The organism is Methanoculleus methanifontis (genome assembly GCF_030464365.1).
GTDB classification, from domain to species: domain Archaea; phylum Halobacteriota; class Methanomicrobia; order Methanomicrobiales; family Methanoculleaceae; genus Methanoculleus; species Methanoculleus methanifontis.
This window is the reverse complement of the sequence record NZ_VCYI01000010.1, coordinates 55648-113318: the sequence shown is the minus strand read 5'-3', so window position 1 is coordinate 113318 and position 57671 is coordinate 55648. Positions and strand designations below refer to the sequence as shown.

Here is a 57671-nt window from a genome sequence, read left to right as displayed (position 1 = left end):
TCTCTGTTTCTCACCTGGTATTAAGAATAGCCATGCAGCGCGAAAGTGTACGGGGCTGACCCGGGCAATTCCTCCCCCCGCTTGCGCAGGGGGTCTCCTTGCCCATTCGAGATGAAGTACCTCAAAACGGTTCCGAACCGATTTGAATTCATTTTTACGCCGAACCATGCATCCTGGCTCAATATTATTGAAACATTTTTCAGCAAAACCACGCGGACGGTGTTACGGGGCATTCGCGCAAAATCAAAGGAGGAGATTACCAATCGGATTGCACAGTATATCGATACGTTGAATCAGGCGCCGGTGGTGTTCAAGTGGTCATATACAATGGATGCGAATCCATCGGGAGTGGAAATGGTATAGTCATGGCAATTTGGAATCGCTAGTGATGGAATGACAGTTAGAATCTACCATATACCAAGTGAAATCTCTTTGGGGAAGGCATCACGATGCTTTCTCGTGAGATATATCCAATAGAGCGTCCGAAACACCCCTGCTTGGGAGGAGCACCCCCTCTCGCCCCTGCGCCCGCGATGCGATAGTCCAACAGAGGACCGTGTTCACGATCTGGTAACCCTGCAGTGTTGCATAACTCTGATTCTTTGACCCAAACAGAAAAGGTGCCGGACGTCCCTTCCGCCCCTTCATGCCAAGAAACGAACGTTGGGGGCGCCCGTACCCTGATACTCGCGACTGGTGTCTATAGAATGAATGCCTGGTCAAGCGCGGCGAGTTTTACCTTTCTTTGGACTTCATTGACCGGTGGGATGACCATCTCTCCCAGATGAACGCTGGCAAGCGTGGTCGGCCGTTTCAGTATCCTGAGTCATTCATTGTGTGGATGGCCAGCATTCACACCTAGATGCCCTACCGTCAGATGGAGGGATTTGTTCGGAGACTCGCGGCATTCATTCCTGGCCTCAAAGCAGCCGATTATACCACGCTCTTCCGCCGGATCCAGCGTCTCGATCTCTCGTTGCCGGTTGTTCCCGAGCTCCTCGCTGAGGATATCATCGTCGCCGCTGATAGCACCGGGATCAAGGTCACAAACCGGGGGGAGTGGATGCGCGAGAAGTGGCGGGTCAGCCGTGGTTGGATCAAGATGCACGCCATGATCGACGTCGAGACCAACCAGGCTCTCAGACTGGAGATCACCGATGAATCAGTGCAGGACGACCAGATGTTCATCCCACTCCTCGACCAAACCCAGCAGCACGGGAGCGAGGAACATCCGGTGTACCGGGTGCTCGCCGATGGGGCCTACGACCGGAACGAACTCTTCAACACCCTCGAACAGCGGAGGATCGCCTCCGGCATCAAGACCCGGGTCGACGCCGCGACGCATTCGACCGAGTCGCCCTATCGGGCTGAATGTGTTCGAGACCGAAACCAATGGGGCGGATATCCGATGTGGTCGCTGGTAGTCACGTATGGAATGCGGTGGAAGGTCGAAGGGTTCTTCTCCGGCTTCAAACGGATCTTCGGCGAAGGAGTACAGGCGACATCTCAGGAGGGGATGTTTCGTGAGATCCGGATGAAGGTGAACTGCTATAATAGAATGCTGGCTCTGGCAGGAGGACAATCATCATAGGGATTATGCAACACAGCAGTAACCCTGAACTGGCCTCTGAGGTCGCCCCGAAAGTATCCAAAATTTGAAAACTTACCCAGATCGAAGCGCCTGATCTACAGTACCAACAGTGGGAGTTGCCATAGATACCTCTTCTGCCATTGATGCGCCGTCGGGTGAATACGAAACCACGTAAGACGGGAGAGATGACAGGTTCTCAAGCAAAGGCGCATCCCAACGAAATCAGAGATCGGCAGACTTTGCCATATGGGCCTGATAGAGATCGATGCTTTTCATGACCACTGCAGAACTGAGCCCACCTGCCAGTAAACCTGTTATAAACCGCACGGGATTGGAACTCTCCCATAACCCGACTCCCTGCCCGACGCCGTCGATCATTATGGGGAGCAGTGCGACGATAAACACGATCAGGAGCATTCTGGCTTCATTCTGTCTGGTTTGGAACTTCAATCGACTGGACAGAAGTATACCTATCGGAATTCCAAAGAAGATCCCAGAGCATCGTATACAAACGGGGAACTGGTTGCCATTTATTTCAAAAGACCGATCGCTGCGCTGGTGGCACCACCTGTCCCCAAAGTGGTAGATGAAGTTCCATGGAACAGGGAAGGAGCGAATGGCAGGTTCGTTGTCAACGATCCCTGGAGAGCCGGTAAGATCGGGAATCGAATTAACGGGAAACAATAGGGGAGCACCTGTCATCAGCAGTACGAAAACCAGAGTAACAGAACAGAGAGACAATCTTAGAAGGGGTGTTTTGGGGGAGGCCATAGCCACTATGATGTCGGTTGCAGGGTATAACCCATATATCCGCCGACCAGGGCAAGGATGGAACCAATAATCATCAGGAACATCATCCCCCATACTCCAAAGATAAGCCCAATGATTCCGAATATCAGGGCTAGCATGCTTCCCTTGCGGACAGAGTCCATGTCGCTCCTGCTGATGAAGAAGGAACCAATGAGTACAGGTATACTGGATATCAATCCGAGAGACGAAACGAGCATAACCGTAGTGCCGGCTCCACTAGCCCCACATGCTGCAAACGTTGCGCCGCATATAGAGCCCAGAAACGCAGACATTACGCCAGAGACTAGCATCAATATCCCCCCGATGAGGGAGATTATAAACGCACCAGTAGCATCACCAGTCATCCTAAATTTCTAAGGTATTTATGATATATATGTGTGTCGAAACATTCATGTAATTTAAAATATATTTGGAAATTTTTCTGGCCCTTAAAGATCCTTATTCGTCAAAATGACGCTCTACATCGAAATCTCGAAATATTTGTTAACACCTCGAGTTAATCCTCATAAATATGTGACAGAGGCAGTTCAGAGAACGGGAGTGTTGTCACAGCGAGGAACTCAACGGAGTCCCGATAATCAAAGATCCATATGATTCGGGGCGTCCTTACACACATTTAAACCGTCCGGGCTACACCGGACGCCCTCATGGAATTGGCTTCCTCTGGACATCGTTTCCCGGTGAGGGACCGGGGGTTCCCCCGAAGCACTTTTTGTGATGGGTCCCCTTACACCGATGCAGTGCAATAAGGAACAACAGCATACCTCTGGTGAGCATTGGCGGAAGACAGTTGAATCGTCTCGGCCTGGAAATATTAATTATAATGCCCCGATGGTTGGCTGTGTGTATCCTGGTAAATCCGGGTGTAGATGCCTTAAGATCCCAGAACATCTGGGCTAAAAAAGGTGATCGATCGGCCGGCGGCTAAGAAAGTAAGGGAATAAGCTGAGTGGTCTGGCCCTCGGAACGGCCAACCCTCGCCTGCACGGCTGCACCTGCAAATTCCCATGATCCCAGCGTCCAGCAGATTCTGAGTCACGTGAGTTTTACCCCATAACATTGGATGTCCGGGATGTTTCTTTACCCTCAATCTCTATAACTTTGGCACGATCGCCGCCCATCATCCCCTTTGACAGTTCAACCTTCCCATCTATCTCTTTGATTGTGATATGGCCGTTTGCCTGCACGATCTCTCCATCCTCATACAGGTCTCCAGACTTGGTCGGACTATAGGGTGCAGGGATTTCAAGCACTACATAGAAATTGCGGTCAATAAGCTCAGCATCAACGCGGTGCCCATCAACGACGGCAGATCTCCCGTGACTTGAGTTGATAGCCGGGATAATATATAGCGTCGTATTGATGTCGCTCAACTTATCCGCATTCAGACCTGAGATACCAAACGGATCTTCCATCTTGCCGGTCTCTATCGTGTAGTTGCCGAATTTGTCTGTTATATACTTATAGGTGTAATTACCGCCTCCGGTTAGTCTGACCTTTGATTCAGGATCGTATGTAGTTATGTCAATCTTGTAGAGTTTTCCGCCATCGCTTGGAAGATCGATTCTTACCTTTTCAGATTCTAGTCCGTAGGCGTAGTAGCCACTCCAGAAGAGACCTTTCCCCGCCGTTTTCGAAACCTCTCCAGTAAGGGAGAAATTTTCACTATAAACAAATTTCTCTTCACCAAACAAATTTATGCCACCGTTCTTGGAATCAGTGCAGCCGGTAACGGTGATGAACGCTACGGTAAGCAAAGCTAGAGATACAACCCATACCTTTTTTCTAAACATTAGATCACCCCATTTTGGGATCAAAAGCTGTTAGGTTATAGTCAATATATGTGTTTTTATACTTGGTTTTAGCACTGTTGGGGAAATCCACCGCAAATTTTGACGGATAACCGGTTTGAGGCAGATCCGGATAATGATATCCGGCTATGACCTGTAAGAGAGCAGCTATAGTACGGGGACAGCGATTGTGCGCGGCTGGTCCGGGGTCTGATCTCAAGATGGGCAGCAGTTTGCCGGACTCAAATTCTAAGATACTGCTGCCGCTCGAACGCGCTTCATGTCTTCTCCTCGAACTCAACTCATGAAGAACGTCGAGATGAAGTCGTCCTGAAAGTATCCAGTGACTAAGAAGATCCACATGATTCAGAGTGCGCTTACATGTGTATGACAATTTGGCACTCATTACCTCATAGTAACTTTTCCTTCGGTTAGAGGGGGGGTGAAATTTGTGTATAAAATATGAAGCCTGTGTCAAAAACGTTTAATGATTTGGTAACATTTAACAGATCTCATTGGAAAAAAAATTATTTAGTCCAGTGCCGACACATTAACATGCCTATTGGATTCTGGGAGCGATTTGCCGGCTTGGTCACCAATCCGACACAAGCAATCCGTGAAATGGATGAAGAGCCATTTGGAAACGTTCGTAACTACTATTTCGGTCTTCTGGGTCTCATTCTTCTCCCGATCATTCTACTGCTCATTGGCGCAGTGCTCGTTATGAGCGCTGTTGATGGTGCTTCAGGAGCGGTTAATACGACCGTCGGTGCACTTGTCGTTGTCGTTGTGCTCGTTGTCGTCATTGCCGTTGTGATCGCCTTTATGTCAGTATGCCTCCACATTGCGGCCTTAATCTGCGGAGGTAACGGGTCATTCACGCAGACAGTAAAGGCTTACCTGAATTCACTCACGCCGGTCCCTGTGCTTTATGTTGGAGCGCTCGTTGCACTGGTGCTTGCTTTAGTATTACCCCCGCTTGGGATTCTTGTATTCTACCTGTTGGCTTTGATCGTGAGCGCATGGGTTACCGCACTGCTGATCGTTAGTGTACAGGAATTCCATCACCTGACAACATTCAGATCTGTTGCTGCATACTTTGTAATGCAGGTGGTCGTTCTGGTGGTATTCTTCGTTATTGCGATTCTTCTCGTGCTCGTTGCAGGTGCAATGCTGGGACCATACATCCCAGATCCGTCAATGTATCAGGGCCTCTATTAATCCTTTTTTTCACACGACCGATTTAGTCGAGCAGAACGTTTAACGATAAGATGCTCGTTAAATCAACCACTATCGAGATAACCCCAATCTCGCCGGTATGGGAACTGGCGCATCGGATCCTGGTTAATCGGCATCTTACTTTTTCATGAGGTCGTCCAACATTCTCATCCCCGTGTCACCCCGGCGCCGGAACACTCTCATAGGCCGCGGCAAGGTAGCGGGCGCGGAAGATGCCGAACGCCACCCCGATGAAGAGGTTGATGATCCAGCCGGCGACGGGCACCGAGATGATGAGCCCGGTCACGACCGTATACACGAGGCTGATGAGGGCAAGGATGATGACCACGACGATCCAGGACCCCCATCCGATCCGCCCGATGTGTCTCGCGATTGCCCCGAGGTTGAACGCCTGGAAGAAACTCCCCGTGTGGGCGAACCGGACGATGGCAACGAGGGAGATGAACGATATGATGACCCAGACGATGGCCGCGATCACGATCCCGGTGACGGCAGCGGTGACGGCCGACGCCCATACATCGGGGTTGTCGAGCCCCCGTGCCGCTATGGCGGAGATAGCCGCAATCCCCCCGAAGACGGCCAGGACCAGGATCACCGGGATCAGGTAGATGAGGGTGATGATGTTCAACTTCCACCCGTCGAGAAAGAGCCTGCCCCACTCGTTCACGTCAGGGGCGGGCCGCCTTCCGGCGAGCACCCTGACGATGTAGCCGTTCGCGAGCGGGATTAAAAAGAGCGTGAATGTCTGGATGAGCGAGAGGATGACGAGGACGAGCCACCGTCCCCATTCGCCCCAGAGGGCCTCTTTCATGTAGCCAGCCGACCCCGAGATGAGATTGCCGTAGTCCATATGACGTACCACCTTCGAGCGTGGGGAGAGGAGGCGGGGGATATAACTGTTTGGACGCGATCTCACCGTGCTGTCATGAGATAGCACGCCGGAAAAGACCGTCGCGTTCTTGAGCCGGCTTGCCGTGTCGGCGGCCTTCCGGCTCAAAATCCGCATGCCGTGGACCGTGGTGGCTATCGCCATAGGGGGTGAGGCTTGATGGGGAGGGGGGTCTCCCCTCCCCTGTCTCGCGCGAAGATCCGCATGTCTCAGGCCCCACTCCGCCCGCGCTTCGCGCTCCTCCCCCGCCCGGGGGGCGGGGGCAGTCATGGCGATACCCGGTAAAAAGCCGTACCCAGGAGTGCGGTCATCTTGAACAAACAGGTGAGGGTTCAACAAACCCGACAAAAAAAGAGATCTCCGGCCGGCCCTTCAGTGCCGGAAGTGCCGCACCCCGGTGAAGACCATCGCGATGTTGAGCCGGTTCGCCGCCTCGATGACCTCCGCATCGCGGATGGAGCCGCCCGGCTGGACGAGCGCCGTCGCGCCCGCAGCCGCCGCGACTTCCATCGTGTCGGGGAACGGAAGGAAAGCGTCCGATGCGACCGCCGACCCGGCGAGGGGTTTGCGGGACTTCTTGACCGCGATCTCCGCCGACTCGACCCGGTTCATTTGCCCGGCGCCGATTCCGATGACGGCGTCCTCGTCGGCGAAGATGATGGCGTTGCTCTTCGTGTGCCGGCAGACCTTCCAGGCGAGCTCCATCGCCCGCATCTCGTGAGCGTCGGGCTCCCGCTCGCTCACGACCTGCCAGTCCTCGCGGAACGGCTCCGTCCTCTGGACCAGGACGCCGCCGTCGATGCTCCGGACTTCGTCCTGCACCACCGGCTCGGGCAGCCGGAGCACCCGCATGTTCTCCTTCGCCTTCATGATCTCAAGCGCCTCCGGCGTAAACGACGGGGCGACCACGACCTCGACGAACGTCCCCGTCAGTTCCCGGGCGACGTCCGCTCCCACCTCGCGGTTCATCGCGACGATCGAGCCGTAAGCCGAGACCGGGTCGACCTCCCGGGCGGCGATGTAGGTCGGAAGGGGGTTCTCGCCGGTCGCAACGCCGCAGGGGTTGTTGTGCTTGACGATGACCACGGCGCATTCCTCGAACTCCCGGAGCAGGCCGACCGCGGCGTGGACGTCGAGGTAGTTGTTGTAGGACATCTCCTTCCCCTGGAGCGGCTCTTCTCCCGCGATGCCGGTATCGCCGTAGACCGCCGCTGCCTGGTGCGGGTTCTCGCCGTAGCGGAGCGTCCTGCCGTTCCTGAACTGGACGGTGAAGACGTCGGGGAACGGCCGGTCGATGCCGGTGAGGTGGTTCGTGATCGCACCGTCGTAGGCCGCCGTCCGGGCGAACGCCTTCGCGGCGAGGTTCAACCGCTCTTCGGGGGAGAACCCGCCCCGCCGGACGGCGTCCGCAACCTTCCCGTAGTCGCCGGGGTCCACCACGACCGCGACGTACTTATGGTTCTTCGCCGCCGCCCGCACCATCGCCGGACCGCCGATATCGATGTATTCTATGATCTCCTCAAGGGAGAGACCCTTACCGCTCATCGCCTCGAAGGGGTAGAGGTTCACCACCACGAGGTCGATCGGGTCGATGCCATGCTCCTGCATCACGGCGTCGTCGACGCCGCGGCGGCCGAGGATCCCCCCGTGGATCTTCGGGTGGAGGGTCTTGACCCGCCCGTGCATCATCTCAGGAGAGCCCGTGTAGACGGAGACGTCGGTGAACGGAATTCCCGCCCGCGCGAGTTCCGCCCCGGTGCCACCGGAACTCAGGAGCCCGTAATCGTGCTCGATAAGCACCTTTGCGAGATCGACAATGCCTGCCTTGTCCCAGACAGACAGCAGTGCCCACTTCATGGATACACATAAGTGGGGTAGAGAGATATATCTGGCGCTGCCTGCAGAACCGGCCGTGTTTTCCCCGGCGGGGAGACGGCAGACCCGCTCATGGGGTACGTCGGCATGACGGGCGTGGAGGACGCCGCACCTCGCGCGGATTTGGATACCGAGGGGAGAATACCGGTGAACGAGGGCCAAATCGGGAATCCGGCACACTACCGGAGGCAGATTTCTGCAGTTTAGGTTACTTTTATATAGAACCACATTACAATAAATAAACGAACAACTCCATTACATCGTTTTAAAGCAGGTTAGGCGTATGAAGGAGGATACATCCGAACCAATCGAGAAGCAACAGAATCTCGCAAACGAGGCGGATGCAGCATCTCCGGCGCTTGAAGAGCTGCAGAATGCATATGACGACCTTAACAGCCGTTATCTGCGCCTTGTGGCGGATTTCGACAACTACCGCAAAAGAATGGCCCGGGAACTCGACGCCCGCACAACATTCGCCATCGAGAATTTCGCGGTGGAGTTGCTCGAAGTCATGGACAACTTCGAGCGGGCGGAGAAAGCCGAGGGTGCAGACCTCCCGGAAGGGATGGAACAGATCAAGAAACTCTTCATGACCATCCTCGAGCGGCACGGCATCACACCCATCGAATGCAGGAACCTTCCCTTCGATCCCGAACGGCACGAGGCGATCGCCTACGTCCCTTCGGATGCCGGGGAGGGCACCGTGATCGACGAGGCCGTCCGCGGATACTGTATGCAGGACAAGGTCATCAGATGCGCAAAAGTCGTAGTATCTAAAGGAATGGAGGAATAACAGAATGGTTTCAGAGAAAGTTCTGGGTATCGATCTTGGAACAACCAACTCGTGCATGGCAATCATGGAAGGCGGCCGGGCGACAGTCATCGCCAACGCCGAGGGCGGCAGAACCACCCCATCGGTCGTAGCGTTCACCAAGGAAGACGAGCGGCTGGTCGGCAACGTCGCGAAACGGCAAGCGATCACAAACCCAAACCGCACCATCCAGTCGATCAAGCGCAGGATGGGCACGAGCGAGAAGGTCACCATCGGGGACAAGACCTACACCCCGCAGGAGATCTCCGCGATGATCCTCCAGAAGCTGAAACTGGACGCGGAGGAGTATCTCGGCGAGAAGATCACGAAAGCCGTCATCACGGTGCCCGCATACTTCAACGACGCCCAGAGACAGGCAACGAAGGACGCAGGGACGATCGCGGGCCTCGAGGTGCTCCGGATCATCAACGAACCGACCGCGAGCGCGCTCGCCTACGGCATCGACAGGGAAGGCGACGCTACGGTGCTCGTCTACGATCTCGGCGGCGGGACGTTCGATGTCTCGATCCTCCAGCTCGGGGACGGCGTCTTCGAGGTCAAGGCAACCGCAGGCAACAACCGCCTCGGCGGCGACGACTTCGACAAGAGAGTCGTCGACTACCTGATCGAGGAGTTCAAGAAGAAGGAGGGCGTCAACCTCCAGAACGACCCGGTCGCCATGCAGCGGCTGCGCGATGCGGCCGAGAACGCGAAGATCGAGCTCTCCACCGTCCAGAAGACCAACATCAACCTCCCCTACATCACCACGACGGAGAGTGGGCCCAAGTTCCTGGACATCGATCTCTCCCGCGCGAAGTTCGAGCAGCTCATCGGCGACCTCGTCGAATCGACCCTTGGGCCGGTGAAGCAGGCGCTCTCCGACGCCAAACTGGGCGCCGACGACATCGATCACATCCTCCTCGTCGGTGGTTCGACCCGTGTCCCGCTCGTCCAGGAGACCATAAAGAAGGTTCTCAAGAAGGAGCCCGACAAAGGCATCAACCCCGACGAGTGCGTCTCCCTCGGCGCCGCCATCCAGGCGGGCGTCCTGACCGGCGAGACGAAGGACGTGCTGCTCCTCGACGTGACGCCGCTCTCGCTCGGCATCGAGACGCTCGGCGGCATCGCGACGAAGCTCATTGAGCGCAACACCACCATCCCGACGAGGAAGAGCCAGATCTTCTCGACCGCCGCCGACGGCCAGACCTCGGTGGAGATCCATGTGATGCAGGGGGAGCGGGCGCTCGCGAAGGACAACTTCACCCTGGGCCGATTCCAGCTCACCGGCATCCCGCCGGCGCCGCGTGGCATCCCGCAGATCGAGGTCACGTTCGATATCGACGCGAACGGTATCGTTCATGTCTCGGCGAAAGATCTCGGCACAGGGAACGAGCAGTCGATCACCATCAAACCGCAGGACTCCCGCCCGTCCGAAGCCGAGATCCAGCGGATGATGGACGAGGCGAAGAAGTTCGAGGCGGAGGACCAGAAGAATCGCGAGGAGATCGAACTCAGGAACACCGCCGACACCGCGATCTTCACCGCCGAGCGGGCGATGAAGGACGCAGGCGAGTCGATCGAGGCCGCGGACAAAGAGAAGATCGAGAGCGCGATCGCCGACCTCAAGAAGGCACTCGAGGGCGACGACCTCGAGGCGATCAAGCAGAAGATGGATGCCCTGACCGAAGCGGTATATGCCCTCACGACGAAGATATACCAGCAGGCACAGGCGGCCGCCCAGCAGGAGAAGGCGGAAGGGACCGCAACGAAGGACGATAACGTCGTCGATGCCGACTACGAAGTCAAGAAAGAGTGAGGTAGATGGGTCCGGACAGCTACTATGATATCCTCGGTGTCTCGAAGAGCGCCGACGATAAGGAGATCAAGAAAGCCTACCGGAACCTGGCCCGAAAATACCACCCCGACGTCTGCAAGGAACCGGGGGCCGAGGAGAAGTTCAAGAAGATCAACGAGGCCTACAGCGTCCTCTCGGATGCGCAGAAACGCGCTCAGTACGACCATATGGGACACGAGGCGTACAGCAGCGCGTCGAAGGGCTCGTACGCCGGCGGCGGTGGATACTCCGGCGGGTTCAACGCCGACTTCTCCGGGTTCGGGGATATCTTCGAGACCTTCTTCGGCGGCGGGGGCAGGCAGCGTGCCGGCCCGCGCCCCGGCGCCGACCTCCTGATGAAGATGCGCATCACGCTCGAGGAGGCGGCGCTCGGGACCGAAAAGGAGGTCGGCGTCGACCACGTCGAGCCCTGTCCTGAGTGCGACGGCTCGGGAAGCGAGACGAAGAAGACCATCACCTGCCCGACCTGCGGCGGCAGCGGCCAGATGCGGCAGATGAGCCAGTCCATCTTCGGGAACTTCGTCCGGATGACGCCCTGCACCGCCTGCGGCGGCCGGGGGAGGGTTCCCGAGACCCGGTGCAAGGCCTGCGGCGGAACCGGGCACCGGCGTGCCCGGCAGACGGTAAAAGTCAGGATCCCGCCGGGCGTGGATACGGGGATGCGCCTCCGGATGGAAGGCTACGGCGACGCCGGAGATTACGGTGCGCCGAGCGGGGATCTCTACATCGAGATCAGCGTCGCGCCGCACCGGTCGTTCACCCGGCGGGGCGACGACCTGGAGACGAAGGTCGATGTCACCCCAGCCCAGGCGGTGCTGGGCTCCGAGGTCGAGGTGAAGACGATCGACGGGCGCACGGTCGTCCTGGACATCCCGGCAGGCGTGCAGCACGGCACCGGGCTGAAGATCCCGGGCGAGGGCGTGCGGTGGCAGACGAGGCCCGGCGACATGCTGGTGCGGGTGCACATCGTCGTGCCCGAGCGCCTGTCGGACGAGGAGCGCGAACTCTACGAGCGCCTGCTCGAGATCGAGGGGCACAAACCCTCCGCGAAGAAGGGCAAGGGCTTCTTTCAAGACGTCGTCGACAAGATGAAAGAATCGGTGAAGTGAGGGGGATTTCCTCTCGCTTTATCAGCTATCTTCTTTTTAGATCCCACTTTAGGCATACTTCTTGATCCGAGAGGGCAATGGGTCGCATTTGCTGGGAAAACAGCTGGATGTGTGATGAATGACCACGGAAACAGCAGATGCGAGCACAAAGCCCGGTACAGTGGACCGTGGGAGTATCGCCATTGGGGGAGTGCGACTGGCTGAAGGGCAGGAGCACGAGCACCGTTAGGTGCGAGGGGCTGACGGGGAGTGCGATGTTCCGAAGCGCGACGGTTCGTTAGAACCGGAGCGTGAGCACCGAAGGTGCGAAGGAACGGAGTTCGAACACCGTCAGGTGGGAAGGGGGGAGTATTCCCCCCTCGAAACTCTTCGAGTTTCTCATGCTCACTCCGTTCGCACTCCCCATTGTCCCCACCCCCCTCCGTGGCGATATCCACAGGAAATCCGTGTCCGGGGTGTATAAACAACACCAGAACCCATGCACTGTGGAACCCTTTGCACTGGCGTCAGACCACAATAGCAACAAGCGATAATTATCCAAACCAATCTATCGGATACCAGTTTTAAGACACTCCATCCCCCCGTTTTATCGCCCTCCCGGCCCAATACCATAAGAATGAAGCTGCTCTTCGAACTCTCCGGCGAGCACCCCGACCTCCCGGCCATGGAACTGGAGTGCGTGGGCACCGTCCTCGACCGGCGGGCCCAGGTCGCGGTCGCTGAGTGCCCGGAACCAGAGGACGCCGGGCGCCTCGCCCTGACGCACGTGGTGATGGAGTACCTCGGGGAGTGCGAGCCCACGCGGGCGGCGTTTACGGACCTCCTCCGCGACCTTGCCATCACGACTGAGAAGCCGTTCGTCGGCCGGGGGAAGATGATCCAGGGGAGCAGGATGGATATCGAGCGGCTCGACCTGGAACGGCTGATCGGGAGCCTGATCGCCGGCCCGGTCTCGCTCCGCGATCCGGTCGAGGAGTACCGCGCCGTCGTCTCGGAAGACCGCTGCTACTTCGGCCGCGTCATCCAGAAGATCGACCGGGGGGCCTTCGAGGCGCGGAACCCTATGCGCCGGCCGTTCTTCCACCCCGGCGTGATGATGCCCCGGATGGCCCGGGCGCTCGTCAACATCTCCCTGGTCCGCCCCGGCGAGATGGTCTTCGACCCCTTCTGCGGCACCGGCGGGATCCTCCTCGAAGCCCGGGAGATTGGCATCCGGACCCTCGGGAGCGATTTCGACCCCGCGATGGTCGACGGCTACCGGCAGAACCTCCCGGGCTCAGGCGTGCTGGTCGCCGACGCCACGGCGGTCCCGATCTGCGACGGCGCGCTCGACGCGGTCGTGACCGACCTCCCCTACGGCCAGTCGGTCCGGATCCGGGCGGACAGCATGGACCGGCTCTACGACGGATCGCTTGCTGAGATCCGGCGCATCCTCCGGCCGGGGAGGCGCACGGTCGTCGTCACGCACCGCGACATCACGCCGATCGCCGCCCGCCACTTCACCGTCCTGCAGGAGCACGAGCAGCGGGTGCACAAGAGCCTGACCCGCCGGATCCTGGTGCTCGGGTGACAACTTAATGCGAAGTCAGCAGTACCCGGGCACCGGCATTCGCGGCTTCGCGTTCTTCGCGTGAGACCGTATTGTTGCCTATTCCGGTTAGCTCGCGCGAAGCCGCGAAGGACGCGAAGTGCGACTGTCGGAACGACAAGAGCATGAGCACCGAGAGGTGCGAAGAAAGATCGGTGGTTTGACCTCGCGGGAACTCCCTCAAGATCGTTAGCGGGGTACTGATGCCGGCCCCGGTTTTATGAGGTCGCCCGCCGAATTTTATACGTGGAAGTAAATTTTAAACGCTACGGCCTCTACCTCGTCCGGTGGCAGCTCTCGACGCCCATCCTCGCCGTCGTGCTCTACTGGCTCGCGGGCCTCGGGGCGCTCGCCGCCACCGTCGTCGCAAACCTCATCGGCGGCCTCATCTTCTTCTGGGTCGACCGGTTCATCTTCACCTCCGAGGCGCTCGCCGCCCAGTGGGAGGTCAAAGAGGAGGTCAGGTGCGTGGACTGCGGGAAGGTCGCCCGGGGCTACCGCCTCGTCCGGGCGCAGAACTACGATAAATCGAACGACCCTGCGCCGGAGTTCCGGTGCGAGGAATGCTCGAAGAAGAAGTCGGAAGAACTCAAGAAGCGCGGTGTGAAGCACTGAGGAGAGGGAGCCCTGGAACCCCAGGCTCCTCCTGCTCATTTTTGCTGCACTGGCTAAGGACTTAACTGAACTTGCGAAGAGCAAAGCGTTCACCTGCGATTAACAGAAAGGCCTGGACCGTGGGAATATCGCCATTAGGGGAGGGGTTGCAGGGGAGGGGGGTCTCCCCCCTCCCCTGTCCCCACCCCCCGGACGCGATAACCACAGAAAATCCGTGCACGGGTATGTACAATGGCTAGAACCGCAAAAATTCAAACACTAAAGTATGGGATACACCGCCTCTAGAAGCAGACCTTCCCGCACAACCCGTGCATAAAAGACCCCTTCTCAAACAAACCCCACCCCGACCCCCACCACCGCCAGCGTCACGCACACCCCCACCTGAACCGCCACGTTATCGTCGAGCGGGAAGCAGGCCTCGATGACGCCCGCAACGGCCGCCACGACCACGGCCGCCCACCAGGGGATCAGAAAGGAGAGGGCAAGCGCGGCCGCCGCCGCCCCGACAACCGTCCCCTCGAGCGATTTCTTGCCCCGGAGCGTGTGCCGCCCGAACCGCAGCCCGACAAGGGTCGAGATGCTGTCGAGCACCCCGACCGTGACGAGGCCGACCGCGGTATACCCGCGGCCGAAGACCGCGAGACAGAAGAGCGCCCCGGCGGCGTAAGCGATGCTCCCCTTGAGCGGCACCTTCCCGGTGCGCTCCGATTCGTCCATCACCCGCGAGAGGACCGGGACGTCGTAGCCACGGGTGAAGGCGTCGCAGACGAGGAACTGGGCGACGAGCGCGGCGCTCACGAAGATGAACGCCCACCGGTCGTCCAGGCGGAGAATTATCGCGGCGCTGAGGACCCCCATGAGCAGGTGAACCGTCTGGCGGAACGTCTCGCCCATCACACCCGGATAGCGGCCGTGGTAGATAAACCATCGTGATGGTTCCGGCCGGACGCCGCCGGGCAGTCACCTTAAAGTAGTCTCCTTCCATCCAACACCCCCTGAGGGAGAAGAATATGGCAGAGGTAAGGAAGTATGTCAACCCGCCCGCCGCCGAAGTGATATGCGAGTTCCGGTTCCCCGAGGAGACCCCCTGGGACCTGACCTTCCCCGGCATCCTGTACAGCCGTCTCAAGGACATGTATCCGAAACGCGACCAGCGCTACGTCCGCGAGGTGGTGATGCTCCTCGGCCCGGAGGGGCTCCGCGAAGAACTCCTGGTCGGTGAACGGTCGATCTTTCTCGCCGAGGACGAAGGCTGCGCCGTCCAGATCGGGCCACGCCTCCTCTCGGTGAGCTGCCAGAAACCCTACGTCCACTGGGAGGCCTTCTCGGATCGGATCCACAGGGCGTTCGACCGGTTCCGGGAGGTCATCGGCACCGACGCCATCGGCACCATGAACCTGCGGTACGTCAACTTCATCGAGATCCCGGAAGGCGAGGTGACGCTCTCGGACTACTTTGCCTTCTACCCCACCCTCCCGCCGGAACTCCCGCGGGTGCCGGCAGGGTTCATCACCGGGTGCGAGTTCTCGTTCCACGACAACCGCGACAACTGCCGGGTGGAACTCACCGACGCCGTCCCCGAATCGACGGAGCACAACGCGTATCTCTTGAACATCGACTACTACCTGACGGAGGGCCAGAACATCCCCCCGGACGGGGTTGCCGACTGGCTCGAGATCGCCCACACCCACGTGCGCGACATCTTCGAGGCCTGTATCAAGGACACGCTCCGCGATCTCTTCACCATCAGGGAGGAAGCGCCGGTGGCGGCACGGTGATATCCCGGACCCTCACATCAGCATCCCGATGGTCTCGGTCACGGCGTCCGGGTTCGCATATCGCCTCTCCGGCAACCGTTCGAGTGCCCGCAGGATATCGTCCGATACACCGGCTTCGCGGACGTAATCGACCAGATCCTCCCGGATCGCCGGGTACGGGGCGTCGCGGAGGTACTCGTGGATGCGGGATGCGGTCATGCCGGTAGGTAACGCCGTCTCAATCACCTCCTTTCGGGCTCCCATGGAGCGGGATCTATTTGACCGTACTCCCCGGGCGGGATAAGACTATAAGTGGAGACCGCCCCAGAAGGGCGAGTTATCGGGAGAAGATGCATGATTCAGACACGGGGCAGCGGCATACTCCTGCATATCACGTCCCTGCCGTCGCCCTACGGCATCGGGGACTTCGGCCCGGCGGCATACCGGTTCGTCGATGCGCTTGAGCGAGCCCGGCAGCACTACTGGCAGATCCTGCCGCTCAACCCAACAGAGACGGCCTACGCCCACTCCCCCTACTCGAGCCCGTCGGCATTTGCCATGAACACCCTCCTCATCAGCCCCGAGATGCTCGTCCGGGAAGGATTCCTCAGGAAGAGCGAACTGGAGCCGGCGCCCGGCTTCCCGGAGGGGCGGGCGGCATACGAAGCGGCCGCATGGTACCGCGAACGGCTGTTCGCGGCTGCATACGAGCGGTTCCGGCACTCCGGGCCGGATCGCAGGTTCGAAGCGTTCTGCGACGGGGCAGGATGGTGGCTCGACGCCCACGCGCTCTTTGTCGCGTTAAAAGACCATTTCCGCGGGCAGGCATGGAACCGGTGGCCGGAGGAGATCCAGGCTCGGGAGCCGGGAGCCCTCAAAGAGATGCGTGAACTGCTTGACGACCGGATACTGAAGGAGAAGTTCCTCCAGTACATCGCCGCCCGGCAGTGGTCGGCCCTCCGGCGCTACTGCACCGAACGGGCCATCCAGGTCATCGGCGACATCCCGATCTACGTCGCCTACGACAGCGTCGACGTCTGGGCGAACCCCGGGATCTTCAAACTGGACGAAGACCTCCGCCCGACCGTGGTGGCGGGGGTGCCGCCCGATATGTTCAGCAAGACCGGGCAGCTCTGGGGGAACCCGGTCTACGACTGGGCTGCACTCCGGGAACAGGGGTACGACTGGTGGGCGGGCCGGATCGCCCGATCGGCCGAACTCTACGACCTCTTCCGGATCGACCACTTCCGGGCGTTCGCCGACTACTACGAGGTTCCGGCGGGCGATGCGACGGCCGAGCGCGGCACCTGGGTCGACGGGCCGGGAACCGACTTTTTTGAGGCGCTCGCTCGAAAGCATCCCTGTTTCGCCATTGTCGCCGAAGACCTGGGGGCGAACACCCCCGCCGTCCAGGCCCTCCTCGACCGGTTCGACTTCCCGGGGATGAAGATCCTCCTCTTCGCGTTCGGCGAGGGGGTCGCAAGAACCCCGCACATCCCGCACAACTACGTCCATAACCTCATCTGCTACACGGGGACGCACGACAACAACACCGCACGGGGGTGGTTTGAGGAGGAGGCGTCAGAGGAGGATAAGGAGCGGTTCTTCACCTATACCGGGCGGAAAGTGGGGGCGGACGAGGTTCACCGGGAACTCGTCCGGCTCGGGATGACCTCGGTCGCCCAGGCGTGCATCGTCCCGATGCAGGACCTTCTCGGCCTCGGTGCCGCGGCACGGATGAACTACCCCTCGACCACCACGGGGAACTGGGTGTGGCGGATGACGCCGGAGGAGTTCGCCGGTGCGCCGTTCGAGTGGCTCAGGGGGCTCACGGAACTCACCGGGCGGGGGTGATTTGGTGGTCTTGGGATCTTTACGCTGGACGATCTTCTAGATGACCTCGTCTCGAATCGCTCCAGAGCACGGATTTCCATCGGATATCGCGTTTGGGGAGTGCGACTGGCCGGAGGGTGCGACGTTCTAACAGAACGGAGCTGGAGCACCGAAGGTGCGGGGCAGGAGCATGAGCACCGTTAGGTGCGAGGGGTTTCAGGGGAAGGGGGATGCTCCCCCCTCGCACCTATCGGTGCTCAAGCTCGCTCTCGCTCGCACTCCCCGTCAGCCCCTCCCCCAATGGCGATAGCCACCACGGTCCACTGCACCCGTATTGCGGGGAAAACTGGATCGTGTCTGTCCTTATCCTCTTCTAGTTGGTGCCAGACCCTATAGCAACAACAACTCTCTCAGGAGGTCTTCTCCGAGCCACACACTCAGGGCAAGAGTGCCCCCCGGCATCATCTGCCCCGGGCTCAGCCCATCCACTCAGTACCTGGCCGTCAGCATCTCGAGTTCTTCCCTGACCGCCCGGCGGACCATCTCTTCGATATTGGTATAGTCGCGCTTGGCCTTCTCCTGTTTTTTAAGCATCTCTTCCATCTTCATGATCCCGACTGAGAGGTTCTTCCCGTACTGCAGGGCGACCTCCAGCGCCTCCTCATCAACCCGGACAACCCTGGACATGAGGAGAAGGTTCTGCGGCTCCGGATTTATGTGTTACAGTTTTGTTACATGCAGGGCGCGGGATGTAACAGAATCGTAACAGTTCTGGAAACGCTGTAACATTTGTGTTACATGGGCCGGAAAGGCGGAATAGGGGCAGGAAATCCGCCCACGGATCTATATACCTGTCCCTCACAGATCTCCCCGGATCCGGTTATCGGCCGCGTCAGGTCTCACGCCCTCCCGCCCCCGGCCGACGGTGCCGGGGCGATGAATGTCCCGGCGACGACGTTCTGCGGGTTCCCGGCGAAGAACGCCCTGAGGTTCTCGACGCTCGTGGCGATGATCCGCTCGACCGCCTCCTGCGTGTTAAAGGCGTTGTGCGGTGTCAGGATCACCTTATCCGAGTGCAAGAGGCCGAAACTCTCCAGCGCATCCCGCAGTTCGTCCACCGACGCTTCGCCGGTCCCCTGAAACTCCTCCCCGATCCAGACCTGCTCCCCCTCGAAGGTATCGAGCGCGACCCCCCCGAGACGGCCTTCGCCGAGGGCGTCGGCAACCGCCGTCGTGTCCACCACCCCGCCGCGGGAGGTGTTGATAAGGAGCGCGGTATTTTTGACCAACCGCAGCCGCTCGTCATTGATCAGGTGGTGGGTGCCCTTCATGTAGGGGACGTGCAGGCTGATGACATCCGCTTCCCGCAGGAGTTCATTGATCTCCATATAGCGGACACCATAGTCTTCTGTGAGGGCCGGGTTCGGCTTCACGTCGTAGGCGATCACCGTCATCCCCATCGCATGGGCGATGCGGGCAAGGTGCGACCCGATGCGCCCGGTCCCGATCAGGCCAAGGGTCTTGCCGGCGAGATCCATCCCCGTGAGCCCGGCCCGGGAGAAGTCGCCCCGGTCAACCCGCGCAAACGTCGGCCTGAACTTCCTGGCAAGGGCCAGGATGAGCCCGAACGCGAACTCCGCCACAGTGGATTCCCCGTAGTGCGGCACGTTGCAGACAGCAACGTTGTGCTCCCGGCAGGCGTCGACGTCGATGTGGTCGAACCCGGTTGACATGGCGGCGACGATCTTGAGGTTCGGCAGCCGGTCAAGGACCTCCCGGGTGACATGCGACAGAACGAAGACCCCGACGCCTTCGGCATCGTGGGCGAGCGATACGTTCTCGACCGTGAGCGGTTCGGTGTAAAGAGTGACGTCGTAGCCGCGTTCATCGGCGAACGCTTCCCGGACCACATCCTGCTCGTGCTCATCGAGGCCGAAGAAGGCGATCTTGACCATAGACGTCTCCCCCCTCACTCCCGGGACGCCATGTAGGAAGCGATGTCGACCATCCGCTTTGCGTACCCGAACTCGTTGTCGTACCAGACCAGAACCCGGGCCATCCGCCCGCCGATGACGCTCGTGGACCGCCCCTCGACGACCCCGGAGTGCGGGTCGCCGACGATATCGATCGACACGAGCGGATCCTCGGTATACGCGAGGATTCCCTTCATCTTCCCTTCGGCCGCCTCCTTCATCGCGGCGTTCACCGCGTCCGCCGTTGTGTCCCGGCTCAGTTCCGTGACGATCTCGATGACGGAGCCGTCGGGGATGGGGGCGCGGATTGCTATCGCATCCATCTTCCCGGCGAGCTCGGGGAGGACCCGGGTGGTGGCGACGGCGGCGCCGGTCGTCGTCGGGATCAGCGAGACGGCCGCGGCACGTCCCCGGCGCGGTTTCTTCGCAGCCCTATCGACCAGCGCCTGGCTGGCGGTGTAGGCATGGATCGCCGTCGCCATCAGCCGTTCGACGCCGAAGGTGTCGTTCAAGACCTTCGCGGCCGGCGCAAGCGCGTTGGTCGTGCAGGACGCGTTCGAGACGATGACGTGCTTTGCGGGGTCGTAATCGCCCTCGTTGACGCCGAGCACGACCGTCTGGTCCGCATCGGGCGAGGGCGCGCTGATGACGACCCGTGAAGCCCCGGCGTCCAGGTGCTTCGCGGAAGCCGCCCGCTCCGTGAACCGTCCCGTGCACTCGAGCACCATCTCCACGCCGAGATCCCCCCACGGGAGGCTGGCGGGGTCGCGCTCGTGCAGAGCCCGCACCTCGTTCGATCCAAGCCGGAGACGATCCTTGCCGGACTCGACCGGGAAGGGCGCCCGGCCGTAGACCGAGTCGTACTTCATCAGGTAGGCGAGATCGTCAAGCGGGTTTGGATCGTTGATCGCGACAATCTCGATCTTCTCCGGCGGAACGGTGAGGTAACTGCGGAGGATCTGCCGTCCGATCCGCCCGAACCCGTTGATGGCAACCATCTTCATACACATTCTCCCCCCATCTGGCTGGGGGTCTCCTGTGCAGGGCGGTATATATGATCTTCCTTCGCCGGCTACCCCGGCCCCGCCTGCCGGGCCACGCCCCGGGCGGCCGCCGCAACCTCCTCCGGGTCGCCGAGGTAGTAGTGCTTCACGGCCTTCAGGTCTTCGTCCAGTTCGTAGACTAAAGGATAGCCGGTGGGTATGTTCAAGCCCGCGATCTCGTCGTCCGGAACGTTGTCCAGGTGCTTGACCAGGGCGCGGAGGCTGTTGCCGTGGGCGGCGACCAGGACGGGTTTGCCCCGCCGGAGATCTTCGGTGATATGGCTCTCCCAGTAGGGGAGCACCCGCTCGAGCGTGTCGTGCAGCGACTCGGTCGCAGGGAGCGTCGCCGGGTCGATATCCGCGTAGCGGGGGTCGAACCGCGGGTGCCGGCGATCGTCCCACGCGAGCGGCGGCGGCCGCACGTCGTATGCCCGGCGCCAGAGGTGCACCTGATCCGCACCGTACTTCTCCGCGGTCTCCTGCTTGTTCAAACCCTGCAGGGCGCCGTAACCCTTCTCGTTCAGCCGCCACGACCGGTGCACGGGAACGTACATGAGATCGAGGTCGTCCATGACGATCCAGAGCGTCCGGATCGCCCGCTTCAGGACAGAGGTGTAGGCGACGCTGAACGCATACCCACCGTCCCTGAGGAGTTCCGCCGCCTTATGGGCCTCGTGTATACCCTGTGGCGAGAGGTCGACGTCGGTCCAGCCCGTGAACCGGTTCTCCCTGTTCCAGGTGCTCTCGCCGTGCCGTAGCAGGATCAACGTTGCCATAGCATCCTTCTCCCGCATCCGGTATGGGACTCCCCGCCGGATAAAGCCCTTGCATATACCGGAACGTGCCCGACGAGCGGTGCCGGAACGCCCGGATACGGAGGGACAGCCCGTCCCTCGCCTTCCGGCGGCATAAAATAACAGAACCCATATAATCCATATAATCACCGGGTTTAGCAAACCGGCCATGGATAAGTTCGATTTTTTTCGTAGCCTACCATTCATTTATCACTCATTCCCGCCCATATGCAATTGTATGACACCGAACAGAAGAAGGAACAGGAACTTCATCCTCGCGGCGGCATCGCTGCTCGTTATCGTAGTGGCGTGCATCGCCACCGCGGGGTGCACAGGAGGCACATCGACGCCCGGAACGGCCGTCGGGCTTGCCGGAACTTCCTGGTCATTAGATTCATACCTCGACGAGAACGGCACGCTCGTCGGGGTTCTGCCGGGAACGGAGGTCACCGCCCGGTTCGACGACGACGGCAAGGTCACCGGCTCGGCCGGATGCAACGGCTACGGCGGCGACTACCAACTCGACGGAGCGACCCTCTCCATCTCCTCGATTGCCCAGACGCTGAAACTCTGCACTGAGCCCGAAGGCATCATGGAGCAGGAAGCATGGTTCATCGATCTCCTCGGCTCGGCGGCGGAATGCCGGATCGAAGACGACCGGCTCGTCATCACCGACGCAGAAGGCACCGACGTGCTCGTCTTCGTGGAAGGTTCATCCACACCTGCGGCGCTCGCCGGAACCTCCTGGACGTTCGCGAGCCTCGCCGGCGATGACGGCACCCTGACGGCGGTTCTTGACGGCACGACCGTAACGGCGATCTTCAGCGTCGACGGGAACGTCACCGGCAACGCCGGGTGCAACCACTACAGCGCACCCTACACTGTGGACGGTGAGAGCCTCACCATCGAGCCGGCCATACGGACCGAGATGTACTGCAACGAGCCTGAAGGGCTCATGGACCAGGAAGACCGCTACCTTGCACTGCTCACCGAGGTCGCCTCCTACCGGGTGGAGGACGGCTTGCTGACCCTCATGGACAGCGAAGGTGCCACCCTCCTGGTATTTGAGGAGGTCGTCCGGACGCCCGACCTCCCGTTCGCCGGGACGGACTGGATGCTTGAGTCCTACAGCACCGGGGGAGATGCGGTCTCCTCGTTGATTGCCGAAACCACGATCACCGCGAAGTTCGCGGCCGACGGGAACGTCACCGGCAACGCCGGGTGCAACCACTTCGGCGGCCAGTACAGCCTCGACGGCGCAGACCTCACGGTATCCTCGCTCTTCAGCACCCTGATGTACTGCGAGACGCCGGGAGTCATGGAACAGGAAGCGACGTTCATGAGCCACCTCGCGAACGCCTCCTCCTACCGGGTCGAGGGCGACCGCCTGATCCTCACGGACGCTGAGGGCACCGACGTCCTCTTCTTCGTGCAGGCACCGGAGGTCCCGGCGGCACCGCTCACCGGGACGGAATGGACGCTTGACTCCTTCAGCAACCCCGACAGTGAGTCCGTCTCCTCGGTGATCGTCGGAACCACGATCACGGCGGTCTTCTCGCCCGATGGAAACGTCACCGGCAACGCCGGGTGCAACTCCTACGGGGCCGGCTACCAGATCGACGGCGCTGAACTCATCATTGAGCCACCGGTCAGCACGAAGATGTACTGCGGTGAGCCGGAAGGCATCATGGACCAGGAGAACCGGTACCTCAACCTCCTCGAGTCGGTTGCAGGCTACCAGATCGACGGAAACCGTCTCGATCTCCTCGATGAAGCAGGAGCGAGCCTGCTCTCTTACAGCGCGGACCAGTCCTGATCCGTACCCCGTCTCCGGGACAGGGGCCGAACACCCCCTGCCCGTTTTTACCCATTTCATCCAATTGGAGCAATAGTCACTCTCTTTTAAGCGCTCTCCGGGTGGAAACTCCGGATAGGTGCAGGACGCATCCGATCCCGGGGAAGAGGGGAAACGAGAGAATTTTGATGGAAATGAGTTACTATTTCTTCTTTCGCTCCCTATGCCTACCCGAAAGAGATGGGAAGAGAGGGACAGAACATACTCGCAAAGACGGCATTCCTGATCATCCTGGCGGCGTGCATCGTCTCGGTCGCCTGGACTGGCGGTGCGGACACGTCCCCTGACGAGAGCAGCCGGGTCACCGAACCGCTGGCGGGGACGGCATGGAACCTGGTCGAGTTCCGCGCCGACAACGGCTCCATCGCCGCGCCCCTGTCCGGAGCGGAGCCGCTCCTCATCTTCGGCGAGAGCGGCACGGTCTCGGGGTCGGCCGGGTGCAACCTCTACACCGCCTCCTACCGGATCAACGGCTCCACCATTTCAGTGGAACCGGTCATCGCCACCGCGGCCTACCCCGCAAACGAGCAGGAACTCGCCCAGCAGGAGAAACGCTACTGCGAACTCCTCGTGGCGGCCGCCTCCTACCGGGTCGAGGACGGGCGGCTGACGATCACCGGGCCGTCCGGGCGGGAGCTGCTCGCTTTTGCGCGAGCAGAGCAGCCCGAGAACCTGCCGCTGCTCGAAACCGAGTGGCACCTCGCCCATTACACCAACGGCAACGGCAGCACCGTCGCGTCGCCGGTGCCCGGCACCGATATCACCCTGGTCTTCGACGGCGACGGCACGGTCTCGGGGTCGGCCGGGTGCAACGCCTACTCGGCCCCCTACCGGGTCAACGAGACGGGGCTTGCCGTGGAGCGGGTCATCGCGACGAAAGCCTCCTGCACCGAGCCCGCCGGCATCATGGAGCAGGAGCAGGCCTACCTCGACCTCCTCCGGTCGGCGGCGGGCTACCGGATCGTCGGGGACACCCTCGCGGTCATCGACGGCAACGGCAGGGCGATTCTGTTCTTTGAAGCGGAGGCTTGAGGGGCTCTGCCGGGATATTATTATGGGGCGTGGACGCTAGCAAACGAGGTTAAGAAGCACTCCAGCATGTTGCGCAATCCAGAGAAACCCGACCATCCACTGTTTTGTTTTTTGGCGGCAGCCAGCACGGATTTCGTGGGAACTGCGCACTTCGAAACCCTTTGGGTTTCTCATGCTCGCTAAGCTCGCACTTCGAAACCCTTTGGGTTTCTCATGCTCGCTAAGCTCGCACTTCGCACCTTCGGTGCTCATGCTCCCGGCCCTTCGGCCCATCGCATTCCACAGGAACGTCAATCTTCGGTCTTCCCAGCGATGTCCCGTGGGGACATCCCCTATCGCCATGCACTGCACCCCCTCCGGGGGCGGAACGACGCTCCGCTAGGAGCGGAGTTGAAGCACCGGAGGTGCGGGGGAGGAGCGCGAAGCGCGGGCGGTGGGGGGGTTACAGATATAGCCTTATGAGAGAGACAGGGGAGGGGCACGCCCCCTCCCCGTCAGCCCCACCCCCATGGCGATACTCCCACGGTCCACTGCATGGGGATTTTTCCTCGCTCCGGTCACTGTGCGTGCGTAAAATAAAATCCGGGAGTGTTCAGACTCTTGTACCCGAGATGCCCAATCATCGCGGACTCTCCGATCGGAACATCGCACTTTCGGTGCTCAAACTCACTGCGCCGGAATGGCTAAGTAAACGATCTCATCGGATCCAGGCAAACCCTGCCGCACCCAAAAACCAGAATAGACTACAACAAAGCAAAAAGAGTTACGCCGGAGACGACCGCCCTTCTTTCTATCCTTCTGCCGGAAGCGAGCAGTGCACCTGGGCAAAAACCCACGCATGGCCCGTCCCCCGGAGCACCGCCGTCATCCGCCCGTTCCGGGTCCGCGGGACACCGCCCGAGACAAAACGGCAGGTCATATCGGCCATCACCCAGGCGACCGTCCCCTCAGCGCCGATACGGACGTCGGAGAGGTCGAGCGCGACCGTCTCCGCCCGCGCAAAGCCGCGCTCGAGGTGCCGGCGGTAGGCTTCCCTCCCGATTACCTTCTCGCCGGCACCCGTGCCGAAAGCCCGGAACTCAGGATCGGCGAGCGCTACCAGGCTCTCAACATCCTTTCTGCCCATAGCCTCCGTCATCCGCCGGAGCACCGCCATGATCTGCTCCCGTGTCTGCTCGCTGACTCGCATGAGGAGTGGTCATGCCAAAAAAGGATATGCGTTTCGAGCAGGTGCGGCGGTTCAGGCCGAAGAGACGCCGGGCGCGTCTCCATCCCCAGACGCTCTCCCGATCGAATGGAGGTACGCGCAGAACTCCGGCGACCGTACGGCCTCGATGAGGGCAGCGATGCCTTCGTCCGCGGCAAGCTCCTCCCGTATCACCAGGTCGCACGACTCGCAGCCGATCGAGGTGAACCGGAGCCCCGCCTCCCGCGCTTCCAGGGCAGAACAGACCCGGGCGTCCGCGGGAACGCCCGACGGGGAGACGTCGATCCCCTCCCGGTCAAGCCACGAATCGAGGAGGAACTGCGCCGCCGCGCTCTTCGGGCGGTTGGCGACCCGGAGCGACGCAAGGCTCCCGGGGTCGAGAGGATCGGCCGACGCAATCCCGAACTCCGTCCGGGCCACCGGCACCCGGAGGAGGTCGACGTCCGGCAGGTAGCGGAGCACCTGGTCGTCCCATGCCGACGCGGTCTCGGGGAGAGCGACCGTTGCCGCGTGGCAGGTCTTCGCCTGCAGGGCCAGCACCGCTCCCACCGTCGAGGCGTTGCAGCAGTGGAGATGGTAGCCGGCCTCCGCGAGAAGGTTTCCGAGTTCCCCGAGGACGGGATCGCGCCTCCCGACGCAGACAAGCGTCCGGGTGATGGAAGCGGGCGGGACGGTGAGCCGGACGCGCACCTCCTCGCCCTCCTCGATCCCCTCCCGCCCGGCCGGGATATAGAGGTAGCCGTTCGCCCGGACGACCGCCATCTGGATGCCGCTACCCCGGGGATGGGGTGTCGCCCAGCAGGTGCCGTCGACCCGCCCGACCGAGACCGGAACGAACTCGTCGAACCCGAGATCGGACGCCAGCCTCCGCGCCAGCCGGACATCCAGTTCTCCGCACGGGACCGGCGAGAGCCCCCACCACGAGAGGAGGCTCCCGGCAACCTCACGGAGAACAGTCTGGGCGGCGACGGGATACCCTGGCATCCCGAGAACCGGCTTGCCGCCGACGTTCGCGAGCAGCACCGTTTTGCCCGGCCTGACCGCGATGCCGTGAAAGACGATCCCCCCGAGGTCCTCGACGACGTCCCGGGAGAAGTCACGGGTGCCGGCCGACGAACCCGCCGAGAGGATGACGATATCGTTCTCGGCGATCGCCGTCTCGACCGCCTCCCGGATCAGGCCGGTGTCGTCGGGAACAATCCCGTAACGGCGGCAGGTCGCCCCGTTCCCGGTAAGGTACGCCTCCGCCATGAGGGTGTTCGTCTCGATCGTCTGGCCGGGCCCGGGCGCCGTACCGAGCGGCACGAGGTCGCTCCCCGTCGGGACGATGCCGACCCGGACCGACCGCACGCTCACCCGGTCTATCCCGTAGGTCGCGAGCGCACCGATATCGAACGGCCGGATGCGGTGGCCTTTCGGGAGGACGAGTTCCCCCGCCCGGACATCCTCGCCGGCACGACGGATATGTTGCCCGGGTGCGGCGGACTTGCGGATCCGGGGGATGCCGTCCTCGTCCCAGGTGTCCTCGATCATGACGACGGCGTCGAACGGTTGCGGGAGCACTTCACCGGTGTTGACGCGGGCATACCCGGCAAGGGGCAGCGGCCGCTGGTCCTGCGCTCCACGGGTCTCGCCGCTCTTCACCGCGTAGCCGTCGAACTTCGCGATATCGGCAACGGGAACGGAATACCTCGCGTACAGGGGCTCGGCCGTCACCCTGCCGACAGCCTCGCGCAGCGGCACGCTCTCGGCGCGACCCGGCGAGGGGAACTCCCGCCGCAGGATCGCGAGCGCCTCGGGAAGCGGGGTAAGGTTCAGGTACCTGTGTGGCATATTCATGACTCCTGAATTATCGTCTCTGCTGCGGCCGGGAACTAACGGTGCAGCCAAAGAGCGACGCTTCGCCGGCCACTAGGATCGCATCGACGCTCTCCGGCACATTCCGGAGGGAAAAGACCGCCTCCTCCCCGGGGGAGGAGAGAACGTACCGGTCTCCTCCCGAACACTTCAACCGGCGGTTGCCGGGGCTCGCGCCGGTGATCCCGATGAGTGCATCGGCGATGCAGGGGTCGGGGCCGGGCGCGACCGAGATCTGCGGGTGGCGCAGATCGCGCTCGAAGATGCGGGTCGCCGCCTCCGCGACCCGTACCGCGACCGCAACGCCGGTGCAGAGTTCCCCGTGATAGTTCACGGCCTCGCGGACGAGGCCGGCCCGGTACTCGCCGGGACTCATCTTCTGGATCTTTTGCGTCCGGTCGTGACCGGTCGCGGAGAAGACACAGTCCCATCCCGCCTGGTAGGGCTTGATATCGATCACCGATGTTTCGTCGATCAGGTCGACGTTCGCGAGAGCAAGGAACCGGCCATCCCGCACACCGCGCAGCCGCACCACCGAGACGGAGAGGGGGTTCGGCCGCACCGGAGAGCGGAGGGAGAAGACACCTTTCTCCGGCAGATCGGCCGAGACCTTCCGGGCGACCGCCGTGAGGATGTCCCGGCCGGCCTCGTGCATCCAGCAGACGAGGATCAGGTGTGAGTTCTCCTCGATGCTGGAGAGTCCCCCGGCGTATCGGGGAAAGATCTCGATCTCAGCGTCGACGCCCTGGACCGGCATATCGCTACGGGAGCGGACACTCGAATGCACGAGTCCAATAGGGAAAAGTTCCATGCGGTGCCTTCTATGGTGATAGGATTTATGCCTCCCCCGCAAGGGGGAGGGGTTCTCCTCAGTACGCTACCTTCTCATAGTAGGACTGTGACCGGCAGTCCGCGCAGGCCCCGTCAACGAGCATATGGTTGGGCACCATCTCGCCGCAGATGGAACAGATCGCGGATTTCCACGGCCACTTCTGGGGCACTTTCACCCGCACCCGCTCCTGGGAGAGGAGGCCGCGTCCTGCATCGATCAGTTCGTCGATCAGATCGATACCCCGGGTTCGCGGATCAAAGAGCGGGTCCTTGGTGTACCAGAGAGCGAACGTCGGATAGCGCTCGATCTTATCGCCGTCGACGAAGACCCGGATCCCGTTCACGTACGGGGCGTCGGCCGGCCCGTTCATGGTGATGGCGAACTTCCCGATCGGGATCACCCGGAGGCGGTTGTTGCCGATTGTGCAGTGGGCGACCACCTGCAGGGCGTCGGGCAGGCACTTCTTGCTCTCGCAGACGCCATAGATCTTCTCGCCCCGGGGGACATCCAGAAGTTCCATGGCGTAGTCCACCATGAAGACCCCGACCAGAAGTCCGGGGGCTGCGAAGGTGTGAAAATCGATGCATCGTTTGAAGTCCTCAATCAACTCAGGAGAGGAGCCTCTTGACTCGAGCCGGGCCTCGATATCTTCCCATGTGTGATTCAGTCTCGGTTGCACGGAAAGGTATTTGGTCAAGGTTGGTTGTAAACATTTTGGATCAGTAAATCACATTTAATTTACTTAAAACAGGTTGTTGCGCCATATCACCGAGGAAGTGGCACCTAATCGAATAATCAGAAATATAGTGGGCGATAGCCCTGGTGCCGGGGATTGGTTCGGAGACATATCAACCAAGTGATGTTAAAAGTCAGCCAATGTTAAAAGGGTAAGTTTAAATTTATATACTACTTAGTAAAGTAAAGACAATGTTAACATGTCCGTTCTACCCGGACATGCCTGGCAAAACCGACGTTGAATGCAACTATCGGGAGAATTCACATGGCTGACACTAATGGTAAATTACGTTACGTCCCCACGACCTGCCCATACTGTGGCGTAGGGTGCGGACTTAACCTTGTGGTGAATGACGGTAAGCTCGTGGGGGTCGAGCCCCTCAAGAGGACGCCGATCAACGAAGGTAAGCTCTGCCCCAAGGGAGCTACCTGCTGGGAGTTCGTGCACAGCCCCGACCGGCTGACGAAACCCCTCATCAAGAAGAACGGCGAGTTCATCGAGGCTACCTGGGACGAGGCATATGACCTGATCGCCTCGAAGTTCAAGGAGACCTACGAGAAGTTCGGGCCGAAATCCCTCGGGTTCCAGGTCTCGTGCCGGACCCCGAACGAGGAGTGCTACATCATGCAGAAACTCGCTCGGGTGGCCTTTAAGACCAACAACATCGACAACTGTGCCCGTATCTGCCACGGGCCGTCCGTCGCGGGGCTCTCGCTCTCGTTCGGCTCCGGTGCCGCGACGAACCCCTTCGAGGACGTCATGAACTCCGACGTCATCTTCATGATCGGTGCGAACACGATCGAGGCGCACCCGCTTGCGGGCCGCCGGCTCGTCCAGGCCAAGAAGGCGGGCAAGAAGATCGTCGTCTGCGACCCGCGCTACACGCCCACGGCGCGCCTGGCCGATGAGTGGGTCCGCTACAACCCCTCGACCAACATCGCCCTGATCAACTCGATCATGTACTGGATCATCCAGGAGAACCTCCATGACAAGGAGTTCATCGAGAAGAGGACGACGGGATTCGAAGACCTGAAGAAGACCGTGGAGAACTACGCGGATGTCGAGTCGATCACCGGCGTGCCGACCGAGCGGGTCAAGGAAATCGCCCGGATCTATGCCAACGCGAATAACGCGGTGATCATCTACTGCCTCGGCATCACGGAGCTCTCCACCGGAACGGACAACGTCCGCTCGCTCGGAAACCTCGCGATGCTCACGGGCAACGTGGGCAGGCCGGGAACCGGCGTCAACCCGCTCCGCGGCCAGAACAACGTCCAGGGCGCTTGCGACATGGGTGCGTACCCGAACGTCTTCTCCGGCTACCAGAAGTGCGAGGACGACGCCACCAGGAAGCGCATGGAAGAACTCTGGGGCGTCACCGGGCTTGAAAGCGAGTACGGCGTGACGCTGACGGAGCAGATCACCCAGTGCGGCGACCCGATCAAGGCGATGTACATCTTCGCGCTGAACCCGGTCGTCTCCTACCCCGACTCGAACCACGTCATGCGGTCGCTTGAGAAGCTCGACTTCCTGGTCGTGCAGGATCTCTTCATGACCGAGACAGCGAAATACGCCGACGTCATCCTGCCCGGCGCATCCTTCGCCGAGAAGGACGGGACGTTCACCAGCGGCGAACGGCGCATCAACCGGGTAAGGAAGGCCGTGGAGCCCCCGGGCGATGCAAAGGAAGATTGGCAGATCTTCGTCGATCTCGCCCACACGCTCGGGCTCCAGGGTTTTGACTTCAACTCGCCTGAGGATATCTGGAACGACGTGCGGCGGGTCACCCCGTCGATGAACGGCATCTCCTACGCAAGGATGGAGAAGCCGGAGTCCGTGCACTGGCCCTGCCCCGCTGAGGATCACCCCGGAACGCCGATCCTGCACCGCGAGAAGTTCGCGTCCGCCGACGGCCTCGGCCACTTCTTCGGCATCGAGCACCGGCCGCCCGCGGAGGTTGCCGACGCCGAGTATCCGTTCACCCTGATGACCGGACGTCTGCTCTTCCACTACCACACCCGAACCCAGACCGGCCGGGCAGGACTCCTCCACCACGAGGTGCCTGAAGGCTTCGTGCAGATCAACAACGAGGACGCGGCACGGATGAATATTCAGAACGGCGAGAAGATCAAACTCACCAGCAGGCGCGGCGAGGTCGAGACCCTCGCGAAAGTGACCGACCAGGTTGCACCCGGCGTTCTGATGATGACGATGCACTTTGCGGATGCAGCCGCGAACATGCTGACGAACACCGCTCTCGATCCGCTCTCCAAGATGCCGGAGTTGAAGCACAGTGCTGTGAAGGTCGAGAAGATCACGGGGGTGCAGTGAGATGGTAGCCAAAGGAGATATGGTATACGCCTGGACGACGAGCGCCGATCTCGCCAACGTCGCGGAGTGCGGCGGTGCGGTGACCGGACTGCTCAAGTTCGCCCTGGAAAACGACATCGTCGACGCCGTGCTGGCGGTCAAGAAGGGTGTGGATCTCTACGACGCAGTTCCCACGATCATCACCGACCCGGCCGAGATCGCAGAGACAGCAGGCTCACTCCACTGCGGGACGCTCCTGCTCTCAAAACTGATCAAAAAGTACCTGGGCGGCGCGAATGACATGCGTCTCGGGGTGACGGTGAAGGGGTGCGACGCGATGGGTATCTACGAACTCGCGAAGCGCAACCAGGTCAACCTGGACAACCTCCTCATGATCGGCGTCAACTGCGGCGGCTCGGTGAGTCCGGTGACCGCCCGGAAGATGATCCGCGAGAAGTTCGAGGTCGACCCCAATTCGGTTGTCAAGGAAGAGATCGACAAGGGCCAGTTCATCATCGTGACTGAGGACGGCCAGCACAAGGGCATCTCGATGGACGAACTCGAGGACGACGGCTACGGCCGCCGCAGCAACTGCCGGCGGTGCAAGATGAAGATCCCGCGCCAGGCTGACCTCGCCTGTGGGAACTGGGGCGTCATCGGCGATAAGGCCGGCAAGGCCACCTTCGTTGAGGTCTGCTCCGCGAAGGGTGCGGACCTCCTGAGCAGGGCCGCAAAAGCCGGAGCGATCGCCACCGAGGCCGCGAACCCGAAGGGGATCGAGATCCGCGGCAAGGTCGAGAACGCGATGCTGAAACTCGGCGACAAGTGGCGGGCGCGTTACTTCGAGGGGCTCGGCGAGGGCAAGGAGCGCCTCCAGAAGATGATGGAGGACTCGTCCCGGTGCATCAAGTGCTACGCCTGCATCGAGAACTGCCCAATCTGCTACTGCGAAGAGTGCAGCACGAAGAAGTCCTACCTGGTTCCGCCGGGCGAACTTCCGCCGCCCTTCATGTTCCACCTGATCCGGTTCGCTCACGTGTCGGATTCATGCATCAACTGCGGCCAGTGCGAGGAGAACTGCCCGATGGAGATCGCGAACTCGCTCTACATGCACGCCCTGCAGACGGACATGGAGAAGATGTTCGGCCACACCCCGGGTGTGGACATGGAACTCCCGGTACTCGCGCTCGTCGAGGAGACGGCGGAACGGGAGCGGCTCGCCGCAACCGGCAGCGACCAGATCTTCGACGTGTTCAAGTAAACAACGCGTGCCCCGAAAGGCAGGAGTCCGAGCACCATCAGGTGCAAATGCGGCGCTCCGTCTGAACCGGGCTCCGGAACGGCAGGGTGACGGGTTAAACATCCGTCGCCCAACCAACTCCCGGATCACAGAGGGTTCCGAACGGGTGTGTGACCCTCAATAACATCTTGAGTTCCATAAAAAACCTGAATGCACCCATGCCGGGGCGCAAAAAGGTGTGTCTGGCAATACCCGGTGGCGGGGAGGATTCCCCCTGTCATCTCTTCACGCCGCCGGACAGCCGTTAAACCTCTTTTACACCATTTTTCGAGGTGTTTCAACGAAACAGTTCCGGGAGACGCGGAGATCGGAAGGCTGAACTGCTCCAGTACCCCATTGAGATGATCGATATGAGGTTCGTATGCCCGCTTATTGTCGTTCGTGACGTGAAGGTCTCCAGGGCGTTCTACGAAGAGGTGCTGGATCAACAGGTTCTCCACGATCACGGCGAGAACGTGATCTTCGAGGGAGGGTTCGCGATACACCTGATGTCGCACTTCCAGGACCTCATCGGCGTCGCCGAGAACGATATCGCTCCGCGGTCGAACAACGCCGAACTCTACTTCGAAGAGGACGACCTGGACGGCTTCCTGACAAGGCTCAAAGGGATGGACTCCGTGAACTACGTCCACGAACCGATCGAGCAGGCCTGGGGACAGCGGGCCGTCAGGTTCTACGATCCCGACATGCACATCATCGAGGTCGGCGAACCCATGGAGAGCGTGGTAACGAGGTTCCTTGAGAGCGGGCTCTCGGTCGAAGAGACCGCACGGCGCACCTCGATGCCCGAGAAGTTCGTCCGGCAGTGCGCGTGAGCCGGCACGGTATCGTAATCTCACGTGCATGAAGACTGAAGTGAGCATTATGTTCAGGAAAATACCCTGTATCCCAATCAGCGGCAAAAGCACCGCACGCGATGCCGCCGAAGAGACCCCGGCGGCGATCTTCGTCAACGGCCGGCACCTGACGACCGTCATCTTGAGCCCCGGCGAGTTTGAGGACTTCATCACCGGCTACCTCTACACCGAGGAGATCATCGGGAGCGCGGACGAGATCGAGTCGGTCAGGATCGAAGAGAACCGGATCAGTGTCATCACGAAGAACATCTTCAGGCGGGTCAGCGTGAAGAAGACCATCCTCTCCGGGTGCGGGGGAGCCGTCTCCTACATCGACACCCAGAAACTGCCCGCAATCAACTCCGATCTCGTAGTTACCGTGCCAGAGATCGAGGCCGCCGTCGCCGCCCTCACCACCCACAAACCGCTCGACGCGGTTGCTCTTGCTTCAGGAGGCCGCGTCGTCGCCCGCGCAGAAGACCTCGACCGGCACAACGCCCTCGATAGGGTGATCGGCCGGGGGCTGCGGGAATCTCTCGACTTCTCGCGGACGGTTGCCGTCGGCACCGGAACGGTCACCTCCGAGATGGTCAGGAAGTGCCTGATCGCCGGCATCCCGGTGCTCGTCTCCACCGGGGCCCCGACCGCGCTTGCCGTGGAGGTTGCGGAGGAGACCGGGCTCTGTATCGTCGGGTTCGCGGGCACGCCGGAGATGGCGGTGTATACGCACGCGGAGAGGGTTATAGAACTGGGCGCATAGGGCCCGGGTGAGCGGGCGGTCCCGGGGGGAGGGATGAGTCCGTGGGGTTCAGGAGTGGCCCTGTATATTTGATCGTGGCAGGAGAGAATGCCCAGCCGTATCTAGGCCCGGGAGTTTCCTGCCACCGGTAAGATAGTGCGTTCAGATTTAATTTTCCCAAATTTGCCCATGTAGTGAACCGTGGGGGTATCGCCATTGGGGGAGGGGCTGACGGGGAGGGGGCGTGCCCCCTCCCCTGTCTCTACCTTGTACGCGGACATCTGTAACCCCCACCACCCGCGCTTCACGCTCCTCCCGCCCCCAAGGGGGCGGGCAGTGCATGGCGATAGGCGATGCCCCTACGGGACATCGCTGGAGAAGACCGGATGTTCTGGATTTACGATATCCTAGTAGGCACGGGGTTTGAGCACCGGAGGTGCGCACCCCTCACTTCCCTCGAAATCCGTGCTAAGTGCAACCGAAGAGCAGATTCCAAGAGTAGACTGGAGATGTGGAAACCCTGAGCCTGGAAGAGCCAAACGCCGAATGGGGTTAGAGGATTGAGGGAGACGGCTCTACCGCCCCCGGCCGATCTCGTCGACGGCCGCGATGAGGAGATCGATCTCCTGCTCGGTCGTGAAAGCAGCCATGCTCGCCCGCACCGTCCCGTCCGGGAGGTTCAGGTGCTCCATCAGCGGCTGGCAGCAGTGGTGCCCCGACCGCACCAGGATGTCCGCATCCTCGTCGAGCATCTGCGCCGCCTCCTGCGGATGGACGCCGTCGATGGTGAACGAGACGACCCCAATCCGGGCGCCGGGCTTCCGGCCGGCATAGACCGTGACCCCGTCTATCCCGGAGAGCCCCTCGATCAGCCGGGCGGTCAGGCGCTCCTCGTGCCGGTGGATCTTCTCCATCCCGATCGCCGAGAGGTAGTCCACAGCAACGCCGAGCCCGATGCCGCCGCCGACGTTCGGCGTCCCGGCCTCGTAGCGCTGGTAGCCCTCCGCCGGGACGTAGCCTTCGGCGGTCACGCTCGCGACCATGCCGCCGCCGAGCATCGGGGGCTCGATGAGGAGATCCCGCATCCAGAGGACGCCGGTGCCGGTCGGGCCGAACATCTTGTGCCCCGCAAAGCAGAGGATGTCGCAGCCGAGGTCCGCGACGTTCACCGGCATGTGCGGGAGCGACTGCGCCCCGTCCACCAGGAGGAGGGCGCCGTGATCCCGGCAGAGCGCCGCGATCTCTTTAACCGGCGTCGTCACGCCGAGGACGTTCGAGGCGTGGGTGACAGCGACGAGCCGGACGCCGCCCCCGGCCAGGGTCTCCTCGAGCGCGGCAAGGTCGAGCGCGTAGTCGGCGTCGATCCCGACCACGTCGACCGCGACCCCCTGTTTTGCAAGCGCCCTCCAGGGCAGGAGGTTTGAGTGGTGCTCGAGGATGGTGGTCGCCACGCGGTCACCCGGCTTCCAGGAAAGCCCCTGCGCAACCATGTTGATCGCGTCGGTGGCGTTCTTCGTAAAGACCGTCACCCCGGCTTCGCCGCCGATGAACCGTGCCACCTTCTCGTGGGCGTGCCAGTAACGTTGCGTCGCGATCCGGGTCAGCCGGTGAACGCCCCGGCCGACGTTCGCCCGGTAACGGTGCTCGAACTCGACGAGCGCCTCCACCACCGGCTCCGGCGAGAAGGTCGTCGCTGCGTTGTCGAGATAAACGATATCGCCGAGGATCGGGAAGTCCTTACGGATCCCGTCCGGGACGGACTCGGTCTCTGCCGGCGGTGCCGGGTCACTGATACCTGTACTCTTCATGGTTGCCACCTTCTCCGCCTTCCTGACCGGGGCTTCCCGGAGGGTGAAGTCGTCATTGACGGCGATGCCCCGATCCCTGCAGACCTCGCGCATCTTCGGGGGCAGTGCCCGCCACCGCCAGAGCCCCCACCGGTGGTAGGCGTCCGGCAGCCCGTTCTTCTCCGCCCAACGGATAAGGAATTCGTCCCAGCGATCCGTCAGTTCCGGGTGCATCTCCCGGAGCCCTTCGTACTCGCTCTCGAGCACCGCCGGGCAGAGATAGCAGCCCACCCGCTCGAGCCCCATCTCGTAGAGCGGGTTCATGGGAGCCTCACGCCACCAGAGGTAGAGGAAGACCTCGAGCGCCCGCCAGTTCCGGATCGGCGAGATGTTCAACTGCAGGGGATTTGCCGGGTTCTGGCTCGTCTCATCGAGGTCGGCACGGTTCCGGGACTCATACCACCGGTTCCCCTGGATCGTGACGCAGGGGCCGAGCCCGGCGAGATAGATCTTCAACGGCTGCAGTTTCAGGAGCTTGCAGCACCAGCGGTGATCCTTCCCCGGCGGCCCCGCCTTCTCGACGGCCTGGAAGAAGTCGCCGCCTTTTTTGATGATCTCGACGCCCTGCGACGCTGCGAACTCCACCGTCTCGGGGAGCTCGAGCCCGGTATCGATGAAGAACGCCTTCTCCACCCCCGCTTTCCGCGCGAGGTGGAAGACGGCGGTGCTGTCCTTGCCGCCGGAGAATGAGACGTTTACGCACGGCCGGTCGTTCATGTGTTTTTTGATGGTGCGGACAGCGTTGCGTTCAAGGTTCTTCAAGTGGTAGCGGTTCTTCTCAATCACCGTATCCCAGTCGGGGTCGGGCCGGGTGCGGGGCTCGACGGGGACGAGTTCCTTCACCCGGATCTGCCCGTCCCTGACGATGCCCGTGCCGAACCGATTCTTGTAGGAAATGATGACCGTCCCGTCGGGGACGGGGGCCGCGAGCGGGAACTGTTTCCCGCCGATACGCCCTTTATGAGCATTCACCGCGGGCTCGGCCTCCAGGTCGACGATGCCGCGGGTCACGTGCGGCAGGATGTGCGGAAGCGCCTCGGGAGCGATATCGAGGCTGAACTTCCGCGTGATCGGGTCGAACGTGAGCCAGCCGAGCCGGTCGCCGTGGACGATCACGAGGTCCGCCCGGTCGACGCCGCCGGTCTTGTTCAGGAGCACGACACGGGGCAGCGGAACGTCGCCGAACTGTTCGGTCAGAAGGCGCCGGATGAGGGCCATGTCCGCCGTGAGGGCGGGCCGGACGTCGTGTGGCTGCAGGAGCGGTATCTCCCTGACTCTCGCTCCGCAGGCACAGGTGCGCCCGATGAGGGGGACGTTGCACTGGTCACACCAGTAGAGAACTTTTTTTACTGCCGGTTCGCGCTTCACTTTAAGAATGGTTGACGGCTGCAGACATTAAGTGAACCGACCGGGGCGGCCTCGCCCTCACGACCGCCTCAGCATCAGGCCGAGACCAACGCCGAGGACGACCAGCATGACCGCCGCAACCGCGAAGAAGACGGTCTCTGCATACCGCTGCACCTGGACGCCGGGGTAATCCGGACACGGCTCGGCGACGTCGATCGGGACGCGGGCCTCGGCACCGGAGACCGGATCGGTCACGATGAGCAGGAGCCTCCCCAACGGGAGCTCCGAGGATGCTATCACCCCCCGGTAATGCCGGGTACTGCTGTCCGATACCACACGTTCGTCCTCCGGGAGCGTATACCCGGCGACGAGCGAGCTGGAAGCGGTGTCGTAGACCCGCACATCAACGCTCTCCGGCGGACGGTAGAAACTCACATCGCGGCTCCAGGCGGCAGAGACGGCGAGTTCTTCGTCCCCGGAAAGGGTATCGTTCGATACGGCGACAACAAGAACGGGGAACGGCGGGGGCGTCGCGCCTGAGACGGCGCAGGGTGCTATGAGGAGGGGAGACAAAGCCGCCAGAAGGAGAAGGCGAACCCCGGGCGCACGGCCCGGCGTTCCACACGGTTTCATACCGGAGTACCCGCCGGGCATTAAATAACCTTTCTTCTCTCCAGCACAGGTTGCCCGGGGTCACCAATGCTCGTAGCGCACCAGTTCCGATACCCCCTTGCGCTGCTTTTCCTGCGGCCGGTCGGCGGGGTAGCCGAGCGGGGTGAACGCAACAGGCTCGGCGTCACCGGGAATGCCCAGCACCTCGCGCGCCGCGCCGGTATCGAAGGCGCCGACCCAGTGGGTTCCGAGACCAAGGCTCGCGGCCGCGAGCGTCAGGTGGTCGATGGCGATTGCCACGTCCACATCGCTGTAGTTCTTCCCGTCGGAGCGTTTCCAGGCCTCCGAAGGCACCGTGCAGGCGCAGATGAGGAGGGGCGCCTCCCAGAAGAATGATCTCGCGTAGATGCGCCTGAGTTCCTCCTCCTTCCCGGCGGTGCGGATGACGATGAACCGGAAAGGCTGCCGGTTCGCCGCCGTCGGCGCCAGGCGGACGGCATCAAGCACCGCACTGAGTTTTTCGTCCTCGACAGGGCTCTTCTTGAACGACTGGACGCTGTAACGGCTCCGCGCGAGGTCGACGAAACTTTCGAAGGTCTTCATGGCAAGTTCCGGAGTGGTCATGCGGCCCGCATCGTATCGCCCTCTATATATGGTTGTTCTCAGGAGCAGCGACCGGCGCAAGATATTTATTCGTATAACTGCGAACAACAAGTGATGCCATCCTGTTGCGTAAACAATCTCGGTGGAAAAGTCCTTCTCCTGGACGCAACGCCTGATGAGGTGAACGACTACGTCCGAAAGCACTGCAGGGAGTGTTATGAGATACCGCCGAACTTCGTGTTCAGAGATGTCCGGGTGCTCCTGAGGTCTCCGATGCTTATCGGGCTCCAGGTCAAGAAGGGAAGGATCCTGCTTCCGTTCACGAAACGCTGTGCAGGTCCCGGAACCATGCTCTACGAGGTCGCGGCAAAGGAGGACGACCTCGATCTCATCCGCAACAATCTTCCGAAGGTCTCCGGGTAAGGGCAACGCCGACCTGCAGTCCGGAGGAGTCCTGGACGGGCTGCACCGCGGTAGTTGACAGGGACAGCGGATGCGCCAGCTACGGGGTTCTGGTTTTACATCAACTCCAATTTACCATACCCACACAGCCAGACCGATCGCTATATAGTCCCTGACTGAAAAACGCTATAATGATCATTGTGGGCATTAAGGAATGGGTAATCCCTCAGGATAAGGTTTTTTTTGATCTTTTCGACAGGATGGCCCAGACGGTCGTCTCCGCAGCTGATCTGCTCGTCGAACTCGTCGAGAACTTCGATAACGTGAAAGAGCAGTGTCACCGGATGAAGCAGATCGAGCATCAGGGAGACGAGATCTCGCACGAGATCTACGAGCAGCTGAACCGGACGTTCATCACACCGCTCGAGCCGGAAGAGATCTCCCGCCTTGCATCGGCGCTCGACGACATCCTCGACTACATCGACGGCACCACGCAACAGATGTACAACTACGGCATCCCCGAGACCGACGACTCGATGATCGAACTTGCCAAACTGATCCAGCTGAGTGTTATCGAGATCGAGAAGGCCGTGACCGGAATCCGGACAATCAAGAACCCGGAGCTGATCGAGGAACGGTGTATCGAGGTGAACCGCCTGGAGAACGTCGCGGACAACGTCCTCGGCCACGCCATCATGGATCTCTTCAAAACGGAGGATGCCATCACCATCATCAAACTCAAGGACATCTACGAGAGCCTTGAGATGGCGACCGATAAGTGCGAAGACGTCGCGAATGTCTTGAGTGACATAGCCATCAGGCACTCCTGACCGCTATGGACCCGATCATCGTTCTCGGCATCCTTCTTGCCTTACTCTTTAATTTTGCAAACGGCTTGAACGATGCCGCAAACTCGATCGCTACCATCGTCGCGACAAAGGCCTTAACGCCCCTGCAGGCGGTGCTTCTTGCCGGCGTCTTCAACCTCCTCGGCCCCCTCCTCTTCACCACGGCGATTGCGGCAACCATCGGCAGGGGGATCGTCGATCCCGGATCCCTCACGCCGATACTGATCCTCATGGGCATGGCCGGCGCAGTGCTCTGGGTTCTCGTGACCTCGTTCTTCGGGATCCCGGTCTCGAGCAGCCACGCCCTGATCGGGGGGCTGCTCGGTTCCGGGATTGCGGCCGCGGGAACGGGGGCGATCCTCTGGCCGTCGCTTGTGGTCATTGAGCAGACCGTCATCTACGGGTTCATAGGCGCGATCCTCGGTGCGGTCATCACGGGCGTTATTGCACATCGGAGAGGCGACTTCAAGCCGTGGAACCTCCTCCTCGGCGGGCTCATCGGGGTGACGGTGGCAATTCCGCTCGCCATCGCAACCGGGTTTCTGAAGATCAGCGGCATCCTCGCGGTCGTGATCTTCATCGTCATCTCCCCCACGCTTGGATTCCTCTCCGCGTTCGCCCTCGGCACCCTCGTCACCTGGATCTTCCGCAACCATCCTCCCCGGCGCTTATCCCGTATGTTCAAGAACCTCCAGATCTTCTCGGGCTCGCTGCAGGCCATCGGCCACGGCAGCAACGACGCCCAGAACGCGATGGGCATCATCACCGCGATGCTCCTTGCCGGCGGCCTGATCGCCGAGTTCTCCGTCCCGCTCTGGGTCATCCTCACATCTTCCCTCGCCATATCGCTCGGAACGCTCCTCGGCGGGTGGCGCGTCATCGACAAGATGGCCAACCGCATAACGAGAATCCGGCCCTACCAGGGGTTTGCTGCGTCGACCGCCGCCGGAAGCGTCCTCTCGCTGATGACCGCGTTCGGCGTCCCGGTCTCGACGACCCACGCGGCGACCGGCGCGATCATGGGCGTCGGCACAACCCGCGGCTATTCGGCGGTCAAGTGGGGTGTTGTCCGGGAGATCCTGGTCGCGTGGGTCCTGACGATCCCGGCAGCAGCGATCGTGGCCGGCGGGTGTTACCTCGCCGCGCGGGCCCTGATCGGCGGGGGATTTTGAATAAACCGGTTCTCTGCCCGGTCGCCCGTGCTCCCTTTTATCGCGTGACGAAGTCTGACAGGTTCACATAATCCTGTAAATCCAACAGTGCATAATCCCGTCTACGGATTTTTCAGGGGCTGGGCGACTTGTAACCGGCAGTGCTTCCGTTTCAGTTCTAGCGAATCTCACGATTCGAATCCGGTGACGTCTCAAACACGAATACGAATCATGAGAGATCCCGTACACTGGACCGTGGGGATATCGCCACGCGGGGTGGGGCTGACGGGGAGGGGGTGCAGCCCCCCTCCCCTGTCTCTGCCCCGTAAGGCTCTACCTGTGACCCCCACCGCCCGCGCTTCGCGCTCCTCACTCGCACCTGACGGTGCTCAAACTCCTTCCCCAAAGGGGAAATCGTTCCGCCCCCCAGGGGGGCGGGCAGTGCGTGGCGATAGGCGGTGTCTCCACGGGACATCGCTGGAGAAGGCAAAGGGTTTTACCTGAAAAATCCGTAAATGGGATTTACGGGGTTGCGGGGAACAACTGTTCAGAGCGCAACGGATCGACCATGCAATCAGTTGCGCCACCTTCGCCACCATCCAGCCTATTTCTCCCCGCCTTTCTCCCCCAACTCCCGGTAATACCGGCAGAGGTCCGCGACGACACAGACCTCGTGCTTCGGGTTCTTTGCCGTGCAGACGGCGCGCCCGTGGCGGATCAGGAGGTAGTTGATGTCACGCCAGGCCTCCTCGGGGAAGAGGGCCACAAGATCGCGCTCAATGATCTCGGGGTTCGTGCTCTCGGTGAACCCGAGCCTCTTCGAGACCCGGCGGACGTGGGTGTCGACCGCGATACCGACGTTGATCTCGAACGCGTGGGAGAGGACGATGTTTGCCGTCTTTCTCCCGACACCAGGCAGCGTTTGAAGCTCCTCCATCGTCCGCGGAACCTCGCCGCCGAACTCGGCGACAAGTTTCCTTGCCGTCCCGACAACATGGCGCGCCTTCGCGCGATAGAACCCGATCGTCCTGATGAGCGGCTCCACCTCCGCGGGCTCCGCGCGGGCGAGCGCCTCCGGCGTCGGGTAGCGGGAGAAGAGATCGTCGCGGATGGCGTTGACGGCGCGGTCGGTCGTCTGCGCCGAGAGAATCGTGAGAATCAGCGTCTCAAACGGGTTATGGAAGTCGAGAAAATGGCGCCTGCCGTCGACGACGGGATACTGGAGAAGAAGACGCCGGTAGATCGCGCAGGCGGCCGTGCGGTTCATAATAGATGGGGCAGGGCAGATTCGAACTGCCGTCAAAGCGTCCCAAACGCTCTAGGATGGACCAGGCTACCCTACTGCCCCTGTACCTTCATACATTGGGAATCCAGACAAAAATAGTTGCCGATGAAGGAGAGGTTCAGGAGAGCAGGGGGCTCACACCCTCCTCGCAGACGACGGTGCCGACGAACGTGCCCTCCACAATCGCGCGGTAGAGGTTCTCCGGGTCGCGGCCGTCGAGCACCAGGAGCGGGATGCCCGACCGCTCGATCACCTTCCCGGCCACGATATCGAGCACCGTGTTCGCGCCCGCATCCATCCTGCTCCCCGTGATGATATCGAGAAGTTCACGCGGCGTGAGACGCTCGTGCCTCACCGCACCGGCATCCTTCTTCGGGTCGGCGCTGTAGATCCCGTTCACCGACGTCGCGTTGATGAGGAGATCGGCGCCGACGCTCTCGGCGAGGACCGCAGAGACCGCATCGGTCGTCTGCGCGGGCGTGATGCCGCCCATGACGACGACCTTGCCGGCCTGAGCGAACTCCAGCGCCTCCGTGTAGTTCTCCGCGACGCGCGGATAGGCCGCATCCCCGAGCCCGGCGATGAGAAGACGCGCGTTCAGCCGGGTCACCATGATGCCGAGCTCGTCCGCCGCCGCCTCCCCGGCGCCGAGACCGCGGGCGACCCCGATGTACCGGCGCGCCTCCCCGCCGCCGCCGACGACGATAAAAATCCGGCACGTTTCGGCCATTTTTTTCAGAACAGATACATATCGATTGATATTGTTCGATTCAAGCGAAGGAACCAGAACCGAGCCACCCAGAGAAATTACGATCTTCTTCATCCCACCCTATTATTATCCCCAATATCACTCATATACCTGTTGTGAAGAGGCTGCACTGCCCCGTATGCGGTTCTACGGATGTCTGGGCGGTTACCGGCGGGTATACGGGCTGTATCTACCGCTGCAAGCGTTGCGGCTACTCCGGAGCGCTGGTTGTCGAGTACGATGACAAAGAAGACGAGGAGCGGGGTGACCGGTAGCACGGCCGCAATAACTATCATGGTTCCCCTCACGCGGTGATTGTATGCACGAGGCGAGACTCTACCAGAAACTGGAGGACAACACCGTCCGCTGCTCGCTCTGCGCTCACCGGTGCACCATCAAGGAGGGGAGACAGGGAATCTGCGGCGTCCGCATCAACCGGGGCGGCACGCTCTACGCCGCCACCTTCGGCAAGGTCATCGCCGAAGCGGTCGACCCCATCGAGAAGAAGCCGCTCTACCACTTCCTGCCCGGAACCCTCTCCTACTCCCTCGGCACCATCGGGTGCAACTTCCACTGCGAACACTGCCAGAACTGGCACATCTCCCAGCAGACGCTGGAAATGGAAGCGCTCAGGGATATCAGCCCGGAGCAGGGCGTGGAACGGGCGATCCGGTCGGGCTGTGCGAGCATCGCCTGGACGTACAACGAACCCGCCATCTGGCACGAGTACCCGCTCGCGATGGGGACGCTAGCGCGAGAAAAAGATCTCGGGACGGTCTACGTCACGAACGGCTACATCACCGAAGAGGGGCTGCGCGAGCTCGCGGGAACGCTCAACGCCTTCCGCGTCGACATAAAAGCGTTCTCCGATGCCTTCTACCGGAAGGTCTGCGGCGGGCGGCTGCAGCCGGTCCTCGACGCGACCGCGCTTGCAAAAGAACTCGGGATGCACGTCGAGACGGTCACGCTGGTCATCCCGGGGCAGAACGACTCGATGGAAGAGATGGAGACGCTTATCCGGTGGGTGCTCAAGAACCTCGGCCCCGATACCCCGATGCACTTCACCCGGTTCCACCCTGACTATAAGATGCTCGACGCGAGGCCGACCGAGATCAGGGCTCTTGAGAAGATCTACGAGCGTGCAAAAGAACTCGGGATTCACTACCCATATCTCGGCAACGTCGGAGGACACCCCTACGAGAACACCTACTGCCCCGCCTGCGGCAGCCCCGTCATCGAGCGGTCGGGCTACGCCGTCAGGATACAGGGGCTTGAAGGACACACCTGCACCGAATGCGGCGGGCGCATCGAGTATGTCTCGGAGATCCGGTGAACGGCAGAGGTTCCTGACCGACCGGATGCTCGGGACGCTCACCCGCTACCTCCGGTTCATGGGCTACGACACCATGAGCGCAAACAGCCTCTCCCCCGGCAGTGCCCGGGAAGACACCCTCCTCCTCGAGATCGCCGTCCGGGACGACCGACTCCTTTTGACCCGCGACCGCGAACTCGCACGGCGGGGCGGTGACCAGGCGATCTACATCGCGTCCGAAGAGATCATGGCCCAGATACGGCAGATCACCGACCTCGGGCTGATCGAGCCCGAGATCCGGATGAGCCGCTGTTCGCTCTGCAACACGCGCCTTCGGCCGGCCACCCAGCGGGAGATCCGGGAGGCACGCTACGCTCCCCGGTCGACCCGGGGAAAAGAGTTCTCGTGGTGCCCCATGTGCCGCAAACTCTACTGGATGGGGTCGCACGGCCACCGCCTCGAGCGGCGCCTGAAAGAATCCTTCTCTTCCTGACCGGGTGCGTTGGAACCCGGAAAAACCTCATTTCGGACGTTTTTCGAGAATCCAGGAAAGATATATCAACTCAGAGGCGATATGAAGCGCACAGGCGGCAGGCCGGCCAGTCCGATACGGATCCTGAAGTATCGGAAGGGGCCATAAGCCCCGGTGGTCGGCGGAAACGATATGCCCGATATGAGGAATACCATGGAAAATCTAAAGATCGCATTTTTCTGCTGGGAGTCGTTGTATGCAGAGCGGGTCGGCGGGCTCGCGAACGCAGCGACAAATCTAGCCGAGACGCTGGCACAAAACCACGAGGTGCATTTTTTCACCCGGGGAGAAGGGAGGGACGCCGAGATCAACGGAGTGTGGTACCACTACTGCCGGCCGTCGGGAGAGAACATCGTCCGGTACTGCTCCGATATGAGCAGGAAGATGCTCGACCGGTTCCACGAGTTCGACGCACCGTCGTTCGATCTCCTCCATTTTCACGACTGGCACGTGGTCGACGCACTCCAGCGGCTCCGGGACAGGGAGACCGTCTTCACCTACCACTCGACGGAATTCGGTCGGAACGGAAATAATCTCAGCACCGGGTGGCCTTTCACGGAGATTACCAGGATCGAACACTGCGGCGCATCGATTGCAAAGCATATCACCGCGGTCTCCTCGACCCTCCGGCAGGAAGCCATGAGCCTCTACGAGATCCCGGACTGGAAGATCGACGTTGTCCATAACGGCATCGTTCCGGACCACTACCAGGCAGACGTCGATCCCGAAGCGGTGAAACGACGCTACGGCTTCGACCCGGAATCCCCGTTGATCCTCTTCGTCGGGCGGCTTGCGTGGCAGAAAGGGCCCGACATGCTGGTGGACGCAGCGCCCGCCCTCCTCCGGGAGCACGCCGACGGTCAATTCGCGTTCATCGGCGATGGGCAGATGCGCCGGGGGCTCGAGAACCGGGCCCGAACGCTTCCCGTCCGGTTCCTCGGGCGGCTCTCCGACGCAGACTACGTGCCGCTCCTCAACGCGAGCGACATCGTCGCCATCCCGAGCAGGAACGAGCCGTTCGGGCTTGTGCTCCTCGAAGCGTGGAGCGCCGGCCGGTGCGTCGTCGCCTCCGACGTCGGCGGGCTCTCGGAGAACATCGAGCACGGAACCGACGGGGTCAAGGTGCTCCCGCACCCGGACTCGATCGCCCGGGGGCTCTCCCGGGTGGCCGACTCACCCGAAAAAGCGCTCGCCATGGGCCGGGAGGGGCTCGACAAAGTGAAGAAAGAGTTCCCGTGGAGCCGTGTCGGCGAGCGGATGGGAGGCGTCTACAAGAAACTCGCAAAGCACGACACGATCCCCTGCTGACGTCACGGCGGCATTGCAGCCGCAAGGTGCTCCATCAGGCGGAACGGGTCGGACGCGACGATAGGAGTCCCGGCATAGAGTTCCATCCCCCCGATATCCGATGTCCGGGAATGGAGGTCGCCGCGGTCGACCACCCACGCGACGTAATACCCCTCCTCTCTGAGCGGGGGCATGTAGACCGCCGCGTTGTAACTCTGCACCCCGATGTTGCGGTAACACTCGAGCACCTTTGCGAGAGCCGGAGCGATATCGTGCGGCGACTCCGTGATGATCGCGACCTCGTGCTCCTTTTTCGGGGTGAGGTGCGCCATGACACGGGCGCCTCTGTAGACGAGCCCGAGGCCGACGGCAATATGGACGGTGAAGAGGTCGTCGTAGTACTCGCTCCCGTAGCGGCACCGGTACTCATCGCGAACCTCCTCAAGCCGTGCCGGTGCGGCATAGGGTTGGTGGGTGAGCAGCACCTGGGCATGGTTGTGCACGACGCTCGCCCCCGCACGCCAGAGGAAGTTCCAGATGATAAAAGGATAGATCGCCCGGGGATTCGTGCGGTTTGCATCCTGGCACCAGCGGATAGCCACGCTGATCATATCGGCGACCTGCGGTTCGCTGGTGACGTAAGGGTCGCTCTCCTTTGCGATGATGACACCATGGAGGTAATCGTACTTGGCGATGTTGCTTGCCGTGACCCAGTAATCGCCATCGATCCTCCCGAACGTGTCGGCCGGCGTCTCATCGAGGGGGTTTGCGAACGGGCCCTCCGCTGAGAGCGCCCGGAGATCCCGTGTCTCCTCGGCACGGGGCGTCAGCACCGGACGGCGAGACCGAACGGAGTTGAAGAGCGTACTTGCGCCGGTCTGGTTATTGGTCACCCTCACGATCTGCTGCGTCTCGATATCCCCGTATTTCTCCCGCACCCACTCGCGCATCGCGTCGGGGAATGCCAGGTGTCCGGGTTCGACGTACCAGGAGTAGATCCGGCCTACGAGTTCCTCCATACCCGGCGCAAGTTCCTGCACGATACCCGGCAATCGGGTGATATCCAGCCTGACCATAGGGTCCCCGTATACCGGCCTTCCACCGATAAAGATTCGCATCGGACGGAGCGGGATGCAGGACAGCCCGGATGGGATAAACCGTTCTCGATTACAACCCCGGTGCATCACAAAATGCGAAATAGAAGATTTATTGGTAACAGATAACGAATATAATTTGAATCACCAGAGATCCGGCTAAAGACACTTCCGATAACGTATTCTATCGGCAGCAGGAAATGGCATTCTTTGATAAATTCCGGACAAGCATCGACGGATTACGGCAGGCGAAGGATTATCCCGGTCTGGTTGCGGTTCTGAACAGTGAAGATCCTGGCAACCGTGCCGATGCAGCGCGGGCCCTCGCCGCCCTCGGGGTTCCTGCCATCCCCGAGATTCTCAAGACGCTCGAGAATGCTCGTCCCGCGTCACGAGACCGGATAACCAGATCTCTCGTTTCAATCGGCACTCCTTCTATCCCGCTGGTTCTCGCCCTGATCCTCCGGGCCGGCCCCGACCTGCAGGCAGCCATCGCCCACGCAATCGTGGAGACGGACGACGCGATGTTTGAAGCGCTGCTGCCCGCGCTGCGCCACGAACAGCCGGCAATCCGGCGTGCTACGGTGATCGCCCTTCAGGGGATGGGCAGGAAAGCAATCCCGCATCTCACAAGAGCGCTCCGTGATGGCAACCACTCGGTGCGGAGAGAGGCTGCAAACGTGCTCGCCTCGATGCAATGGTCGCCCGACGGCGTCCAGGAGAAGGTGCAGTTTTACTACCTCCGGGATGACTGGAAGGAGCTTGCCAAACTCCAGGGAGCAGCCGTCCCGACTCTCCTGAGAGCCCTGGCGAGCGAGGACCCCCGGATACGGAGCGAGTCGGCGCGAACCCTCGGGAAGATCCGCGACTCCCGGGTTGTCCCGCCGCTCATCAAAGCAGTGAAAGACCCCCAACTGGACGTCCGTATACGTGCCATCGAGGCACTCGGGGAGGTTGGTGACGACCGGGCAAAACCCCCGCTGATCAATGCCCTCAACAACCCCCACCATCTGGTGCGGATGGAAGCGGCATGGGCCCTCGGTAAGCTGGGTTGGGTGCCGCAGAGCGACCTGCAGAGAGCGGAGTACCTGATTGCAAGCGAGCAGTGGAATGAACTTGTCAGGATGGGAAAACCGGCCATCCTGCCGCTCATCAGGGCGCTGGGAGTCGAGTACTCGGGTGTCCGCACCGGCGCGAGCGAAGCATTGCGGCAACTGGGGCAGCCTGCACTCAGCGCACTGAAGACGGAAGCCTCGTTGAAAGACCCCGCACGGAAACAACGGGCCCTGACTGCCCTCAAGTACATCCGGAAGTGCCAGGAAGAAGTGTTGCAAACCCAGCCCGCACAGGAAGACTCCTCCAGATACGAGCAGGAGCTCAAAGAGGGGCTTGCAATCCAGAAGAGGTTCGAGAAGCAGTTCGGGCGCCCGAGCTACGCTCCGGGCAAGCGGGTCAAAAAAACTTCGCCGCCGGCACAGGACAAGAAACCGAAGGAGCCCGAACAGCCCATAGAGCAGACGCCGAAAGAGCCTGAACCGGCCGTAAGCCTCAGTGACCTCATTCAGGAGAGCAGGCAGGCGGAGGCTGCGTGGGCACAGGCCAAGGCGCGCTGGAAGGCCGATATGTCAGCTGCTCCCGGCGGTGCAATCCCACTGGACCAGCTCATCCCGATTGAGTTCGAGCAGGAGATCGTCGAGACCGGTGAGGCCGAACAGAAGGAGTCGTTCACCTACCAGCCCGAGAAGGAAGATCGGGAACCGCAAGAACTGGAGATCCCGCAGATATCAGAGGATACGGTCAAACTTCCGGAATCGCCGGAACCGCTCCCCGAGAAGACGCCGCTCGAACAGTACCTTGAAGCGCTCAGGAGCAGCGACGCCAGCGTCCGGGCTGCGGCGGTCGCCGCGCTCCACGGCATGGGAAAGGAGGCGATCAGATACCTCGTCGAAGCGTTAAGCGACTCACACTACGGTGTCCGCATCGCCGCCGCGGAAGCGCTCGGCGAGATCGGGGACCCGGATGCCGTCGAGGCGCTGGTCCAGGCACTCGGTGACGCAAGAGAAGATGTGCGAATCGCCGTCGCCTCGGCGCTCGGCCGTATTGGTGACCGCCGCGCAGTTGGGCCGCTCATTCACCTCTTCCGCGACCGGTACCACGGGGTCCGGGTCGCTGCGGCGGATGCCGTCGCGGAGTTCGGCCGTGGCGTGCTCAGGGAACTCGAAGAGGCGCTGAACAACCCCTTACCAGTCGTGCGGGTGACGGCGGCGAAAGCGATTGGCCTCATCGGCGCAACCGAGTCTATCCCGCTCCTCATCACGCACCTCGGGGATGCAGCACCGGATGTCCGCTGGAGCGTTGCCCGGGCCCTGGGCGACTTCGGTGCCATGGCAATCGAACCGCTCTCTCATGTGCTGAGAACAGGCAGTAAGGAGATGCGTCTTGCAGCAATTGATGCCCTCTGGGAGACACCGGACGAGCGTGCAGGCGACGTCCTGCGCTACGCTCTCGATGACGATGAGGAGGAAGTGAGGGCAAAAGCTGCGGCCGCCCTCAGAAAACGGCAGGTGATAGATGTATGGCGGAGGACGCTCGGCAGCCAGGTCGAGGAAGAGGAGCGCACCCGGAAGAAGAAAAAGAGGAAAGTGCGGCTGGAAGATACGGAAATATTCGAGCAGTCAGGCAAACAGGATATCGGCACCCTGATCAGCGCACTCAAGGACAAGGAGTGGAACACGCAACTCGGTGCCGCTACACGCCTTATCATGATGGGGCGCCCCGCCGTGGACGGCCTCATCCATGCGCTCAGGGGTGAGGACCCCGATATCCAGGCCGCTGCGGCCAGTATCCTCGGTGATATGCGTGAGACCGCGGTCACGCCGCTCATGGATGCCCTGAACGACGACGACCGGTTCGTCAGGCTCGTTGCTGCCCGAAACCTGGGCCGGATCGGGAACAAGCGGGCAGTCGAAGCCCTGATAGGCTCCCTGCACCAGGAACCCGACACCGAGGTCCGGGCGACTGTGGCGGAGGCGCTCGGGTACATGGGGATCAAACAGGCGATAAAACCGCTGACACTGGCGTTGCAGGACAGGGACGAGGAAGTCAAGATTGCCGCCGCGCGGTCGCTCGGCTACATCGGGGATCTCTCTGCCCTAGAACCGTTGGTCCTGGCGCTCCACGATGTAGACGACCGAGTCAGGTACGCCGCGCTCGAGGCCCTGAAAGATCCCGGCGATACGATACGCCGCCACCTGGTCGGCGCGCTCCGCTCGGGGGACGAGACGTTCCGGGCGGGGGTCGCCGAAGCGCTGGAAGCAGGCGGCTGGAAGCCGGAAACCCGTGCGGAACGTACGCTCTACCTCATGGCGCAGGGGAGGTGGGCCGAGGTGGAACGGGTCGGTGCCGAAGCGATCCCGGTTCTTGCGGAAACTCTCTCCGATCCGTTGATCGAGGTGCGGGCGAACGCTGTCCGGGCCATCAACCGGATCGGGGGAGAGGACGCCGTCGCCCCGCTTGTCCGGGCGCTTAAGGACGATGCGCTCGTGGTCAGAAAACGGGCCGAATGGGCCCTGATACACATGGGCGGGGCGATTATCCCGGCTCTCGACCTGGCGCACAGGGAGGAAGCGCAGCCGGAGGCGCGGGAAGGGCTGCAGCGGATCATCGGGGATATCCGCGTGAAAGAAGCGGGGAAGACCTAGGGTATCCGCCCGGTTTCCTTCCAGTAGTCATACTCGTGATGCCAGCGATCCTTGTTTGCCGTGACCAGCGCCCGCATCCGGTCACACATCGCGGCGTGGAGTTCCTCCTGCTCGGGATAGGTCTCCTTCTTCTCGATGGCTCTTGCGAGCTTCTTCCCGAGCTCGTAGGCCCTCCCCTCCGCAGGCACGATCGTCTCCGGGTCGCCGGCGAGCACCACGCCGATGCCGCCCACGGTGTTTGCGCCCAGGGTCTGGAGAACCCGGTTCAGGTACGCCACGACCTCGTCCGCCCCGGAGCCGCCTGCCGTGGAGACAGCGCACCCGTACTTCCCGAGAAACATCTGGCAGTGGATGGCGTCCGCCATCCGGTCGAACATGGTCTTTACCTGGGCGGTGACCGAGTCGATGTAGTTGGGCGACCCGAGGACAATCCCGTCACAGTCCAGCATCTTCTGGTAGAGTTCAGCAAAATCGTCGTTCTTGACGCACTCCCCCCGCTCGCAGCAGACCAGGCACCCGTTGCAGTACTCGATCCGGAGCTTCGTGACGTCCACGAGTTCTACGTCGGCCCCGGCGCTTTCCGCCCCGTCGAGGACGGCCTGAACGAGCCGGAGCGTCTGGCTCCTTGAGCCCCGGGGGCTCCCATTAATCCCAAGTATCTTCATCTCATCTCCTCTGTAAACCCGTATCCCGGATAACGCTTGCCCACGGCCTTACGGGATGTCGTGCGTGACGTCGATCCCGGCATGGTACTGCCGGTCACAGTCGCCGGGGAGCGGGTCGGTGGTGAATATCTTCGTCTCGCCCGCCTGGAACCGGGAAGCGAAAACGGTCTCGGTCGCCCGGATCATATTGCTCTCGTCGTCGATGAGCATGAACCGGACGACGACGTTTCTCGCGGACCCGTCACCGTCGTTGGTCACCCTCCCCGTCACGGTCCAGTAGCAGGACCCGTCGGTGCGCATACGCTTCTCGGGCGTGGTGACGCTGGCCGAGAACGACGGTTTCGGCCCGGCGGGCGAGTAGGTGGTCTGAACCTCCGGTGTCGCCTCCGGAGTCGGGTCCTCCGGCTCCGGCTCCGGGTCAGCGGAGTTCATGCAGCCCGCCGTAACGGCAGCGCTGAAGAGGCAGCCGAGGAGGATAAGGGTTGCAAGGCTCCTTCCCGGACGGGAGTCTTTCTTCATGATGGTTCATCGACCGGCGGATATATAACGAATGCGAAAACGCATCCGGAACGGGGAACGATTTATCTGCTCTCCGGACAAGGGCCGGCAGAAACCAGGAGGGTGACCGATGTTCAGGGAGACTGAAGAGACCGCCGGGAGGGTGTTGGTCTGCAACGCCGTGACCGGGGAGGTGGAAGAGGTTGAGAGGGTTGTCAAACCCGACGAGGAGTGGCGACGCCAGCTGACCCCGGAAGAGTTCTCCGTTGCGCGGAAGGCGGGCACGGAGCCGGCCTTCACCGGGAGGTACCACGACTGCAAGGAGGACGGACTCTACGTCTGCGTCTGCTGTGGTAACCATCTCTTCTCCTCGAAGACGAAGTTTGAGTCGGGGACGGGCTGGCCGAGTTTCTACAAGCCCGTGTCAGACCGGAACATCAGGACGGAACTTGATACCCGGTTCTTCATGAACCGGACGGAGGTGCTCTGCCGGCGGTGTGACGCCCACCTGGGCCACGTCTTCGACGACGGGCCGCCGCCGACCAACCAGCGCTACTGCATGAACTCTGCCGCTCTTAAATTCAAGCGAGGAGTGCAGACACGCATTGATTAATTGACCATTGTGCGGGTGCGCGCACAATCATGAAATGGTAATCTCGAGGTGAAGATCAATAGTGGAGAAAAACGGCTCTGTCGAAATCCATTCTCTGCTCCTCATCTCTACCCTGATGAGGTTGATGCAACCTCTGTTTGTCCCCGGAACGGCCTTATTTTCGGGCATGTCACCATACCGTGGACCTGGTGGCCTGCGCACCTTTGGTGCTCGTGCTCCTGCCCTTCTGCCAGTCGCATATCGCCATTGGGGGAACGACTGTCCGCAGGACGCGACAGTTCGCTAGAACTGGAACGTGAGCACCGAAGGTGCGAGACAGGAGTTCGAGAAACCCGAAGGGTTTCGCTGTGTGAGCGAAAGCGAAAACGAGAAGACCGAAGGTCTTCGCTGTGGGGCTGACGGGGAGTGCGACGGTTCGTAGAACCAGAGCTTGACCACCGTCAGGTGGGAAGTGCGAGCGAAGCGAGCTTGAGAAACTCGAAGAGTTTCGAGGGGGGAGCATCCCCCCTCCCCTGTCTCTACCTTGTACGCGGACATCTGTAACCCCCACTCCACCCGGCCTCCTCCCCCATAGCGATATGCGATGTATGAAGCATCCTGAGCAGGAGCAACGAAGGCATGATAAGGGATAACCGTGCCCAGGGATGCTTCTGAATTGCGACCATCTGGACAAACAGATGGGGTTTCAACAAAGCCGGAAAAACCGCTTTCGAGAGCGAACAAAAAAGAACATTTTCTATCCAACACACTTTAAATAAAGTCGCAGCGACTCTCATTTATGAGAAAGATTGTCGTAATGCTAGCGTTGCTAGTAGGGTTTCTGTTGATCAGTGGATGTACTCAAAGCGGAGATATTGTCGATACCTCTGCAACAGCCCAGCCGACGGCGTCGCATACCACTGCAGCCCCGCAACAATCGTCTTCGAATGCATCAGCATCATCAAGCACGCCAAAGTATCAACCAGGTGATATTATCGACAGCGATCCGACATACAGTGATCCAAACTGGCTAGTTATCTCATATGACCCAGAAACGGATGAGTATGAAACGGCTGTTATTTTTAAGTACGAAGACGGAACATGGGGATATCTACTAGATGAAGATACCGACCAGGACGCGAGAGACTTTATCGAAGGGTTTTATCCTGCGCGTATTGCTCATGTCGAACTTTCTGATGTGAAAATTGAGCATCCGGTTGAGAGCAAATCAAAATAAGGATACCGGCCTCCGACAAAAGGAAGAGGCAACCATATTTTTATCACCACCCATCCAGGTTCGGGTTCGCGATCTGGATCGCCTTCACGTCACCCGGCATCGCTCCGGTTCGTGCGCCGGGAGGATCTCAGCCGGCGCGAATGATTATCCGGGAGCGGCGCCGACCCACTGATCAGTGACTGCCCATCCATGCGCCTGGGACGAGGACTACCGGAGGCGAGGAAACCTCTGGGGCGGAGCCCCGGCGCCGCTCCCGGACCTCCCCGAAAGCGCAGCCGTTCTTGAGGTCGGCTGCGGAAACGGCAAGACCCTCCAAGCCCTCGCCAGGCGTTCACCGCATGTGACCGCGGTCGACATCTCTCCCGAGGCCGTCGCCCTCGCCCGGCGCCGCCCGGCGACGGCGGAGATCGGGCTTGCCGTCGCCGACGCCCGGCACCTGCCGTTTCGAGATGAAGCGTTCGACGCGGTCTTCCTGGTCCACGTCACCGGCCACCTCCCGGAGTTGGGCAGGAAGGCCGTAGCCGCCGAAGCCGTCCGGGTGCTCAGGCCCGGCGGAACGCTCTTCTTCCGGAGTTTCTCCGTCGAAGATATGCGCGCCGGGAAGGGAACGGAGACGGAGCCGTGGACGTTCCGGCGGGGCGACGGGATCATCACCCACTACTTCACCGAGACCGAGACGGCGGAACTCTTCGCGCCGCTCGCGGCGGTCTCGGTCCGGACGCACCGCTGGCGGATGCGGGTCAGGGGGGAGGACCTCCCCCGGGCCGAGGTGGAGGGGGTGTTTCGGATGCGACGGGCTGAAGGGCCGGAGTTTGAGAAAACTGAAGGTCTTTGAGGAGCAGAGTTCGAACACCGTTAGGTGCGAGGGGTAAGCGGGTCTGTGCGCCCGGGGTGGCTGAATTCTACCCGGCATTTGCACCAATCGTGTCTGCGAATCTTCAGTATAGGTCATAGCGAAATTAGATACGACTTTTCCAAGCGGTCCCCGCAAAGTGGACCGTGGGGATATCGCCATTTGGGGGAGTGCGACTGGCTGAAGGGCAGGAGCACGAGCACCGTTAGGTGCGAGGGGCTGACGGGGAGTGCGATGGTTCGTAGAACCGGAGCTCGACCACCGTCAGGTGGGAAGTGCGAGCGAAGCGAGCTTGAGAAACTCGAAGAGTTTCGAGGGGGAAGCATCCCCCCTCCCCTGTCTCTACCCCCTAAGGCTCTACCTGTGACCCCCACCACCCGCGCTTCGCGCTCCTCACTCGCACCTGACGGTGCTCAAACTCCTTCCCCAAAGGGGAAGTCGTTCCGTCCCAAGGGGGCGGGCAGTGCGTGGCGATATGCGACTGGCCGAAGGGTGCGACGTCCCTCCGGAATGCGACGGGCTGAAGGGTGCGACTGCCGGAACGGCAGGAGCATGAGAAAACGCGAAGCGTTTTCGGGGCCGGAGCATGAGCACCGATCGGTGCGAACGGAGCTGGAGCACCGGTAGGAACGACGTTCCATGGGAATGCGGCGGGCCGGAAGGCCGGAGTTCGAGCACCGGAGGTGCGAGGTGCGGGGGCAGGAGCAGAAGAAGGCCGAAGGTCTTGGACTGGCGGCTGGCCGAAGGGCCGGAACTTGAGGAAAACCGAAAAATTTCGATTCAGGATCTAGCACCCGCGGTGCGCAGGCCACCACGGTCCACTGCACGGGGACAGGCGGGAATAAGCAGATACAGTACTCCCATAACATTACGTTCCCGCGCACAAACACCGCAACACCCGTGGGGCGGCGGCACCGGCGGCACCGGCGGAGGCGCACCACGGTCGGCCAGGCCCCCTCCCCTCCGGGGGCCGGAACCGGAGACAAACATATCTTTTTTACCCCACCGAACCGATCTATAAGTACCTGATTACGGAGGAAGCGAGAATCGCGCCGGTTGAAACGGCTACTCCCGGGCTCTTCCGTGCAGCATGGTCAACCTTTTTTGATAACAGGACAAAATAACAGGAGAGGAAAAGAGGTCATGTGTATTGCAATGCCCGCTGAGGTGCTCGAGATTAAAGAGGGCAACATCGGCGTTGTCGACTTCGGCGACCTGCAACAGGAGGTCAGGCTTGACCTCGTCGACGTGAAAGTCGGGGAGTTCGTGCTCGTCCACGTCGGGTTCGCCATCCAGCGCCTCAGCAGAGAGGAGGGGCTTGAGACCCGCGAGGTCTTCAGGCAGGTTTACGCCGCGATGGAGGAGTAATGCACGAGTACAGCATCGCCTACGATATCTACACGACCGCCCGCCGGGCTGCGATCGAGAACGACGCAAAAGAGGTGAAGTGCATCAGTGTGGACGTCGGCAAGATGGCGATGGTGAATCCCGAACAGGTGGAGTTCCTCTTCAACGTCATCATCGAGGACGACCCGCTCTTTTCGGGAACAGAACTCTCGTGCCGGGACGTCGAGGCGCGCACCCGCTGCTCCTGCGGTTACGAGGGGAACGAGCGTTTCGTCTGCCCCCAGTGCGGGAAACTCCCGGAAATAGTTGCAGGAATGGAGATCGTAGTCACTAACATCGAGATAGAAGTGGACGAAGAATGAAAGTCAACCTCATGCACGGCGCCGGCGGCGAGGTGATGGGCGAACTCCTGCGCGTCATCACCAACCTCAAGCACAACAACGCCGGCGGGATCGGGCTCGAATCGCTGGACGACGGCGCAGTCATCCCACTGAACGGGCAGAACATCGTTTTCACGACCGACAACCATGTAGTCTCGCCGATCTTCTTCCCCGGCGGGGATATCGGGCGCATCGCCGTCTGTGGAACCATCAACGACCTCGCGATGATGGGCGGGCGGCCGATCGCGCTCTCGTGCGGCATGGTCATCCCCGAAGGCTTCGAGGTCGCCGACCTCGAGCGGATCGTCGCGTCGATGGACGCAGCACTCGGGGAGTGCGGGGCAAACCTCGTCACGGGCGACACCAAGGTGCTCGAGCGGAGCGCGCTTGATGCCCTCGTCATCAACACCGCCGGGATCGGCGTCGCCGAGCGGGTGGTACAGGACAACGGCCTGGAGGTCGGCGATAAAATCCTCGTCAGCGGCACCATCGGCGACCACGGCATCGCCATCATGGCCCACCGCGAAGGGTTCGACTTCGGCGGCCAGATCAAATCCGACGTCGCCCCCCTCTGGCCGCTCGTCGAGAAGGCGCTCGCGGCCGGGGATATCCACGCCATGAAAGACCCGACGCGTGGCGGGTTTGCAAACGCCATCAACGAGATGGCAGGCAAGAGCGGTGTCGCCGTCGTCATCGAGGAGGAAGCCCTCCCCTTCCGGGCGAGTGTCCGGAGCGCCGCCGGCATGCTCGGCCTCGACCCCCTCGAGGTGGCGAACGAGGGCAAAGTGATCATGGGCGTCGCCCCCGAGGAGGCAGAGGCCGTCCTCGCGGCGCTCCGGAGTCATCCCTACGGGCGTGACGCCGCGATCGTCGGCGAGGTCGTCGAAGGCTCGCACGTGGTCATGCGCACCGCCATCGGCGGGGAACGGTTCATCGAACCGCCGGTCGGCGACCCGGTGCCGCGTGTCTGCTAACAGACAACGACACTTTTTTGCATCACCCAGGTTGAGACCCGCGCCTGTCATATACGATAAACGCCGTGAGCAGTCTTATG

The 57671-nt window shown here is 61.4% G+C and carries 51 protein-coding genes, 1 tRNA gene and 1 pseudogene; 29 read left to right on the top strand and 24 right to left on the bottom strand.

Annotated features, from left to right (window positions below; all coding sequences use genetic code 11):
- Window positions 1–707 precede the first annotated feature (707 nt).
- Window positions 708–1591: pseudogene (locus FGW20_RS08805) on the top strand (IS5 family transposase).
- Between the two features lie 222 nt (window positions 1592–1813).
- Here FGW20_RS08805 and FGW20_RS08800 read toward each other — a convergent pair.
- From FGW20_RS08800 to FGW20_RS08790, 3 genes are all read right to left on the bottom strand, one after another.
- Window positions 1814–2293 carry a DUF2085 domain-containing protein gene (locus tag FGW20_RS08800; RefSeq protein ID WP_301677721.1) on the bottom strand — a complete coding sequence of 160 codons (480 nt, stop codon included), beginning with the start codon at window positions 2291–2293 and terminating at the stop codon, window positions 1814–1816.
- A 74-nt stretch (window positions 2294–2367) separates the two neighbouring features.
- Window positions 2368–2745, bottom strand: coding sequence for a hypothetical protein (locus tag FGW20_RS08795; RefSeq protein WP_301677709.1), 378 nt, complete (start codon window positions 2743–2745; stop codon window positions 2368–2370).
- Window positions 2746–3447: 702 nt separating this feature from the next.
- Entirely contained in the window at window positions 3448–4194 is a 747-nt protein-coding gene (locus tag FGW20_RS08790) for a hypothetical protein (protein WP_301677708.1), read from the bottom strand.
- A 552-nt stretch (window positions 4195–4746) separates the two neighbouring features.
- Here FGW20_RS08790 and FGW20_RS08785 point away from each other — a divergent pair.
- Complete coding sequence (locus tag FGW20_RS08785; protein ID WP_301677707.1) at window positions 4747–5412, top strand: YIP1 family protein; 666 nt, start codon at window positions 4747–4749, stop codon at window positions 5410–5412.
- Window positions 5413–5587: 175 nt separating this feature from the next.
- Here the strand turns inward: FGW20_RS08785 and FGW20_RS08780 are convergent, their stop codons facing one another.
- Both FGW20_RS08780 and purH read right to left on the bottom strand, forming a co-directional pair.
- Window positions 5588–6463 carry a DUF4013 domain-containing protein gene (locus tag FGW20_RS08780; RefSeq protein ID WP_301677706.1) on the bottom strand — a complete coding sequence of 292 codons (876 nt, stop codon included), beginning with the start codon at window positions 6461–6463 and terminating at the stop codon, window positions 5588–5590.
- Window positions 6464–6691: 228 nt separating this feature from the next.
- Entirely contained in the window at window positions 6692–8176 is a 1485-nt protein-coding gene (purH, locus tag FGW20_RS08775) for a bifunctional phosphoribosylaminoimidazolecarboxamide formyltransferase/IMP cyclohydrolase (protein WP_301677705.1), read from the bottom strand.
- Between the two features lie 301 nt (window positions 8177–8477).
- Here purH and FGW20_RS08770 point away from each other — a divergent pair, with 301 nt between their 5' ends.
- The 5 genes from FGW20_RS08770 (at window position 8478) to FGW20_RS08750 (ending at window position 14172) form a co-directional block, all read left to right on the top strand.
- Entirely contained in the window at window positions 8478–8987 is a 510-nt protein-coding gene (locus tag FGW20_RS08770) for a nucleotide exchange factor GrpE (protein ID WP_301677704.1), read from the top strand.
- Between the two features lie 4 nt (window positions 8988–8991).
- A complete protein-coding gene (gene dnaK, locus FGW20_RS08765) occupies window positions 8992–10821 on the top strand; it encodes a molecular chaperone DnaK (RefSeq protein WP_301677703.1) in 1830 nt (609 codons plus the stop codon).
- Window positions 10822–10826: 5 nt separating this feature from the next.
- The gene (gene dnaJ / locus FGW20_RS08760) at window positions 10827–11969 is read left to right on the top strand and encodes a molecular chaperone DnaJ (protein ID WP_301677702.1); all 1143 of its coding nucleotides are present in this window, start codon (window positions 10827–10829) and stop codon (window positions 11967–11969) included.
- A 616-nt stretch (window positions 11970–12585) separates the two neighbouring features.
- Window positions 12586–13539 carry a TRM11 family SAM-dependent methyltransferase gene (locus FGW20_RS08755; RefSeq protein WP_301677701.1) on the top strand — a complete coding sequence of 318 codons (954 nt, stop codon included), beginning with the start codon at window positions 12586–12588 and terminating at the stop codon, window positions 13537–13539.
- 264 nt (window positions 13540–13803) lie between these two features.
- Entirely contained in the window at window positions 13804–14172 is a 369-nt protein-coding gene (locus tag FGW20_RS08750; RefSeq protein ID WP_048114268.1) for a hypothetical protein, read from the top strand.
- A gap of 327 nt (window positions 14173–14499) precedes the next feature.
- Here the strand turns inward: FGW20_RS08750 and FGW20_RS08745 are convergent, their stop codons facing one another.
- Window positions 14500–15066, bottom strand: a complete 567-nt coding sequence (locus tag FGW20_RS08745; protein WP_301677700.1) for a diacylglycerol/polyprenol kinase family protein — start codon at window positions 15064–15066, stop codon at window positions 14500–14502.
- 116 nt (window positions 15067–15182) lie between these two features.
- Between FGW20_RS08745 and FGW20_RS08740 the strand changes: the two genes are divergently transcribed.
- The gene (locus FGW20_RS08740) at window positions 15183–15950 is read left to right on the top strand and encodes a TIGR04255 family protein (RefSeq protein WP_301677699.1); all 768 of its coding nucleotides are present in this window, start codon (window positions 15183–15185) and stop codon (window positions 15948–15950) included.
- 12 nt (window positions 15951–15962) lie between these two features.
- Here FGW20_RS08740 and FGW20_RS08735 read toward each other — a convergent pair whose 3' ends face one another.
- Window positions 15963–16193: a DUF2795 domain-containing protein gene (locus tag FGW20_RS08735; protein ID WP_301677698.1), complete on the bottom strand. Its 231-nt coding sequence runs from the start codon at window positions 16191–16193 to the stop codon at window positions 15963–15965.
- A 90-nt stretch (window positions 16194–16283) separates the two neighbouring features.
- Between FGW20_RS08735 and malQ the strand changes: the two genes are divergently transcribed.
- Window positions 16284–17783: a 4-alpha-glucanotransferase gene (malQ, locus tag FGW20_RS08730; RefSeq protein WP_301677697.1), complete on the top strand. Its 1500-nt coding sequence runs from the start codon at window positions 16284–16286 to the stop codon at window positions 17781–17783.
- A 468-nt stretch (window positions 17784–18251) separates the two neighbouring features.
- On the opposite strand, the gene FGW20_RS08725 is transcribed toward malQ, so the two are convergent.
- The 4 genes from FGW20_RS08725 to gpmA all read right to left on the bottom strand — a co-directional run bounded on the left by FGW20_RS08725 (window position 18252) and on the right by gpmA (window position 21554).
- Complete coding sequence (locus FGW20_RS08725; protein WP_301677696.1) at window positions 18252–18449, bottom strand: hypothetical protein; 198 nt, start codon at window positions 18447–18449, stop codon at window positions 18252–18254.
- 212 nt (window positions 18450–18661) lie between these two features.
- Complete coding sequence (locus tag FGW20_RS08720) at window positions 18662–19717, bottom strand: NAD(P)-dependent oxidoreductase (protein ID WP_301677695.1); 1056 nt, start codon at window positions 19715–19717, stop codon at window positions 18662–18664.
- 14 nt (window positions 19718–19731) lie between these two features.
- Window positions 19732–20739 carry a type I glyceraldehyde-3-phosphate dehydrogenase gene (gap, locus tag FGW20_RS08715; protein ID WP_301677694.1) on the bottom strand — a complete coding sequence of 336 codons (1008 nt, stop codon included), beginning with the start codon at window positions 20737–20739 and terminating at the stop codon, window positions 19732–19734.
- A 68-nt stretch (window positions 20740–20807) separates the two neighbouring features.
- Window positions 20808–21554, bottom strand: a complete 747-nt coding sequence (gene gpmA / locus FGW20_RS08710; protein ID WP_301677693.1) for a 2,3-diphosphoglycerate-dependent phosphoglycerate mutase — start codon at window positions 21552–21554, stop codon at window positions 20808–20810.
- A gap of 256 nt (window positions 21555–21810) precedes the next feature.
- Between gpmA and FGW20_RS08705 the strand changes: the two genes are divergently transcribed.
- The gene (locus tag FGW20_RS08705; RefSeq protein ID WP_301677692.1) at window positions 21811–23388 is read left to right on the top strand and encodes an META domain-containing protein; all 1578 of its coding nucleotides are present in this window, start codon (window positions 21811–21813) and stop codon (window positions 23386–23388) included.
- 219 nt (window positions 23389–23607) lie between these two features.
- Window positions 23608–24459: an META domain-containing protein gene (locus FGW20_RS08700; RefSeq protein ID WP_301677691.1), complete on the top strand. Its 852-nt coding sequence runs from the start codon at window positions 23608–23610 to the stop codon at window positions 24457–24459.
- Between the two features lie 790 nt (window positions 24460–25249).
- Here FGW20_RS08700 and FGW20_RS08695 read toward each other — a convergent pair.
- The 4 genes from FGW20_RS08695 to FGW20_RS08680 are packed head-to-tail and all read right to left on the bottom strand — an operon-like array spanning window position 25250 to window position 29034.
- On the bottom strand, window positions 25250–25648 hold the full coding sequence (locus tag FGW20_RS08695) for a nuclear transport factor 2 family protein (protein WP_301677690.1): 399 nt from the start codon (window positions 25646–25648) through the stop codon (window positions 25250–25252).
- A gap of 51 nt (window positions 25649–25699) precedes the next feature.
- On the bottom strand, window positions 25700–27499 hold the full coding sequence (locus tag FGW20_RS08690) for a molybdopterin-binding protein (protein ID WP_301677689.1): 1800 nt from the start codon (window positions 27497–27499) through the stop codon (window positions 25700–25702).
- Between the two features lie 16 nt (window positions 27500–27515).
- On the bottom strand, window positions 27516–28334 hold the full coding sequence (gene tsaA / locus FGW20_RS08685; RefSeq protein ID WP_301677688.1) for a tRNA (N6-threonylcarbamoyladenosine(37)-N6)-methyltransferase TrmO: 819 nt from the start codon (window positions 28332–28334) through the stop codon (window positions 27516–27518).
- A 58-nt stretch (window positions 28335–28392) separates the two neighbouring features.
- Complete coding sequence (locus FGW20_RS08680; protein ID WP_301677687.1) at window positions 28393–29034, bottom strand: FmdE family protein; 642 nt, start codon at window positions 29032–29034, stop codon at window positions 28393–28395.
- Window positions 29035–29355: 321 nt separating this feature from the next.
- Here FGW20_RS08680 and fdhF point away from each other — a divergent pair, with 321 nt between their 5' ends.
- From fdhF to fdhD, 4 genes are all read left to right on the top strand, one after another.
- Window positions 29356–31422: a formate dehydrogenase subunit alpha gene (gene fdhF / locus FGW20_RS08675; protein WP_301677686.1), complete on the top strand. Its 2067-nt coding sequence runs from the start codon at window positions 29356–29358 to the stop codon at window positions 31420–31422.
- Window position 31423: 1 nt separating this feature from the next.
- The gene (locus FGW20_RS08670; protein WP_301677685.1) at window positions 31424–32662 is read left to right on the top strand and encodes a Coenzyme F420 hydrogenase/dehydrogenase, beta subunit C-terminal domain; all 1239 of its coding nucleotides are present in this window, start codon (window positions 31424–31426) and stop codon (window positions 32660–32662) included.
- Window positions 32663–33051: 389 nt separating this feature from the next.
- Window positions 33052–33516 carry a glyoxalase/bleomycin resistance/dioxygenase family protein gene (locus FGW20_RS08665; RefSeq protein WP_301677684.1) on the top strand — a complete coding sequence of 155 codons (465 nt, stop codon included), beginning with the start codon at window positions 33052–33054 and terminating at the stop codon, window positions 33514–33516.
- 49 nt (window positions 33517–33565) lie between these two features.
- Window positions 33566–34297: a formate dehydrogenase accessory sulfurtransferase FdhD gene (gene fdhD / locus FGW20_RS08660; protein WP_301677683.1), complete on the top strand. Its 732-nt coding sequence runs from the start codon at window positions 33566–33568 to the stop codon at window positions 34295–34297.
- A gap of 554 nt (window positions 34298–34851) precedes the next feature.
- On the opposite strand, the gene FGW20_RS08655 is transcribed toward fdhD, so the two are convergent.
- From FGW20_RS08655 to FGW20_RS08645, 3 genes are read right to left on the bottom strand one after another with little or no spacing between them, the layout of a single operon-like run.
- Window positions 34852–37491: an aminotransferase class V-fold PLP-dependent enzyme gene (locus tag FGW20_RS08655; protein WP_301677682.1), complete on the bottom strand. Its 2640-nt coding sequence runs from the start codon at window positions 37489–37491 to the stop codon at window positions 34852–34854.
- Window positions 37492–37548: 57 nt separating this feature from the next.
- Window positions 37549–38103, bottom strand: a complete 555-nt coding sequence (locus FGW20_RS08650) for a hypothetical protein (protein WP_301677681.1) — start codon at window positions 38101–38103, stop codon at window positions 37549–37551.
- 60 nt (window positions 38104–38163) lie between these two features.
- Window positions 38164–38706, bottom strand: coding sequence for a nitroreductase family protein (locus FGW20_RS08645; protein WP_301677680.1), 543 nt, complete (start codon window positions 38704–38706; stop codon window positions 38164–38166).
- Window positions 38707–38799: 93 nt separating this feature from the next.
- Between FGW20_RS08645 and FGW20_RS08640 the strand changes: the two genes are divergently transcribed.
- The 3 genes from FGW20_RS08640 (at window position 38800) to FGW20_RS08630 (ending at window position 41107) form a co-directional block, all read left to right on the top strand.
- Window positions 38800–39108, top strand: a complete 309-nt coding sequence (locus tag FGW20_RS08640) for a DUF1894 domain-containing protein (protein ID WP_301677679.1) — start codon at window positions 38800–38802, stop codon at window positions 39106–39108.
- 179 nt (window positions 39109–39287) lie between these two features.
- Window positions 39288–39917, top strand: coding sequence for a DUF47 domain-containing protein (locus tag FGW20_RS08635; protein WP_301677720.1), 630 nt, complete (start codon window positions 39288–39290; stop codon window positions 39915–39917).
- 5 nt (window positions 39918–39922) lie between these two features.
- Window positions 39923–41107, top strand: coding sequence for an inorganic phosphate transporter (locus FGW20_RS08630; protein WP_301677678.1), 1185 nt, complete (start codon window positions 39923–39925; stop codon window positions 41105–41107).
- Between the two features lie 583 nt (window positions 41108–41690).
- Here FGW20_RS08630 and nth read toward each other — a convergent pair.
- The 3 genes from nth to pyrH form a co-directional block, all read right to left on the bottom strand.
- Window positions 41691–42353 (bottom strand): endonuclease III, encoded by a 663-nt coding sequence (gene nth, locus FGW20_RS08625; protein WP_301677677.1) that lies wholly within the window; start codon window positions 42351–42353, stop codon window positions 41691–41693.
- A 6-nt stretch (window positions 42354–42359) separates the two neighbouring features.
- Window positions 42360–42434 (bottom strand) — tRNA-Pro (locus tag FGW20_RS08620).
- A 55-nt stretch (window positions 42435–42489) separates the two neighbouring features.
- The gene (pyrH, locus tag FGW20_RS08615; protein WP_301677676.1) at window positions 42490–43194 is read right to left on the bottom strand and encodes a UMP kinase; all 705 of its coding nucleotides are present in this window, start codon (window positions 43192–43194) and stop codon (window positions 42490–42492) included.
- A 41-nt stretch (window positions 43195–43235) separates the two neighbouring features.
- Here pyrH and FGW20_RS08610 point away from each other — a divergent pair, with 41 nt between their 5' ends.
- The 4 genes from FGW20_RS08610 (at window position 43236) to FGW20_RS08595 (ending at window position 46271) form a co-directional block, all read left to right on the top strand.
- Window positions 43236–43394, top strand: a complete 159-nt coding sequence (locus tag FGW20_RS08610) for a ZPR1-type zinc finger protein (RefSeq protein ID WP_301677675.1) — start codon at window positions 43236–43238, stop codon at window positions 43392–43394.
- A gap of 44 nt (window positions 43395–43438) precedes the next feature.
- A complete protein-coding gene (gene amrS, locus FGW20_RS08605) occupies window positions 43439–44452 on the top strand; it encodes an AmmeMemoRadiSam system radical SAM enzyme (RefSeq protein ID WP_301677673.1) in 1014 nt (337 codons plus the stop codon).
- Window positions 44433–44924: a Mut7-C RNAse domain-containing protein gene (locus FGW20_RS08600; protein WP_301677671.1), complete on the top strand. Its 492-nt coding sequence runs from the start codon at window positions 44433–44435 to the stop codon at window positions 44922–44924. Before amrS ends, FGW20_RS08600 begins: the two co-directional genes overlap by 20 nt.
- A 192-nt stretch (window positions 44925–45116) precedes the next feature.
- Entirely contained in the window at window positions 45117–46271 is a 1155-nt protein-coding gene (locus FGW20_RS08595) for a glycosyltransferase family 4 protein (protein WP_301677670.1), read from the top strand.
- Window positions 46272–46273: 2 nt separating this feature from the next.
- On the opposite strand, the gene FGW20_RS08590 is transcribed toward FGW20_RS08595, so the two are convergent.
- On the bottom strand, window positions 46274–47326 hold the full coding sequence (locus tag FGW20_RS08590) for a hypothetical protein (RefSeq protein WP_301677669.1): 1053 nt from the start codon (window positions 47324–47326) through the stop codon (window positions 46274–46276).
- A 218-nt stretch (window positions 47327–47544) separates the two neighbouring features.
- Here FGW20_RS08590 and FGW20_RS08585 point away from each other — a divergent pair, with 218 nt between their 5' ends.
- Window positions 47545–51045: a HEAT repeat domain-containing protein gene (locus tag FGW20_RS08585; RefSeq protein ID WP_301677668.1), complete on the top strand. Its 3501-nt coding sequence runs from the start codon at window positions 47545–47547 to the stop codon at window positions 51043–51045.
- Here FGW20_RS08585 and FGW20_RS08580 read toward each other — a convergent pair.
- Window positions 51042–51710, bottom strand: a complete 669-nt coding sequence (locus tag FGW20_RS08580; RefSeq protein WP_301677667.1) for a flavodoxin family protein — start codon at window positions 51708–51710, stop codon at window positions 51042–51044. The genes FGW20_RS08585 and FGW20_RS08580 overlap by 4 nt on opposite strands.
- 48 nt (window positions 51711–51758) lie before the next feature.
- Entirely contained in the window at window positions 51759–52229 is a 471-nt protein-coding gene (locus FGW20_RS08575; RefSeq protein ID WP_301677666.1) for an FxLYD domain-containing protein, read from the bottom strand.
- 109 nt (window positions 52230–52338) lie between these two features.
- Here FGW20_RS08575 and msrB point away from each other — a divergent pair, with 109 nt between their 5' ends.
- From msrB to hypE, 6 genes are all read left to right on the top strand, one after another.
- On the top strand, window positions 52339–52821 hold the full coding sequence (gene msrB / locus FGW20_RS08570; RefSeq protein ID WP_301677665.1) for a peptide-methionine (R)-S-oxide reductase MsrB: 483 nt from the start codon (window positions 52339–52341) through the stop codon (window positions 52819–52821).
- Window positions 52822–53599: 778 nt separating this feature from the next.
- Entirely contained in the window at window positions 53600–54037 is a 438-nt protein-coding gene (locus tag FGW20_RS08565) for a hypothetical protein (RefSeq protein ID WP_301677664.1), read from the top strand.
- Window positions 54038–54212: 175 nt separating this feature from the next.
- Window positions 54213–54872, top strand: coding sequence for a class I SAM-dependent methyltransferase (locus FGW20_RS08560; protein WP_301677663.1), 660 nt, complete (start codon window positions 54213–54215; stop codon window positions 54870–54872).
- Between the two features lie 1161 nt (window positions 54873–56033).
- Window positions 56034–56258, top strand: coding sequence for a HypC/HybG/HupF family hydrogenase formation chaperone (locus FGW20_RS08555; protein WP_011843868.1), 225 nt, complete (start codon window positions 56034–56036; stop codon window positions 56256–56258).
- A complete protein-coding gene (locus FGW20_RS08550) occupies window positions 56258–56599 on the top strand; it encodes a hydrogenase maturation nickel metallochaperone HypA/HybF (protein ID WP_301677662.1) in 342 nt (113 codons plus the stop codon). The genes FGW20_RS08555 and FGW20_RS08550 overlap by 1 nt, the downstream gene beginning before the upstream one ends.
- Complete coding sequence (gene hypE, locus FGW20_RS08545; protein ID WP_301677661.1) at window positions 56596–57591, top strand: hydrogenase expression/formation protein HypE; 996 nt, start codon at window positions 56596–56598, stop codon at window positions 57589–57591. Before FGW20_RS08550 ends, hypE begins: the two co-directional genes overlap by 4 nt.
- The last annotated feature ends 80 nt before the right edge of the window (window positions 57592–57671 follow it).

Coding starts and splice junctions, on each gene's coding strand:
- gap (WP_301677694.1), bottom strand. CDS start 20,739: ATGAAGATGGTTGCCATCAACGGGTTCGGGCGGATCGGACGGCAGATC.
- FGW20_RS08690 (WP_301677689.1), bottom strand. CDS start 27,499: ATGCCACACAGGTACCTGAACCTTACCCCGCTTCCCGAGGCGCTCGCG.
- gpmA (WP_301677693.1), bottom strand. CDS start 21,554: ATGGCAACGTTGATCCTGCTACGGCACGGCGAGAGCACCTGGAACAGG.
- FGW20_RS08735 (WP_301677698.1), bottom strand. CDS start 16,193: ATGGGAGCCCGAAAGGAGGTGATTGAGACGGCGTTACCTACCGGCATG.
- FGW20_RS08725 (WP_301677696.1), bottom strand. CDS start 18,449: ATGTCCAGGGTTGTCCGGGTTGATGAGGAGGCGCTGGAGGTCGCCCTG.
- FGW20_RS08670 (WP_301677685.1), top strand. CDS start 31,424: ATGGTAGCCAAAGGAGATATGGTATACGCCTGGACGACGAGCGCCGAT.
- tsaA (WP_301677688.1), bottom strand. CDS start 28,334: ATGGAACTTTTCCCTATTGGACTCGTGCATTCGAGTGTCCGCTCCCGT.
- FGW20_RS08755 (WP_301677701.1), top strand. CDS start 12,586: ATGAAGCTGCTCTTCGAACTCTCCGGCGAGCACCCCGACCTCCCGGCC.
- FGW20_RS08705 (WP_301677692.1), top strand. CDS start 21,811: ATGACACCGAACAGAAGAAGGAACAGGAACTTCATCCTCGCGGCGGCA.
- FGW20_RS08695 (WP_301677690.1), bottom strand. CDS start 25,648: ATGCGAGTCAGCGAGCAGACACGGGAGCAGATCATGGCGGTGCTCCGG.
- FGW20_RS08550 (WP_301677662.1), top strand. CDS start 56,258: ATGCACGAGTACAGCATCGCCTACGATATCTACACGACCGCCCGCCGG.
- FGW20_RS08585 (WP_301677668.1), top strand. CDS start 47,545: ATGGCATTCTTTGATAAATTCCGGACAAGCATCGACGGATTACGGCAG.
- FGW20_RS08565 (WP_301677664.1), top strand. CDS start 53,600: ATGAGAAAGATTGTCGTAATGCTAGCGTTGCTAGTAGGGTTTCTGTTG.
- FGW20_RS08600 (WP_301677671.1), top strand. CDS start 44,433: ATGTCTCGGAGATCCGGTGAACGGCAGAGGTTCCTGACCGACCGGATG.
- FGW20_RS08645 (WP_301677680.1), bottom strand. CDS start 38,706: ATGACCACTCCGGAACTTGCCATGAAGACCTTCGAAAGTTTCGTCGAC.
- FGW20_RS08795 (WP_301677709.1), bottom strand. CDS start 2,745: ATGACTGGTGATGCTACTGGTGCGTTTATAATCTCCCTCATCGGGGGG.
- FGW20_RS08650 (WP_301677681.1), bottom strand. CDS start 38,103: ATGAAACCGTGTGGAACGCCGGGCCGTGCGCCCGGGGTTCGCCTTCTC.
- FGW20_RS08800 (WP_301677721.1), bottom strand. CDS start 2,293: ATGACAGGTGCTCCCCTATTGTTTCCCGTTAATTCGATTCCCGATCTT.
- nth (WP_301677677.1), bottom strand. CDS start 42,353: ATGAACCGCACGGCCGCCTGCGCGATCTACCGGCGTCTTCTTCTCCAG.
- FGW20_RS08745 (WP_301677700.1), bottom strand. CDS start 15,066: ATGGGCGAGACGTTCCGCCAGACGGTTCACCTGCTCATGGGGGTCCTC.
- FGW20_RS08595 (WP_301677670.1), top strand. CDS start 45,117: ATGGAAAATCTAAAGATCGCATTTTTCTGCTGGGAGTCGTTGTATGCA.
- msrB (WP_301677665.1), top strand. CDS start 52,339: ATGTTCAGGGAGACTGAAGAGACCGCCGGGAGGGTGTTGGTCTGCAAC.
- FGW20_RS08665 (WP_301677684.1), top strand. CDS start 33,052: ATGAGGTTCGTATGCCCGCTTATTGTCGTTCGTGACGTGAAGGTCTCC.
- amrS (WP_301677673.1), top strand. CDS start 43,439: ATGCACGAGGCGAGACTCTACCAGAAACTGGAGGACAACACCGTCCGC.
- hypE (WP_301677661.1), top strand. CDS start 56,596: ATGAAAGTCAACCTCATGCACGGCGCCGGCGGCGAGGTGATGGGCGAA.
- pyrH (WP_301677676.1), bottom strand. CDS start 43,194: ATGAAGAAGATCGTAATTTCTCTGGGTGGCTCGGTTCTGGTTCCTTCG.
- FGW20_RS08640 (WP_301677679.1), top strand. CDS start 38,800: ATGCCATCCTGTTGCGTAAACAATCTCGGTGGAAAAGTCCTTCTCCTG.
- fdhD (WP_301677683.1), top strand. CDS start 33,566: ATGTTCAGGAAAATACCCTGTATCCCAATCAGCGGCAAAAGCACCGCA.
- FGW20_RS08740 (WP_301677699.1), top strand. CDS start 15,183: ATGGCAGAGGTAAGGAAGTATGTCAACCCGCCCGCCGCCGAAGTGATA.
- FGW20_RS08700 (WP_301677691.1), top strand. CDS start 23,608: ATGGGAAGAGAGGGACAGAACATACTCGCAAAGACGGCATTCCTGATC.
- FGW20_RS08720 (WP_301677695.1), bottom strand. CDS start 19,717: ATGGTCAAGATCGCCTTCTTCGGCCTCGATGAGCACGAGCAGGATGTG.
- FGW20_RS08785 (WP_301677707.1), top strand. CDS start 4,747: ATGCCTATTGGATTCTGGGAGCGATTTGCCGGCTTGGTCACCAATCCG.
- dnaK (WP_301677703.1), top strand. CDS start 8,992: ATGGTTTCAGAGAAAGTTCTGGGTATCGATCTTGGAACAACCAACTCG.
- FGW20_RS08575 (WP_301677666.1), bottom strand. CDS start 52,229: ATGAAGAAAGACTCCCGTCCGGGAAGGAGCCTTGCAACCCTTATCCTC.
- FGW20_RS08790 (WP_301677708.1), bottom strand. CDS start 4,194: ATGTTTAGAAAAAAGGTATGGGTTGTATCTCTAGCTTTGCTTACCGTA.
- fdhF (WP_301677686.1), top strand. CDS start 29,356: ATGGCTGACACTAATGGTAAATTACGTTACGTCCCCACGACCTGCCCA.
- malQ (WP_301677697.1), top strand. CDS start 16,284: ATGATTCAGACACGGGGCAGCGGCATACTCCTGCATATCACGTCCCTG.
- dnaJ (WP_301677702.1), top strand. CDS start 10,827: ATGGGTCCGGACAGCTACTATGATATCCTCGGTGTCTCGAAGAGCGCC.
- FGW20_RS08590 (WP_301677669.1), bottom strand. CDS start 47,326: ATGGTCAGGCTGGATATCACCCGATTGCCGGGTATCGTGCAGGAACTT.
- FGW20_RS08555 (WP_011843868.1), top strand. CDS start 56,034: ATGTGTATTGCAATGCCCGCTGAGGTGCTCGAGATTAAAGAGGGCAAC.
- FGW20_RS08580 (WP_301677667.1), bottom strand. CDS start 51,710: ATGAAGATACTTGGGATTAATGGGAGCCCCCGGGGCTCAAGGAGCCAG.
- purH (WP_301677705.1), bottom strand. CDS start 8,176: ATGAAGTGGGCACTGCTGTCTGTCTGGGACAAGGCAGGCATTGTCGAT.
- FGW20_RS08780 (WP_301677706.1), bottom strand. CDS start 6,463: ATGGCGATAGCCACCACGGTCCACGGCATGCGGATTTTGAGCCGGAAG.
- FGW20_RS08630 (WP_301677678.1), top strand. CDS start 39,923: ATGGACCCGATCATCGTTCTCGGCATCCTTCTTGCCTTACTCTTTAAT.
- FGW20_RS08770 (WP_301677704.1), top strand. CDS start 8,478: ATGAAGGAGGATACATCCGAACCAATCGAGAAGCAACAGAATCTCGCA.